This window comes from Clostridium aciditolerans (assembly GCF_016316925.1).
Classification (GTDB): Bacteria; Bacillota; Clostridia; order Clostridiales; family Clostridiaceae; genus Clostridium_AM; species Clostridium_AM aciditolerans.
The window spans coordinates 57,672-103,363 of record NZ_JAEEGB010000045.1 but is presented as its reverse complement, the minus strand read 5'-3'; the positions used below and the strand labels follow the sequence as shown (position 1 = coordinate 103,363).

At 31.8% G+C, this 45,692-nt stretch carries 37 protein-coding genes, 3 tRNA genes, 1 pseudogene and 2 other annotated features (1 of these 43 only partly in view); of the genes and pseudogenes, 10 read left to right on the top strand and 31 right to left on the bottom strand.

Annotated features, from left to right (window positions below; all coding sequences use genetic code 11):
- The 5 genes and pseudogenes from I6U51_RS22945 to I6U51_RS22925 form a co-directional block, all read right to left on the bottom strand.
- A pseudogene (locus I6U51_RS22945) lies at positions 1-945 on the bottom strand (hypothetical protein); the annotation flags it as partial.
- A gap of 402 nt (positions 946-1,347) precedes the next feature.
- The gene (gene thrB / locus I6U51_RS22940; RefSeq protein WP_211144876.1) at positions 1,348-2,244 is read right to left on the bottom strand and encodes a homoserine kinase; all 897 of its coding nucleotides are present in this window, start codon (positions 2,242-2,244) and stop codon (positions 1,348-1,350) included.
- A 54-nt stretch (positions 2,245-2,298) separates the two neighbouring features.
- Positions 2,299-3,351 (bottom strand): threonine synthase, encoded by a 1,053-nt coding sequence (gene thrC / locus I6U51_RS22935; protein ID WP_211144875.1) that lies wholly within the window; start codon positions 3,349-3,351, stop codon positions 2,299-2,301.
- A gap of 4 nt (positions 3,352-3,355) precedes the next feature.
- Positions 3,356-4,600 carry a homoserine dehydrogenase gene (locus I6U51_RS22930; protein WP_211144874.1) on the bottom strand — a complete coding sequence of 415 codons (1,245 nt, stop codon included), beginning with the start codon at positions 4,598-4,600 and terminating at the stop codon, positions 3,356-3,358.
- Positions 4,601-4,739: 139 nt separating this feature from the next.
- Positions 4,740-5,061 (bottom strand) — a binding site (T-box leader).
- Positions 5,062-5,134: 73 nt separating this feature from the next.
- Positions 5,135-5,376, bottom strand: a binding site (T-box leader).
- A 424-nt stretch (positions 5,377-5,800) separates the two neighbouring features.
- A complete protein-coding gene (locus tag I6U51_RS22925) occupies positions 5,801-6,826 on the bottom strand; it encodes an alpha/beta fold hydrolase (protein WP_211144873.1) in 1,026 nt (341 codons plus the stop codon).
- A 117-nt stretch (positions 6,827-6,943) separates the two neighbouring features.
- Here I6U51_RS22925 and I6U51_RS22920 point away from each other — a divergent pair, with 117 nt between their 5' ends.
- From I6U51_RS22920 to I6U51_RS22905, 4 genes are all read left to right on the top strand, one after another.
- Positions 6,944-7,513 (top strand): DNA-3-methyladenine glycosylase I, encoded by a 570-nt coding sequence (locus I6U51_RS22920; protein WP_211144872.1) that lies wholly within the window; start codon positions 6,944-6,946, stop codon positions 7,511-7,513.
- 89 nt (positions 7,514-7,602) lie between these two features.
- Positions 7,603-7,980: a hypothetical protein gene (locus I6U51_RS22915; RefSeq protein ID WP_211144871.1), complete on the top strand. Its 378-nt coding sequence runs from the start codon at positions 7,603-7,605 to the stop codon at positions 7,978-7,980.
- A 53-nt stretch (positions 7,981-8,033) separates the two neighbouring features.
- Positions 8,034-8,300 (top strand): hypothetical protein, encoded by a 267-nt coding sequence (locus I6U51_RS22910; protein WP_211144870.1) that lies wholly within the window; start codon positions 8,034-8,036, stop codon positions 8,298-8,300.
- Between the two features lie 148 nt (positions 8,301-8,448).
- Complete coding sequence (locus I6U51_RS22905; protein ID WP_211144869.1) at positions 8,449-9,873, top strand: multicopper oxidase domain-containing protein; 1,425 nt, start codon at positions 8,449-8,451, stop codon at positions 9,871-9,873.
- A gap of 39 nt (positions 9,874-9,912) precedes the next feature.
- Here I6U51_RS22905 and thiI read toward each other — a convergent pair whose 3' ends face one another.
- Together thiI and I6U51_RS22895 are read right to left on the bottom strand one after the other, a co-directional pair.
- A complete protein-coding gene (thiI, locus tag I6U51_RS22900; RefSeq protein WP_211144868.1) occupies positions 9,913-11,052 on the bottom strand; it encodes a tRNA uracil 4-sulfurtransferase ThiI in 1,140 nt (379 codons plus the stop codon).
- Positions 11,049-12,185 carry a cysteine desulfurase family protein gene (locus I6U51_RS22895; protein WP_211144867.1) on the bottom strand — a complete coding sequence of 379 codons (1,137 nt, stop codon included), beginning with the start codon at positions 12,183-12,185 and terminating at the stop codon, positions 11,049-11,051. The genes thiI and I6U51_RS22895 overlap by 4 nt, the downstream gene beginning before the upstream one ends.
- A 322-nt stretch (positions 12,186-12,507) precedes the next feature.
- On the opposite strand from I6U51_RS22895, the gene I6U51_RS22890 reads away from it, so the two are divergent.
- The 3 genes from I6U51_RS22890 (at position 12,508) to I6U51_RS22880 (ending at position 15,377) form a co-directional block, all read left to right on the top strand.
- Positions 12,508-13,821, top strand: coding sequence for an amidase domain-containing protein (locus I6U51_RS22890; RefSeq protein ID WP_246517631.1), 1,314 nt, complete (start codon positions 12,508-12,510; stop codon positions 13,819-13,821).
- 47 nt (positions 13,822-13,868) lie between these two features.
- Positions 13,869-14,594, top strand: a complete 726-nt coding sequence (locus I6U51_RS22885; protein WP_211144866.1) for a polysaccharide deacetylase family protein — start codon at positions 13,869-13,871, stop codon at positions 14,592-14,594.
- An 81-nt stretch (positions 14,595-14,675) separates the two neighbouring features.
- A complete protein-coding gene (locus I6U51_RS22880; RefSeq protein ID WP_211144865.1) occupies positions 14,676-15,377 on the top strand; it encodes a L,D-transpeptidase family protein in 702 nt (233 codons plus the stop codon).
- Positions 15,378-15,426: 49 nt separating this feature from the next.
- On the opposite strand, the gene I6U51_RS22875 is transcribed toward I6U51_RS22880, so the two are convergent.
- From I6U51_RS22875 to I6U51_RS22820, 12 genes are all read right to left on the bottom strand, one after another.
- Positions 15,427-15,879 (bottom strand): MarR family transcriptional regulator, encoded by a 453-nt coding sequence (locus I6U51_RS22875; protein WP_211144864.1) that lies wholly within the window; start codon positions 15,877-15,879, stop codon positions 15,427-15,429.
- Complete coding sequence (locus I6U51_RS22870; RefSeq protein ID WP_211144863.1) at positions 15,860-17,449, bottom strand: DHA2 family efflux MFS transporter permease subunit; 1,590 nt, start codon at positions 17,447-17,449, stop codon at positions 15,860-15,862. The genes I6U51_RS22875 and I6U51_RS22870 overlap by 20 nt, the downstream gene beginning before the upstream one ends.
- 31 nt (positions 17,450-17,480) lie before the next feature.
- Positions 17,481-18,134: an HlyD family secretion protein gene (locus I6U51_RS22865; protein WP_211144862.1), complete on the bottom strand. Its 654-nt coding sequence runs from the start codon at positions 18,132-18,134 to the stop codon at positions 17,481-17,483.
- Positions 18,135-18,151: 17 nt separating this feature from the next.
- Positions 18,152-19,120: an efflux RND transporter periplasmic adaptor subunit gene (locus I6U51_RS22860; protein WP_211144861.1), complete on the bottom strand. Its 969-nt coding sequence runs from the start codon at positions 19,118-19,120 to the stop codon at positions 18,152-18,154.
- Between the two features lie 349 nt (positions 19,121-19,469).
- The gene (locus I6U51_RS22855) at positions 19,470-20,111 is read right to left on the bottom strand and encodes a hypothetical protein (RefSeq protein WP_211144860.1); all 642 of its coding nucleotides are present in this window, start codon (positions 20,109-20,111) and stop codon (positions 19,470-19,472) included.
- A gap of 164 nt (positions 20,112-20,275) precedes the next feature.
- Entirely contained in the window at positions 20,276-21,019 is a 744-nt protein-coding gene (locus I6U51_RS22850) for a PD-(D/E)XK nuclease family protein (RefSeq protein ID WP_343069861.1), read from the bottom strand.
- A 5-nt stretch (positions 21,020-21,024) separates the two neighbouring features.
- On the bottom strand, positions 21,025-23,217 hold the full coding sequence (locus I6U51_RS22845; RefSeq protein WP_211144858.1) for a UvrD-helicase domain-containing protein: 2,193 nt from the start codon (positions 23,215-23,217) through the stop codon (positions 21,025-21,027).
- Positions 23,207-25,273 (bottom strand): UvrD-helicase domain-containing protein, encoded by a 2,067-nt coding sequence (locus I6U51_RS22840; RefSeq protein ID WP_211144857.1) that lies wholly within the window; start codon positions 25,271-25,273, stop codon positions 23,207-23,209. The genes I6U51_RS22845 and I6U51_RS22840 overlap by 11 nt, the downstream gene beginning before the upstream one ends.
- A gap of 124 nt (positions 25,274-25,397) precedes the next feature.
- Positions 25,398-26,693 (bottom strand): hemolysin family protein, encoded by a 1,296-nt coding sequence (locus I6U51_RS22835; RefSeq protein ID WP_425489793.1) that lies wholly within the window; start codon positions 26,691-26,693, stop codon positions 25,398-25,400.
- A gap of 195 nt (positions 26,694-26,888) precedes the next feature.
- Positions 26,889-26,972: transfer RNA gene (locus I6U51_RS22830), tRNA-Leu, on the bottom strand.
- Positions 26,973-27,108: 136 nt separating this feature from the next.
- Positions 27,109-27,184, bottom strand: a tRNA-Lys gene (locus tag I6U51_RS22825).
- 4 nt (positions 27,185-27,188) lie between these two features.
- Positions 27,189-27,263, bottom strand: a tRNA-Gln gene (locus tag I6U51_RS22820).
- A 176-nt stretch (positions 27,264-27,439) separates the two neighbouring features.
- Here I6U51_RS22820 and I6U51_RS22815 point away from each other — a divergent pair.
- From I6U51_RS22815 to I6U51_RS22805, 3 genes are all read left to right on the top strand, one after another.
- Positions 27,440-27,610, top strand: coding sequence for a hypothetical protein (locus tag I6U51_RS22815; protein WP_211144855.1), 171 nt, complete (start codon positions 27,440-27,442; stop codon positions 27,608-27,610).
- A 52-nt stretch (positions 27,611-27,662) separates the two neighbouring features.
- Positions 27,663-28,250, top strand: coding sequence for a rhomboid family intramembrane serine protease (locus I6U51_RS22810; protein WP_211144854.1), 588 nt, complete (start codon positions 27,663-27,665; stop codon positions 28,248-28,250).
- Positions 28,251-28,448: 198 nt separating this feature from the next.
- Positions 28,449-28,922, top strand: a complete 474-nt coding sequence (locus tag I6U51_RS22805) for a QueT transporter family protein (RefSeq protein ID WP_211144853.1) — start codon at positions 28,449-28,451, stop codon at positions 28,920-28,922.
- A 143-nt stretch (positions 28,923-29,065) separates the two neighbouring features.
- On the opposite strand, the gene I6U51_RS22800 is transcribed toward I6U51_RS22805, so the two are convergent.
- From I6U51_RS22800 to I6U51_RS22745, 12 genes are all read right to left on the bottom strand, one after another.
- The gene (locus tag I6U51_RS22800) at positions 29,066-31,021 is read right to left on the bottom strand and encodes an EAL domain-containing protein (RefSeq protein WP_246517630.1); all 1,956 of its coding nucleotides are present in this window, start codon (positions 31,019-31,021) and stop codon (positions 29,066-29,068) included.
- Positions 31,022-31,252: 231 nt separating this feature from the next.
- The gene (locus tag I6U51_RS22795) at positions 31,253-31,996 is read right to left on the bottom strand and encodes a TIGR03915 family putative DNA repair protein (RefSeq protein ID WP_211144852.1); all 744 of its coding nucleotides are present in this window, start codon (positions 31,994-31,996) and stop codon (positions 31,253-31,255) included.
- Positions 31,997-32,070: 74 nt separating this feature from the next.
- On the bottom strand, positions 32,071-33,375 hold the full coding sequence (locus I6U51_RS22790; protein ID WP_211144851.1) for a putative DNA modification/repair radical SAM protein: 1,305 nt from the start codon (positions 33,373-33,375) through the stop codon (positions 32,071-32,073).
- 159 nt (positions 33,376-33,534) lie between these two features.
- Complete coding sequence (rpsA, locus tag I6U51_RS22785) at positions 33,535-34,716, bottom strand: 30S ribosomal protein S1 (RefSeq protein ID WP_246517629.1); 1,182 nt, start codon at positions 34,714-34,716, stop codon at positions 33,535-33,537.
- A 147-nt stretch (positions 34,717-34,863) separates the two neighbouring features.
- Positions 34,864-36,648 carry a GAF domain-containing sensor histidine kinase gene (locus I6U51_RS22780; protein ID WP_211144850.1) on the bottom strand — a complete coding sequence of 595 codons (1,785 nt, stop codon included), beginning with the start codon at positions 36,646-36,648 and terminating at the stop codon, positions 34,864-34,866.
- A gap of 295 nt (positions 36,649-36,943) precedes the next feature.
- The gene (locus I6U51_RS22775) at positions 36,944-37,906 is read right to left on the bottom strand and encodes a P1 family peptidase (protein ID WP_211144849.1); all 963 of its coding nucleotides are present in this window, start codon (positions 37,904-37,906) and stop codon (positions 36,944-36,946) included.
- Positions 37,907-37,963: 57 nt separating this feature from the next.
- The gene (locus I6U51_RS22770) at positions 37,964-39,595 is read right to left on the bottom strand and encodes an OPT/YSL family transporter (RefSeq protein ID WP_343069860.1); all 1,632 of its coding nucleotides are present in this window, start codon (positions 39,593-39,595) and stop codon (positions 37,964-37,966) included.
- Between the two features lie 236 nt (positions 39,596-39,831).
- Positions 39,832-41,481 carry an amidohydrolase gene (locus I6U51_RS22765; protein WP_211144847.1) on the bottom strand — a complete coding sequence of 550 codons (1,650 nt, stop codon included), beginning with the start codon at positions 41,479-41,481 and terminating at the stop codon, positions 39,832-39,834.
- Between the two features lie 24 nt (positions 41,482-41,505).
- Complete coding sequence (locus I6U51_RS22760; RefSeq protein ID WP_211144846.1) at positions 41,506-42,963, bottom strand: sodium:solute symporter family protein; 1,458 nt, start codon at positions 42,961-42,963, stop codon at positions 41,506-41,508.
- A gap of 66 nt (positions 42,964-43,029) precedes the next feature.
- Complete coding sequence (locus tag I6U51_RS22755; RefSeq protein ID WP_211144845.1) at positions 43,030-43,941, bottom strand: ketopantoate reductase family protein; 912 nt, start codon at positions 43,939-43,941, stop codon at positions 43,030-43,032.
- A gap of 79 nt (positions 43,942-44,020) precedes the next feature.
- Positions 44,021-44,857, bottom strand: a complete 837-nt coding sequence (panB, locus tag I6U51_RS22750; protein WP_211144844.1) for a 3-methyl-2-oxobutanoate hydroxymethyltransferase — start codon at positions 44,855-44,857, stop codon at positions 44,021-44,023.
- A gap of 514 nt (positions 44,858-45,371) precedes the next feature.
- Positions 45,372-45,692: the end of an IclR family transcriptional regulator domain-containing protein gene (locus I6U51_RS22745; RefSeq protein WP_211144843.1), read on the bottom strand. It continues 468 nt past the right edge of the window; only the last 321 of its 789 coding nucleotides appear in the window; the start codon falls outside the window, past its right edge; its stop codon occupies positions 45,372-45,374.

Here is a 45,692-nt window from a genome sequence, read left to right as displayed (position 1 = left end):
TCTAGCATAATTAACATCCGTTTGAGTTCTGCTGCTTTCTGCTCTATTTACTGCATTTATAGCATTATTTAAAGCTTGTTGATACGGTGTATTGTTATTTATTATAGCTTGTATCGCGTCAAGCCTGCTTAATAAGTTATTTCTATCATTTCCAATTGGGAGAGCATTAACTAAGTCTCTAGCATAGTTAACATCCGTTTGAGCTCTGCTGCCTTCAGCTTTAATTACTGCATTTATAGCATTGCTTAAAGCGTGTGGATATGTTGTATTGTTATCTATGATAGTTTGTATCGCGTCAAGCCTGCTTAATAAGTTATTTTTATTATTTCCAATTGGGAGAGCATTAACTAAGTTTCTAGCACAATTAACATCAGCTTGAGCTCTGCTGCCTTCAGCCTTAATTACTGCATTTGTAGCATTAGTTAAAGCCTGCTGTTCTGCTAGATTGTTGTTTATTAGAGCTTGTACTTTATCGAGTCTATTTAATAAACTACTTCCATCATCTCCAATTGGTAGAGCATTAACTAAGCCTATGGCATAATTAACATCAATTTGATCTCTGCTACTTTCTGCCTTAACTACTGCATTTGTAGCTGCTGTTAATCTATCTCTATATGGAATAATATTTTTAATTCTACTTAGTAAATCTGTTTTATCTTGTCCATCCGCAAGGGTATCGACCAAGTTTTTTGCATTTAATATATCTGAATCTATTCCTGAATTTTCAGCTTTAGCTACTAATGTCTTTGCCTCATCTAATCTGCTTTCATCGCTACTGTAAGGGGTTACTTGAATGTTCCCATATGTTAATTCATAGGTTGAGGCATTAGATATTATATAGGTTCTTGGAATTACTTTTGCTTCAACATGATTTGTTTCTATACTTAGAAATCCTGTTATTAATGCTAATATAATAACTGAATTTCTTATTTTTTTACTCACCATATATTTTTTCCCCATCCTCATAACAATGTATTTTACTTACTTTTTTATGTTTATTTTACCATCATAGTATATTCTATCATATATTCCAACATTTGTACAAATTCAAATTATAGTGAATAATTAGCAATTATATAATGATATTCACTTATGTAAAACTCATAGTTTTCCTAAAAGTTTATATGTTATATAATCAAAAATTCTTTGTTTTTTACAACTAAATTTGCAGGTTTTTTATCACTGATATTTACTTTAAGTAAAATATATTGTGCGAGAAATTACTCAAAGGGAATCCAATAAGTTGCCCCCTATATTTTAAAAAATATAGGGGGTGTAATCAGCATGATACATCAAATAAATTTAATATATCTTTGTCTAAAAATTTTATTCCTATATAAAATAATCTTAACAACTAGCAACCCTAATACCTTCTACATCTGGTTCTAGTAAAATTAATCTCCAGTTATCCTCAAGTTTTCCTAAAAAATCTTTAACCTCTTTCTCAAATTTTTCTATATCCTTATCAACTACTGCCATGAGAGTTGATCCTGAACCACTTACAAATTCTCCAACAGCACCTGTATCTCTTGCCTTTTCCAGTATTTCTTCAGCATTCTTTATTAATTTTTTTCTATATGGTTCATGAATTTTATCATTGAAACATGCTCTAAGCTTATCAAACTCCCCATTATAAAGAGCACTTATTAACATAGCAGATCTTGATATATTAAAAATGCAATCTTCTTTTACATATGCCTGAGGCAGTATTTGTCTTGATAGAGCTGTGCTTACCTGAAAATCCGGTATCATTGCAGCAAATTTTAGTTCATTTGGAACCCTTATCTTTGAATAATTTACTTTTTCGCCATCCTTAATAGAAACTACCATTCCCCCTACTGCTGCGGGCACTACATTATCGGGATGACCTTCTACTTCTGTAGCTATTTCTATTATTTCATCAAGTGATAATCTATTTCCCATTAATGAACTAGCTGCTGCTACTCCGCCTACTATGCATGCCGCGCTGCTTCCAAGACCTCTACAAATTGGAATATCACATTTTGAAACATTTATAATAAACCCATCATATTTGTAATTGAATCTATCAAGAGTATTAATTAAACTATTATATATTAAATTATCTTTATAATTATCTTCACTTTTTATACCATTATTTAATATTATAGTTTTGCCTTTTTTCTCTTCAACTTCAATTTCATTGTAAAGCTTCAGCGCCATACCAAAAGAATCGAAGCCAGGCCCCATATTTGCTGTTGTAGCTGGTATTCTTACTTTTATCATCATTACCCCACCTTTTTATTTTATCAATCTTAAATTTAGAAATACCATATAGGTCTACTGTGTTATTTCTTTTTCAATAACGCTGAAATCACATGGTAGAGTTTTTATATCTCCGCCAATATTTACAGCAATATCAGGATCTTTAAGTCCGTTACCAGTCAATATACAAACAACTTTTTTATCATGCTGCAGCTTTCCCTCTTTATATAATTTATATAAACCTGCAATTGATATGCATGATGCTGGTTCTGCAAATATTCCTTCTGACTCCGCAAGCACTTTATAAGCCTCTAATATTTTCTCATCACTTATCTTATCTATAATTCCTTTTGATTCTACTAGAGCGGATACAGCTCTGCTCCAGCTTGCGGGATTGCCAATTCTTATGGCAGTTGCAATTGTTTCTGGATTCTCAATAATTCTATTATCCACTATAGGAGCTGCTCCTTCCGCTTGAAAACCTAGAAGCTTAGGCATCTCGCTGATTTTCCCATGATCCTTATATTCATTAAAGCCTTTCCAGTAAGCAGTTATGTTTCCTGCATTGCCCACAGGTATGCATAAATAATCTGGATTAACATCAAGCTGATCGCAAATTTCAAAAGCTGCCGTTTTCTGACCTTCTATTCTAAAAGGATTTATTGAGTTTACCAAAGTAATAGGATACTTGTTTGATATTTCCTTTACCATATTTAATGCATCATCAAAGTTACCGTCTATAGCTATAACTTTTGCACCATAAGCTATTGCCTGGGCAAGCTTTCCCATTGCTATTTTTTTATTCGGTATTATTACCACACACTTTATTCCTGCCTTTGCTGCATATGCAGCAGCTGCTGCTGAAGTATTACCTGTTGATGCACATATTATTGCTTTCGAACCTTCTTCTACGGCTTTTGTAACTGCCATAGTCATTCCTCTATCTTTAAAAGATCCTGTTGGGTTTAACCCTTCGTACTTTAGATATATCTCGAGACCAGGCATAAGTTTTTCTATATTTTCTGCTCTTATTAAAGGTGTATTACCTTCGCAAAGCGTAACTATCTTCCTATCATCACTAACTGGCAAGTACTCATTATATTTATTTATTAACCCCATCCATCTCATTATTTTAGTCCTCCAATATTAAGATTTTTTTAATCTCTTCAGTATTAATTCTTTCTTTTATATCATCTATAAATCTATCTAATACGGCTTCACTTTGTGATTTAACAAAGGCTGCTACCTCTCCATCTAAATTATAAAGTTCTTTGCTAATAATACTGCAGTTTGAAAAATATTCTGTTAGAGTTTCCATTGCTTTTATTCTTTCCTCTGTTTTTATTCTAAGAAGCCATTTGCTTTCTCTCTTCCAAAGAGTATTAACGTCCGCTTTATCATAATTAAAAATTAATGTGCTCTCCCTTTTACTTTGAATAATATCTGCTATGTCTGAGAATACTGCACTAGCTGTAGGAAACATTCCTGCTCCCTTGCCTGTAAACACAACATCTCCTACTGCATCTCCATCTACCAAGATAGCATTATATTCATTTTCAATTCTTCCTAAAGTGGAGTTCTTTCTTACCATAACTGGCGACACTGCAGCATATAACTCATCATTCTGTAATTCACTCATAGCTAGCAGCTTTATTTCACAGCCTTCTCTTTGAGCATATTTAAAATCTTCAGTATCTATATTTGTTATTCCACTTATTTTTATATTTCTCCAATTCACTCTCTTTTCAAAGGCTATAGTGGATAATATGGAAAGCTTTCTCGCAGCGTCATACCCCATTACATCACTTTCAGGATTTGCCTCTGCAAACCCAAGTTCTTGAGCAAGCTTTAAAGCATCATTATAGTTCATATTTTCTTTGCTCATTTTAGAAAGTATAAAGTTTGTTGTTCCGTTTAAAATTGCCTTAATGCTTTTTATTTTATTTCCAACAAGGCATTCACTTAATGACTTTAGTATAGGTATGCCACCTCCTACACTAGCTTCAAATCTCAATTCAACTCCATTTTTATTTGCTATATCTAAAAGCTCTGCACCATGTTCTGCAATTAAGTCTTTATTCGCTGTAACGACATGTTTTTTTAATAGTAATGCCCTTTTAACATATTCATAAGACGGGTTAATCCCTCCCATTGCCTCAATCACTATATCAACATTTTCATTAAAAATTTCTTCTACATCATTAGTTAAAATATAATCCTTATTTTTTTCTTTGTGCTTATTTATATCTTTCACAAGAACTTTTGATAAAATTAATTCCTCATTTAGGTTTTTCTTGAATCTATCTCTATTTTTATATATAAGTTTTGCTACACCACTACCTACAGTGCCACAGCCAAGCATAGCTATGCAAGCCATATTTATCCCTCCTACCTCTTAATATTTTCATAGAACTATTAATAGTGTAACTGGTTATGGTTTTCATATTTTTTCCTCCCTTAAATTACTTTTTTGTTTATTTTTGTATTTTCATATAAATAAAAAACTCCTCCCACAAAAATGGGACGAGTTATATTCGCGGTTCCACCCAAATTATAGTAAATGATTATCAGCTTTACAAATACTATTCACAATTATAAAGAGCAAATAGCAATCAGGTAAGCTCATATTACATGCACTATCACTTTGTGCTGTTAACGCTAGCAAGCGAAAATACTTACTGTTAGGCATCTGAAAGAAAATAGCAAGTCAAAGATGCCTTATTCAGTACTTAACTCCAAGGTGGTTTTCAGCAGTTCTTGAACAAGAAACCTTTCAGCCAATGGGTTTCCTTCTCTTTGAACAGATTACTACCTACTCTTCCTTTTCATTGTCTTTATTCGTATTAATTCTATATTGTAACTAACTTATACAAATAATATATTATAATAAAATAAAAAAACTCCCCCAAAAATATGGGGCGAGTATTAATCACGGTTCCACCCAAATTAACATTCAACATAACCGTAAAATAATAGATTATATGAACTGTTATCTTTGTACCTTTAACGCTGGTAAACGGATATACCTACTGTAATTTCAGTACTCAACTTCAAGGTGGTTTTCAATAGATCTAGAACAAGAAACCTCTCAGCCAATGAGTTTCTCTCTCTTAGAACAGTTTTCTATCTACTCTTCCTTATCATTGCATTTATGTTATGATTTTGTATAGTTCCTTCATTGTTAATCATTATATTATTTATAATAATACATGTCAATATAAAATACTCAAAAAATCCAAAAACTTTACGAAATATTTTTTATTTATATTTTTTACACTTTTATAAAATTTATAGATAAAATAATAAATATTAATATTATTTTTTATGATTTATTATTAAATTTCACTTAGCCTATTAATCTATTCATTCATATTTTAGATATATAATATTCAATTTTATAATAATTATACGTTATAATTGTATAAACTTACACCTCTAATAAAACCTTTTAATTTACTAAGTTTTATCAATATATCCAGATTCATAAGTGATTTTTGTATTTGAATAGGAGGACTAACTAGAAAGTTATCTTATACAAAGGGATATAAGTTAGCTGATCGCCTAGTACTCCTATAATTTAAAGCTTTCCTAAAAGCTTATATGTTATATAATCAAAGACTTTTTGTTTTTTTACAACCAAATTTGCAGCTTTTTTGTCATTGATATTTACTTTAAGTAAAATGTACTGTGCAAGAAACGATTCAAAAGGAAGCCAATTAATATGGGTAGTTGGAATTATATGTCTGGTTGAACCCTTCATTTCTTTGAAGAGCTGAATTCTACTTTTAAGAGGTAAGGTTTCATCGAATAATGCATCTATAAAAGTAACTCTTTTCTTTTCCAACAGATGGGCATATGATATAGGGTCTATCCTAAAAAATGGATGTAAGTCTTTAGATCTTAGTATTTCTAGCAAACTCATACTTTTTACACTATCAAATTGATTATTATATATTTCATATAGTTTTTCTTTGTTATTTATATAATATTCTTCACCATATCCCTTTTCAAAAAGTCTTCGTGCAAATGCTGTAACATGAGATTCATGCATTATTCTAGGTATATTCCCTCCTGTGGTCATGAAAATAGTTTGGTTAACCCTTTTATCCATTGACGCTACAATAGAAGAAATCATCCCTCCGAGACAATATCCAACTACACAATTATTTTCATTCCAAAGCTTTTCTTGCTGAAGCAAATCTATAGTTGAGCGTACATCAACTACCGCATGCTCCCAGAATTGATACATAATCTTAATGTCAGGCCATATATAGCTCCGTCCACTAACAGATTTATCCTCCACTCGAGTGTAGTTTCCTGGAAGAATTATAATTGTAGAGTTTACTCCTACAGAAGCTAAATGCGTACCAAGCCACAGCATAAATTTAATATTTCTACTGCCTAAGCCATGTAATATAAGCACTGAAGCCTGAGTTTTTCCTCTAGGCTCAAAGTTATATAATTCAACATTTTCCGTTCCCGATGCAGGATTTCTATATAAACTTTTATATCTAATATAGCTGCACCTATAAAAAGTTCCTTTAAGTATATATCCTTTAACAAAATTTATATTCTTTTTTACATAAGAGAAATCAATTATCATACATTCCTCCATTTTTATTTATAATTAAATATAAAATATATATTATGCTTGCACTATTATTCCTGTGCTATTTAAGATATAATTTTAAATAAAAATTAGTATTATGGTCAAAAGGAGGTGAAAGTATTGGAAAGATGTCCTTGGTGCGGAAATGACCCTTTATATATTAAATATCACGACGAAGAATGGGGTGTTCCTGTTCATGATGAAAGAAAACATTTTGAATTCCTCGTATTAGAATCTGCTCAAGCTGGCCTTAGTTGGATTACTATACTTAGAAAAAGAGAAAACTATCGTAGCGCTTATGACAATTTTGATCCTGTTAAAGTGGCAAATTACTCTGAGGAAAAGATAAATGAACTTCTTCAGAATAATGGTATAGTAAGAAACAGAAGAAAAATTGAAGCTTCAATAAATAATGCAAAAATGTTCTTAAATATTCAAAAAGAATTTGGAAGCTTTGATAACTACATATGGAAGTTTGTTAATTATAGACCTGTAATAAATTCATGGAAAAGTATATCTGATGTACCTGCGACCTCTGCTCTTTCAGATGAAGTAAGTAAAGATTTAAAAAAGCGAGGTTTTAAATTCTTAGGTTCTATTATAATTTATTCTCATTTACAAGCAACAGGTATTATAAATGATCATATTATAAATTGTTTTAGACATAATGATCTTAAATAATTCCAAAAATATTTCAAACAAATCAATAACACTTTTCTTCTCTACTACATAATATGTAGTGTAGCGTGTAAAAGGAGAGTTTAAATAATATGTATTGTGACTATTTTGATTGCCCAATGATGCATTTATTCCGTCAACAATTCCCTAGTGGACCGCCTTTCGGAGGGCCTGGCGGATTACCTTTTGGCGGACCTGGTGGCCCAGGTGCAGGCTCAAGACCTCCTAGCTCACCGCCACCATCCTTTGCTCCACAAAAGTCTCAAATCCAAACCTTTGCTGTTAGCCCTGGTTCAATTAGACCATGTCTCTTCAGATTTACGTATATATGGCCTAGAAGAGGAAGAGGTTTTTGGGCATTTCCTATCCGTGTCGATAGCAGATCCGTTTCTGGCTGGAGATGGACTGGACGTAGATGGGTTTTCTTCGGAATGGATTTAAGGCAAATAGAAAGTTTCCAATGTTTCTAGCTTTTAGGTGAGGTCATTCCTGTTCACCTCCAGTAGGAGATGTAATCGGATCATTGAATTCTCCACCTCCAATAAATCCTCCGCCAAACTTTTCCCCAACTAAAACTCAGATATTAAACAAAACCCAACTGTCAGTAAATAATATTATAAATAAATATGCTTATATTTGGCTCAAAGATAGAGCACAATTTTGGACTTGGATAACCTTCGCTGTTGGAGAAAGAATTGGAGGCTGGAGATGGAATGGATTTATTTGGGATAACTTCGAGATAGACATACCAAAAGTTGATTCTATTGTAATTTATACCTATTCAAAGTAGCAAGTTAACTCTATGCTTTGTAAGCCTATAGCAGCTATTGACAACTTCAATAGCTGCTTTTTATATGTACCTTAATACTTAAATATGAATATTATAAAATAAAAACTTTTTTATAAAAACAAAACAGATCAAAAGTGAGGTGTTTATAGTGTCTGTACGACATTATGTTCTATTTTCCACTGATGGTTTTATAAAAGTTCCTACTACATCGGATATATTATACAATTCAAAAAATACGAAGGATATTTATATATTCGGATTCATAGGTGGCCTTTTTAGAGTTAATAATAATATAATTGATCCTACCCTTAACTGGCAAAATCCTTTAAACTGGAATAAATATGCTAACCTAAAAGGAACAGCTACAATCCCTTCACCAATTATAATTGGTGAAGTGGATGATGATATATTTATAACGCTTATAAATCTTGGTATGAAATATAGAAGTGATCTTACGGAGCTTCATACTATTCACATCCAGGGAGCAAATCTACCTGCTGAAATAGATGGTTTTCCCGAAACCTCTTTTGGTGTTCCTACATGGATAAATTATAAAGACTCTCCTCCTGTTGCAACCTACTATTTTAAACCTGAACGTAGTGGAACCTATGTGTATTACAATCAAGCAACTGCTTCTCAGCATGTTCAAATGGGCATGTATGGTGCCGTTGTTATATACCCGTCACTTAAAAATCTAGAAGACTCTGGAGTACACAGAAGCAGGTCTGATAAGTGGTATTTTGAAAGACAACTTATTAGTCATATTCCTTCAAATGCTACAAGTCATAATTTTGCTTATGCTAATTCATACACCTATTTTGATAAGGAATATATTATTCTTTTATCTAATATAGATTCGAATTGGCATAACAATGTATTAAATAGTAAATTTTATAATTCAATAAACTATAAACCAGATTACTGGCTTATTAATGGAAGAGCTTTTCCTCATACTCTATATCCTCATCCTAAAACGAAAGAAGATAAAAAACAGCCTAATACGGATCAAATAAATTATGAATCTTATGTTCATATTAAGAATGGACAGAAAGTACTCCTCAGAATTATTAACATGGGATATCAAGTGGTCCCTTGGCATGTACACGGATGGAGCTTCTCAGTAGCTGGAAAAGACGCAGAGTTAAACCAATTTTTAAAATTAAGTGCTATACTTAATCTTGAAAAACACGGTAATCACGTTCAAGAAATGGGCTGCACTGCTTCTTTATCCTCTGGTGAAACCTACGACATAATTATATCTGCTGACAAAAAAACAGAGAGCTATGAAAACTATATATCGAAAGGTCTATCTACAGTTCCTTATTTGCGCAGTCAGCTAAAAGACTTACTAGATAAAAATCAAAATTCAATTGCAACTATTCCACTAGAACCATTAAAACACCCAAATACTGACTTCGTTAATTTCCTTCAACTATGTGGTCAAACTAATCCAACCTATGACAAAAATAATCTCCCTCATTTTTATCCTATGCATAATAATGATAACTATACGATGACTAACAATGGTATTTATCCTGGCGGCCAGTTAACATTTATTCAGGTAGATAATTAACATAAGGTTCAAAGCTTGATGGCTTTGAACCCTATATCATTAATAAACTTCACAATTTGCAACGGAATCTTCTACAAGCTTTTCTATATCTAAAACACTTTCAGACTTTCTTATTTCCTCTAATCTTGGCTTTGTTTTTGGATGTTTAGGCACAAAAACAGTACAGCAATCTTCATAAGGTAATATAGAGGTTTCATAGGTGTCTATTTCTCTCGCTTTATCCATTATATCAACCTTATCCATAGCAATTAACGGTCTAAATACTGGTCTGTCAGCAACATCATTACTTACAACAAGTCCTTCCATAGTCTGGCTTGCTACCTGACCTATGCTTTCGCCAGTAGTTACAGAATTTATTCCTTTTAGTTCTGCAAGTCTACAAGCTACTCTCATCATAAATCTTCTCATTATTATAGTAAGTTCATCTTCTCTACATTTTTCAATTATCTGCATTTGTATTTCTGTAAAAGGCGCTACATATAGCTTAACATCTCCAGTATAACTCTTTAATATATTTGCTAAATCTTTAACTTTTTCCTTTGCCCTCTCACTGGTGTAAGGATGACTGTGGAAATAAACGCAATTTAACTGAACTCCACGTCTAGCCATCATATATCCTGCAACTGGTGAATCAATACCACCGGAAAGCATAAGCATTGTGCTTCCGTTGGTACCATAAGGCATTCCTCCTTCAGCTTTTACTCTTTTAGAATATACATATGCTTTTTCTCTTATCTCTATATTTATAACACCCTTAGGATTATTCACGTCAACCTTCAATTCTTCACTATTCATTAGGATATAAGCTCCTACTTCCCTGCTTATATCCATAGAAGTTCCAGGAAAACTTTTGTTAGCTCTGTTTGTTTGAACTTTAAATGTATCAGCTTTAATATCTGCTGCCTCTTTTAATGCTTGTTTTTTTATTTCTTCCATATCAGCTTCTACTTCTGTTACAACACATACTTCTGAAACTCCAAATACTCTTTTTACTCTCTTTAGCCCTTCTTCTATATCTTCAAATTCTAAAAACCATCTTCCTGTATCATTAACGAAATCATATTTTAAATCCTTTAATACACTCTTAATGTTATCAATTAACTTTCTTTCAAATTTACCTTTGTTTAAGCCTTTTAAAAATATTTCTGGTGCATATTTTACTAATAAAAGTTTCTTCATTTACTAACTCTCCTCAAAAATTTTAATGATTTATCTAAGTTTTCTATTGTATAATCAACTTCTTCTTTTGTATTGTATTCTGAAAAACTAAACCTTATAGTTCCCTGAATTTCTTCAGGTTTTAGCATTATTGCATGTAATACATGGCTTTCCTTATTACCTTTAGCTGAGCATGCAGAGCCGGTTGACACATATATTCCCTTTGCTTCCAGCGAATGAAGCAATACTTCACCTCTGACCCCTCTAAAAGAAACACTTAATACATAAGGAGAATATTCTTCACCACTGCTATTAATTTTTGCATCTGATATACTTTGTAGCTTGCCTATAAAATAATTCTTAACTTCAGCCACTTTTTTATAGTTTTCTTCCAAATCTTTATATATTTTTTCTGCAGCCTTTGCAAAACCAACCATTGCTGCAAGGTTCTCCGTACCGGACCTAAGGCTTCTTTCTTGCCCGCCACCAAATATTAAAGGTTTAGGCATAAGTCCTTTTCTAACATAAGCTATTCCAATTCCTCTTGGACCATGAATTTTATGTCCACTAGCAGATAATAAATCTATATTATATTTTTTTACATTGATTTTATATTTTCCATAACTTTGTACGGCATCTACATGAAACTTAATCTTGCTACTTTTTTCTTTTATAAGTTTACCTATTTTTTCAATATCCTGAACTGTGCCAATTTCATTATTTACATGCATAATACTTACTATTTGAGTATCTTTATTTATACTTTTATCTAGTTCATCTAAATCTATTCTACCATTGTTGTCTACATTCAGATATGTACCCCTAATACCTTCACTTTCCAATTGCCTACAAGTACCTATTATACTAGGATGCTCTATTTTAGTTGTTATTATATGAGCACCTTCTTTTATAAAACCTCTTATTAAAAAATTATTACTTTCACTGCCACCTGATGTAAATACAACTTCTTCTCTACTACATCCCAAAGTATCTGCAACTATCTGTCTACTCTCGTTCATTTTTCCTTCTGATTTTAGTCCTAGAGTATGGGCTGAAGATGGATTTCCATAATAGTTTTTCATTGTATCTATCATAACTTCCATTACTTCATCGTAGGGCTTGGTTGTAGCACTATTATCAAAGTAAACTTCCATATATATCACTCCCTAAAAATATTAATACTATTATTTGTTTACTACTCCAAATCTATAACACAGGTTTCTTAAATGCGTTAGCGACTTTGTAGATTTATTATTTTTATAATGCAAATTAAATTTAAATTATATGTAAATATTATATATTAAAATATCTAATATGCAAAAAAAACTATATGTGCCAAATAACTAATACTGTGGAAGAAATTAAAGGCAACATTTTATATAATGTCCATATTAAAACAACTAAAAAGGTAAATACTAAAGTAAGCCTATATAACTAAGCGATCATTAACATAATTTAGCATAAGGAGGGTCTATCTTGAATGGAAAACTAAATTATAAAAAGAGATTCATTATATATGTAATCGTAATTCTCACAATTAATATTGCATTTTTTTCCTTGCAAAGAAAGTATATAGCTTCTGCTACTTCTAATAAGCAGAATAGTACTTCTACAGTAGAAAATCCTTACACAAAAGATAAGAAAAACAAAATTTCAAATAGCACTAAAAGTTTATCAAAACTCCTGCTAGCTTTCGGGTATGATGAGAATGAATTAAAGACAACTGTAGAAGATATATATAATAAGCGTTCATCAGCCTTCATTACCGGTGACTTATTATCTTTAAAACAATACTTTGACACATCTCAAAAATATGGTGTATGGGCACTAGAACATGAAGTTAAACGTGTTAAATATTTGAATGATTGGTCTAGTCAACGGGGAATGAAATTTGCAAATATTCAATCTACAGTAAGAATAAAGAAAGTCTATCCTGGAACAAAGTTAGTTAAGATAGCTTTAGAAGAAAGTTATAAGTTCGATTACACTTATCCTAAAGATGAAACTCCTGTTATAAATTCTTTTGGAGTTGGAATAAGACACACTTTAAGTCTAATTAAAAAAGATGATAAATGGTTGATATATAACGATTGGTATACAGACTGCTTTGAAGACGCGCTTCAAGCTTATACAGGAGATATAAAGAGCAACATAGAGCCCTCTACACCACCAAATTCACCCACTATGAATATAAAACATATACTACCTTCTCAAAGCTCAAGTCAAACATATAAAAAACTTTATTATGACAGAGATAGGGCCGCTGCATATGCCGACAAATATTGTGGTGCTGCTTGGGGAAGCGGTAATAACTTTAAATATAATAAAAAATATAAAGACTTCAATGGTATTGGTGGAGACTGCACAAACTTTGCATCTCAAGTGCTTGGAGATAAAGAAGCTGGCGGTATTCCTACGGATTATACCTGGCGATGCGAATATTCAAAATGGGGAAATAGCCAGGGAACTTCTGCTTGGGTAAATGCAGATGGATTAAAAAACTACTTAGTATATAGCGGCAAGGGCAGTGTTATTAAAAGAGGTACCTTTAAGGAATTAACCGCTCCTTTGCCAGATTTGCCAACAGGAACAGTTGGGAAGTTACAGTTAGCAGATCTTGTATGCTATGAGAAGAAAGGAAATATTGATCATTTTGGAGTAGTCACAGGCTGGGATTCTCATGGATATCCTTTAATTAATTCTCATACTACTGATAGATACCATGTACCATGGGACTTAGGCTGGGGAGATAACCAAATAAGATTTTTCTTAATACACATAAATGGGTAATGGCCTTGAAGTTTTAACCTCAAAGCCCTATGCATGGAGGTGAGCGTATGATACCCAAAAAAAGTAAAACTATAATTTTCATATCAGTGTTTTTATTTGCTATTTTTATCTTCAATAACTATGCAGCTACTAGTGTTAACGCTGCATCCACTGAGAATACCAAAGTTATATATTTAACCTTTGATGATGGACCAAGCACAGTAGTTACTAATAAGATTTTAGATATTCTAAAAGAAGAAAAAGTAAAAGCCACCTTTTTCGTGGTAGGTTATAAAATTAATGGAAGAGAACAAACATTAAAAAGAATGCACGAAGAAGGTCATAGTATCGGGCTTCATACTTATACTCATAAATATAGACAAATATATGCAAATGATAAGGCTTTTATAGATGAAATGGATAAAACAGCTTCTGAAGTGGAAAAAGTTGTTGGTTTTTCGCCGGTAGTAATAAGATTTCCATCCGGTAGTAAAAAACACTTAAGCAAAGATCTTTTAGAAAAGCTACACTCCAAGAATTATAAAATATATGATTGGAACTTAAGCTTATCAGATGGAATAGATTATAATACTCCGCCAGATAAGCTATTTAGAGAAGCTACTCAAAAATGTATTAATCCAGAAAAAATATTTTTATTAGCTCACTGTGATCAACCAAATAAAACCACCTGTGAAGCTCTTCCAAAAATCATAAAATATTACAAAAGTATAGGATATGAGTTTAAGGTTATTACAGCAGATACTCCAGAATATCACTTTAGAGTTTCAAGGTAAAATTTACAAGAGTAAATAAGCACAAATAGTAAAAAAATATTAGGGTAAGATTTTAATATTTATTTGTGCTGAGGTGTTAAAATGAAAAAACACAAAATTATATTATCAATATTAATGCTAGCAATATTTTTGACTTATTTTCCACTAATAACTGCAAAAGCCTATACTACAACAAAAATAAATACATCCACGAATAATAAATATGGCATATTGGTAGATTTAACAGAACTTAGGCTATATTTAATAGACAATGATACTCATGCAATAGTAAAAGAGTATCCCGTAGCAGGAGGTAAAGAATCTACTCCTTCTCCAATAGGCACATGGAATATAATAAATAAAGAATCAGGCTGGGGAAAAGGATTTGGAACAAGGTGGATGCAACTTGGTGTCCCTTGGGGAAGATATGGAATACATGGCACCAATAAACCTTTAACCATTGGAGGAGCTGAATCTCTTGGATGTATTAGAATGTTTAATGAGGATGTAGAAAACCTTTATAAATATGTTGATTGTGGAACAATTGTAGTGATTTATGGAGGTCCTTATGGGCTGTATTGGAATAAATTTAGAACCCTATTGCCAGGCGATACTGGCGGAGATGTCTATGAAGTCCAAAGAAGGTTAATGCACAGAGGCTATTATACCGGAATATTAGATGGTATTTATGGTGAGGGTATGAAAAGTTGTATAATTAAATTTAGGAAAGATAACAAGCTTTCTATTACACATGATATAGACAAAGAATTCTATAATGCTATTGGCATGAAGCCCTTTGAGTAAGGATAACTCTCCTTATTCAAAGGGCTTCATTAATTACTTTATAAGTATTCTAATTGTTCTCATTATAAGTTGTAACAACATCATTTAGCTTTCTAAAAGCATCAATAATCTTTTCTGTCTCTTCTAAACCTAACTTATTAAAAAGTTCTGATAAGTGTTGGGTTTTAATATTATTAATCCACTTTTGATGCTTTAATGCTTTCTCCGATAATGATATTTTAACTATTCTACGATTTTCTTCAGGAATCTCTTTTACTATATATTCGTTCTTTTCCAATCTATCAATAATTCCAGAAACAGTACTTTTAGATAGACTGAGTTTTTTACTTAACTCGTTTAAAGTAATCCCTGGATTATGATATAACTCATGCATAAGTAATACCTGCGGAACCGTAAAACCGTAATTACAAGCTTCTTTTATAATGTGTGATTTAAAACTTTTATGCAAAGATCTAAAGATGTCAACAAATTCTTCTGCATAATTAGTTAGTTGCTGGTTCACCTGACACATCTCCTTTAGTTAATACTTTGCCATTACCTACAACTTTCCCAAATTTCTTTCTTTTAATCAACATTCCTAGAGGAATTACTACTATGGCCGCAAAAACTGTAACTAACAATGTATCATTCATTGCATATAAAAAGGCCATTTTCTGTATCTGTCCATAAGCAACTGTTTGAGCTACCCCCTGGGCGCTACCCTGTGGCATTCCAGTGCCCATAAAATATCCCTGAATTCCTTTTAGATAATCCGTATTAAAAGAATTAAAGCTTGTAAATCTCTCAGCTAATCCATAGTAATTAGAAGTTTGTCTATTTTTTAAAATTGTAGTAAGTATAGTTACACTCAAAGAACCGGCAACCTGTCTAATTGTGTTGGATAACGCAGATGCACGACCAACCAACTGCTTTGGAACCTGATTCATTCCCTCTGTTGATGATGGCATCATAGCAAGTCCAATCCCAAAACCTCTAGCCATCAGAAGCCACTTAATGGTATTTGGATCAGTGGTTAATGTAATTTTAGCTAACTCATAGCTAACATATGCTAATATACCTACTCCACTTATAACTAAAGGTCTAGCTCCAATTTTATCAAACAGCTTTCCACTAATAGGCATCATTATCCCTGTTACTATAGCACTAGGAAACATAAGCATACCTGTTTGCATTGCAGAATATCCTCTTATATTTTGTAAATATAAAGGTATCAGCATAATTCCACCATATAACGCCATATTTAATACTGCTGATATAATGATACTTAAGGAGAAAGGAAATACTTTAAGTACTCTTAAATCTAATAAAGGTTCATCAATTGTAAGTTCATTTATAACAAATAGTACCAAACTGAAGATACCTAGTACAATCAATATAGGATACTTTACATTAGACCAATCTATACTTGAACCTTCTCCGAGAACGTAAAGAAGCGATACCATACCAATTATAGAAGTAATCGCTCCTATGTAATCCAGCTTTTTGCTCAAATTGAGTGGACGATCCTTTAATATTAAGCCTGCAAAGATTACCCCCATTATACCTATTGGAACATTTATATAGAATATTAATCTCCAATCTAAATACTGTATTATATATCCACCAAGGGTTGGTCCAATAGCAGGAGCTGCCATTGCGGCAATTCCCCAGAAACCTAAGGCCATCCCTCTTTGCTCTAATGGAAATATCTCATATATTATAGACATACCTACTGGCATAATCATTCCGCCGCCTATACCTTGTATAACCCTGGCTATTATCATAGATGTAACATTCCATGCAAATCCACATAAGAAAGAACCTATAGTGAATAGAGCCAAAGCAAAAATATAAATTTTTTTAGTTCCAAAAGTATCTCCTAAATATCCTGTTAGAGGTATTACAGCTCCTAGAGTTAGCATATAGGAAGTTAACACCCAGTTTATTTGGTCTATGGATACGCCGTAAACTGCCATCATCTTAGGTATAGCTATATTTACAATACTACTGTCTAATATTGACATGAAGGTTCCTATAACTACTACACTGAGAGCTAACCATTTATAAAAAGAAGCTTCCTTCTCATTTTCCATCAAAATCACCTGCCTTTATATGCAGTAATATTTATTTAACATGTATTTTAACAACTACGCTTATTCCTGGTTGCAATTTGACATTATATTTATCAAGCTTAATTTTTACAGGAACCTTTTGTGTAACCTTGGTAAAAGTTCCTCCTGAAGAAGTAGGAAGCAATGAGAATGTTGCTGCTGTCGCTTCTCCTATAGATTGAACCTTTCCAGTTAGTTTACTACTACCATACTCATCTACTGTAATATCTACTGGTTGCCCTATTTTTAACTTTTCTAATTTTGTTTCTTCTATATTGGCATTTATATAAACCGCAGATGGATCTATCATTATAGCTAGTGATTGTCCTGGCGAAACTATTTCACCTACTGTTCCTTGTTTTTTAATTACAGTACCGGTAATTGGTGCTCTAATGATTGACATCTCTAAACTTGTATCAGGTAGGGTTCCCATGTCCTGTCTAGCTATTATCTGTCCCTTTTCAACATGTTGACCTTCATTTACATAAAGTTCTAATAACTTTCCAGAAATTTGTGGACCTGCTTTAACTAAATCAGAGCTAACCGTTGCATCTTCAGTAGAAACGTAGTAAGTATTATTATACCAGTAATACGTTCCAACTCCCGCCATAGCTATTACCATTAATGCTAGTACTGCTGTTATTAATGTTTTTCTTTTTGATTTCATACCTGCTTCACCTACCCTTACTTATTTAATCCTATTTCTGCAAACATTCCTGGTTTTAAAGCATCATTACCATCCTTAAGCGTTACCTTAACTAGCACTTGCTTGTTGCGTGCATCGATTTGGGGATCTATTACAGATATTTCCCCCTGAAACTTTTTATCCGATACGTCAGATACTTTTACCATAACAGGTTGTCCAACTTTCAATTGTGTTACTAAATCTGAAGGCACATAACCATCTACATGAAGCTGTTCACTATTAACTATAGTAACAAGGTTTTGTCCTGTTATTGCCATTTCACCTACATTTATATTTTTAGCAGTAACAGTTCCTGATATAGGTGATGCAATAGTTCCATAATTTAAATTAGCCTTTGCTGTTTCAACAGCCGCTTGAGCCTGTTTCACAGCTGCTGCTGCAGCATTTACATCCTGTGAAGTTGCACCATTTTTTAATTGCTCTAACTGATGCTGTACTGATTCATATTGAGACTTAGCTGATGCAACTGGACCCTCTAGTTTCTCTAAGTCTTGCTTTGAAACAAATCCACCGTCATATAATTCTTTTTGACGATCATAAGCAGTCTGTGCAAGTTCGTATGCCTTTTGCGCTCCTTGTAATAAAGCCTCAGTTGAAGCAATTTGCTCTGGCCTTGAACCAGTTTTAACTTTATCTAAACCAGCTTGAGCTGTTTCTACCGCTGCCTGAGCTTGATTTACTTGAGCTTGAATATCTTGAGTATCTAAAACAATAATAGGATCTCCTGCATTAACCTTATTTCCAACGTCTACTTTCACTTCTGCAACTTTTGCAGGAAGTTTTGTCATTAGATTTACTGAGTTATCTGCTTGTACTTTACCTGCAAAAATGTATATTTCTTGCGGTGCTTGGGAAGTCTTAGTGTTTTCATTTGAAGTATTTTTAGTAGAACCACATCCGCTAAAAATCATAGCTGTAGCTATTAGTAAAGGTACTATCTTTTTCATATTAATCCTCCTTAGTATATATAAAGTAAAACTTAAATCAGATGGAACTTTAATTCCATCTGATTTTTAGCAAACAAATCTAGTGACATAGTCAATCTCTTTACTCACTCTTTAAGAAGATTGTATCCCTAGATTAACAATCATTCCATATATAATTGTTAGCTTCCTTAACGTTCTTATACGAACAATTTATTTTACCATAATTTTTTTATCGTTGTCCATATATTTTTTTTGCATAAAAACATATAATTTGATTTTAAACGATAAAAAATACATTGTTTTTCTATTAAATGTTTAACTTAATAATAAAAACAGGCATCTAAATTATTGTTTTAGATACCTGTTTCCCTTAGCTACCTAAGATTTTTCTAATTTCCTTTGATAGCATATCAAATCTGTTTTTATCCCTGTTATCTAATGCACTATCAGCAAAAGCATATAATGCACCAATATAGAGATTTTTTCTTTCCTCTTTAGTTAAAGGGTTAACCAAATAATTCATTTGGTAGATTAAATAATTATTAATGCATTTTTCAAGATATATATCCTTTAATACATTAATATAGGTTAATAATTCTTTTTCCAATAAGGTAAAAAATACTCTTACTGAAGAATTATTATTTACCCTAATGGAGGATATTTTTATATATTCTTTATTAAGGGAGGATATTATTATTTTACCCTGATTTTTAATATTAAATTCTTTATTATTTTTATTTTCTCCATTTAACTCATTGGCAAACTCGACAAGAAAGCTTATATACTCCCTAAAAACTTCTTTTGATAAGCTATAGCTATTATTAATGACCTCAAGGTCTCTTTTCCTTTTAAAGCACAGGTTGTACCTATTTTTGCCTTTAATGTTTTTTTCTATAGATACAATTATGCTATCCGTTAATCTATCAGGTATTCTTTTTGGCACAATCTTTATTCCATATTCAAAATTATCATCTTTAGAATAATTAGGTAAAATAAAGTTGTTTATCTCCATAATATTTCTCCTCTCTTACTTTATATCTTAACCTATTATAATCGAAAAAAGTCGTATTTTATTTTTACAAAAAATTGTGAAAATAAAAAAAGAGGCTTAAATAAGCAGTTATGGTATATCTACTTATTTATAACCTCTAACTCATAGTTAACTTAAGCTCTCCACTATTTAAATTCAATCTTTTGATTATTACAGAAGTAATTAAACTCACAGAATTTGCATTGTTTTATGTATAAGTCTTTATTAAAATCTGTTACAAAATCATATTGATTGATATTCTCTACGAGTTCATATATAGTGCTTTCATTTTTCCTATGTTTATCTTCAGAGTAAGAAATAGTAATTATATGTTCTGCATATTGTGGCTGCCAGTAAACCATTTTTATTTGATTTAACTTTATTTCTTTGCCTAAAGTCTCACTGAGCTTTTCTCCTGCAGCATACATATATACTATGCTTTGAAATCTACCTTCTAATTCTTTACGAGATAGTTTCCTGTTTTCAGTCTTCCAATCCCATATTTCAACATCATTATTAGGTTTTATAACGATTAAATCATATTTTGCCTGAAGTCTTATATGGTCTTTTATCATTTTTATTTCATACTCAGGTAAATATACATTTTGCTTTTCTATAGGCATTAGTTTTAAAAGCTCATCAGTCCACCTATTAATATCTTCATTACAATTTTCATTTCCCAAAGGAATGCCAGAAAAATATCTTTCGCAGATTAAGTGAAAATCTAAACCTATTTTTATTCCTTCATAATACTCTATATCCTCTTCTGAATCATTTCTCCATGACATATTATCAAAATATTTTAATTTAAATTTTAAAGGACATTTATTAAAAGTATTTAGTGAGTTTTGACTATAATAAAAATAACTCAGCTTTCTAACGTCCAGCACTGTCCTCACATCCTTTTATATATAGCTTTTCTATTTTCTATAAATTTCTTTAAAACATCAAAATATTTTGATGGACAATCTTTTTTACCTTCATCATAATTAGACATTAATAGTAAATACTCTTTTGCTCTTGTTATTCCGACATATAAAAGCCTTATTTTTTCGTTAACCACATCTGCTCGTGCTTGGATAAAGGGATTATTACATATAGATTGCCCTAGCATTTTTTGTATTTCTGCCTTTCCTAAAGCAATAGGATTTTTAAATTCTTCTTTAAAGTAATAATGATCAGATCTAAATTTTCCACTTAATGAAGAAGGAAAATTATAATCAGTTAAAGAAAGTAAAAATACACAATCCCACTCTAGTCCCTTTGATTTATGACAGGTTGATATGGTTACTCTTTCTGGCGTAGGCTCATATCCCTGAATTTCATAAATAACATCAGCTATTTGCTTAAATACTGAATTCTTTACATCCAAAAGTCTTTGAGAAACTTCCTCTAAAGTTAAATCAGTTCTATACTTTTGTTCATATTGTATATATGAAGCAACAGCTTCAACCATAGCCTTATCATTTACATCTAACTTTAGAAGATTACCTATATATAAAATTAATCTTTCCATAGACATTTCATTATGTTTAAGTAAGTCTTTTATAGTATCTACATATTTCTCGAGCAGTTCGATTAGTTTTCTATCTACTAGTTTTTCTTCACTAAATTGATTTTCATATAAATCTGCTATTTTATTTTCCAACAAATCCTCAATTTCACAGTTGGATATTCTGCCTATTAATTCTTCCTTTCCCAGAAGGTTTTCATCTATCAAACAGTTTATTAGTTCTTTAAATCTCATAATGTTATCTGGTTCTGATAAAAAACGAAGCATATATCCTAGTGTGTTAGTAATCTTAATTCTTTTTTCTGAAGTTGTGGATAACTCATCACATTCAATTCCAATTCTCCTCAGCTCTTTTGCAAGCTCTGTTACTTGATTATTATATGGCACCAAAACCCCTATAGTCTTATCTGGATTCTTAATTTTAAAATTTTTAACTGCTTTTAGTGTTGTCTCTTTTACCTTATCCCAAGAACTAAAACAATAACTGTATATACCATAATCCTCAGGTTCAGGATTCTTAAATTCCTCCATACCTGACATTACTCTTATGTACTGCTCCTCAAGAGCGCCTCTACACTTCTCCTCAGGATGTTCTGACCTTACATAACTTACTAAGTAGTTAGCTAAGTTTATAATTTCATTTGAACTTCTTCCCGCCATATTCATAATATGTTTTCTTTCAGCTTGACTACAAAAATTCGCAAAAAACTTAGGATCTGATGAAGTAAAGGTTCCCATTATACTCTGATTTAAATCTCCAACTCTCACAAGATTATTGTTATTTTCCGAAAGCAACAGTAGTATTTTACTCTGCACTAAATTAGAATCTTGACATTCATCTTCAAAAATAAAGCTATATTTGTTCTTGAACTTCTCTCTCAGTTTATCATCCAGTAGTAATGCCTTATATGAGAGCAGCAGCAAATCGTTATAATCTATGTATCCTTCTATTCTAAGCTTCTTAATATAAGCATCGTAAATTTGAGAAATACTTTTTACAATGCTAATTCCTTCAACATTCTCTAATCTTTCTAAAAGTAATTCTGGGGAAATACTATTAAGCTTAAGTTCACTAATTAAGTTATCAGCTATGGTAAAAAAGTCTCTCCAATAGTACTCGCCTTTTTCATTGTATTTTTTATTGCCATTATCCGACAAGAGAAGTCTAAATATTCTCTCTCCGTTTTTTCTTCTCCAATTTTCAATACATTCATTTAGAAAAGCAATTTTTTTCAAATCATCAATTATTTGAAATTCTTCATTAATTCCAACTACATCCGGTCTTTCTTTTAATATTTTCATTGCCAAACTATGAATAGTCATAACCTCATAATCACCATTCGCAGTTATGCCTTTGTTTTCTAATACAGAGGATATTCTGCTTTTAAAATTGTTTACTGCACTATTCATGTAAGTTACTATGAGTACTTTTCCTGGTTTATGTATTTTTTCTTCAATAATTTTAGCTGCCAGATGAGCTACAATAAAGGTTTTTCCTGCTCCTGGTACTGCCGGTACTGCCATAGTACCACCTCTGTATTCCATTATAGGTTTTTGGTCTTCCCTAAACTGCACCAGAGGCACCTCCTTCACCAAAGATGTTTAAGATAATATCAGAAAAATACCCCTGCTGTTCATACCCACTTAAGGAGTATTCACTTCCGTAAAAGTAAATTTCTTCATTACATTTTCTCATAAGACACTTCATTATTGAAACTAAATTGCTCAATCTATTATTTTCTTCTATATCTGAACTATAAACTTCATTTGCATTCCATGTACTTCTTAACACATAGGTATTAGTTAGTTCTTTTATGTTTCTTGGTGCCCACATATCACTGCTTACATCTGCCCATATCTGAATCTTACTCTTTAAATTACAAGTTAGGAAATTATAAGGATTAGTTATAACTATACCCTTGTTATTTAGGAACAGTTCTTCTAATTCCCTTAAAGAATAAAAATCCGCTGCTTCACTTTTTACAAATATGATAAGTTTTTCTTCCGGATTATCTTTTGTATTAAACTGTGTTAACATTTCTATAAACTTTTCAGCAGTTTCACTTAAATTTTTGCAAATTTGTATGTTATCTTTTGCATTAGGAAGTGTTATAAGAAGCTCTAAAAAACTTCTTCTAAACAACTCACCTAAAGACATACTCTTTTCTGCTATGTAACGCTTATATTTCTGTATACATTCTTTTAAATTATTATACCTACCTTCAACATCTACACCTATTCTTTCAGTAACTCCTAAAGGCAATTGCTGTAATTCTCCACAATTTATTATTGACTTTGATACTATAGAAGCCTTAACCATATCTATATTCAAAACTGTAGAAAAAAATCTTTTATAATCATCTCGAGTTAAATTAATTCCAGTATATTTATTACAAAGACAAGCTATTACTATTAAGCTGTGTACATATGGGTTATCTATAAGCCTGGACTTCTTAGAAGTATTTATGACTCCTATTCCGAAATCTTTCAGCCTATATTCTATTTCAGAGTTTAGAACAACATCATTAGAAGGTGATATTATTACTATATCTTCTGGTCTTTTTCCCATTCTAACAAGCTCTTTAATTTTATTAGATACTTTTTCTAGCATTTCACTTCGTAGCTGAGAGGATATATCAAAGTAAACAGGTATTTGTTTATTTTGAGCTGAAATACTTCCTAAGTTATCTATACTAATTTCCTTAGAAAGTTCCATGAAGTAGTTTCCACACATAAAACTCTCTTCTACCTCTAGTTGCTGATAAGAAAATTCTATATTGCTCATTAAGTATTGCTTATCAGCTCCATAATATGTACAAAATCCACCATCTTGGTTATAGAACATATATCCTTTTTCTACAGTGCACATAAGCTTATTTACAAGTGACAGCTGTGCCGGTGATATTTCATTAAAATCATCAACTAAAATATATTTTATATTATTTAATTTTTCAGTATATGTATGGTTATTAATTAAATAATTGTTATATAAATAAATACCAATACCATAGTCCAGAACCCCATGTTTCAAAAAGCTGTTGATATAGTAATCTATTATGGAATCCATATGTTCATAGTTTTCTCTACTTATACTTTCCTTAATTTGAAGAGAATTATATAGCCTAGTTCCTATTTCTTTAAAATCAACTAGTGACATAGCAGCCTTGTTTATATTAGAAACTAGATCTGAAGCTACCCTACTTGAATGCGAAGTTATGTCTACGAGGTATCCTTTCCTTCTATAGTAGTTAACTAGAAGTTCCATCATATAATTTGCCAAATCCGTTGATATAAATTCAGGTTTTAAGGATTTCTTTTCTATTCTACTGCACTTACTTTCTATTATTGGCCAAAATTTCGATAACTCCCTACTTACAAAATTTTGATAAGTATATATCTTAAATTCACCTGATGTTTTTAAGCACAACTCTTTTTTCCAAGTCATAGCTTGATGTCTGTTCATCACTAAGACTAATATATTCTCACTATTTATTTTTTCTTCTTCAATCATATGCTTATATTTTTCTATAGCTAATGTAGTTTTCCCACTTCCCGACTTTCCACTTACTATTATGGATTTCTCACTGAAGAGATTATCAAATAATTTTCTTTTTACTTCTGAGTATCTCATTTTTTCACCTCATCAATGGATATTCACTTCCCTTTATTTTAACATATTAATTAGAACTTTGGGTCTAAAAGTCTGTCTGATTATGTAAATGAGTGAAAGTCCCTTAAATTAGAATAAGGGACTTTCACTCATTTACATATATTTTAAGTTCTTCTATTCTTTTTTCATTTACTTTCTCAATTTTAAATGTTATGTTTTCATATTCTATGGTATTCTCCTCATCATCTCTAGGGATACTGCCAAGAAGATCTACCACAAAACCTCCGATGGTATCAGAATTTTCAGATTGAAGGTTTAGATTTAAGAATTCATTCACTTCGTCTATAGCTAGCGAACCACTAACTATATAAGTTCCACTATCTATCTTTCTAAGATCTTGCTCGTATTCATCATATTCATCAAATATATTACCCATTATCTCTTCTATTAGATCTTCTATTGTTGTAATTCCAGAAAATCCTCCATACTCATCTATAAGAATCGCCATATGATTTTTTGAATTCTGTAATTCTTTAAACAGTATATCTATATTTTTATTTTCTGGCACAAAATAAGCAGGCCTCAACAATTTTCTAATGTCAATTTTGTCCGCTGATGTTTTCAGCAACTGACCAAATAAATCCTTTATAAATAAGATTCCTATTATATTGTCAATATCATCTTCATACACAGGAACTCTCGAGTATTTTTCTTCTAATATTTCACTTATTATTGAGGCATTTTGTTCATTGATATCTACAGCAAATACATTTGTTCTTGGTGTCATAACTTCTTTTGCTAAAGTATCATCAAACTCAAATATCCCATTTATCATTTCTTTCTCTGTTTCATTAAAAACACCATTTTCCTGTCCTAGGTCTATCATTGTTCTTATTTCTTCTTCAGATACTTTCTCCTCTAAGTTTTCTAATGTTATACCTGAAATTTTAATTAATGAATTTGTAGAGCTAGATAATAACTTTACAAAGGGAAGCATTATCTTTAATACAAATAATATTGGTTTTACAGAAAACATTGCAATTTCTTCTGAATTCTGCAATGCAATTCTTTTAGGAAATAATTCTCCTAGAACAAGTGTAATATATGCTAAAAAAACAGTAATCAAAATAACTGATATTCTATTACTATATGGTATACCATATGACCTTAATACCAGTGAAAATCTTTCAGAAAGTGTAGTTGCTGCAGAAGCACTGGCAAAAAATCCTGCTAATGTAATTCCTACCTGTATTGTTGCTAGAAATTTACTTGGCTCATTAAGCAACCTTAGAATCAGTTTAGCTTTCTCATTTCCTTCCTCTGCCAGATGATTCATTCTAGTTTTATTTAAAGATACAATAGCCATCTCAGAGGCTGAAAAAAAGGCATTAATTAAAATTAGTATAAATATTAAAAGTAATTCCGTTGTAATATTGGACACATCAATAGCCCTCCTTAAAACACAGGTCATTATATATATTTTTACAAAATTACAACATTAATATTCTATTTATATATAATAAAGTGATACTTGCTTTTGGGAAAATATATTATCATGTTTCATTATGTTAAATATTTTCACAAACTGTTTTTTAATAAAAAAAACATGATTGAAATATCAATCATGTTTTTTTAGTGGTGCAGGTGAAGGGAGTCGAACCCCCACGCCGTTGGCGCTAGATCCTAAGTCTAGTGCGTCTGCCAATTCCGCCACACCTGCAAATTATTTAAATGTAGTTAACTAAGTGACTATTACAAAATCAGCACGCTGTGTAAGTGACTATCACCAAACTAAAGATTTGGGATATCTACTTAACATTTTGGGTGCCTGCTTAGGATTTTGCATGTCTACTTATTGGTGGCTTACCGGGGAATCGAACCCCGGACACCATGATTAAAAGTCATGTGCTCTACCGACTGAGCTAGTAAACCAAAATGGCTGGGATAGCAGGATTCGAACCTACGAATACCAGAGTCAAAGTCTGGTGCCTTACCGCTTGGCGATATCCCAATGTTTAATTTGTTTACCACACATTTATAGATTATAATACGTTATAGTAATGTTGTCAACAACTTTTGATAATTTTTTTCATTTTTTTTTACAAATTAATATTCACTCTTAGCTTAAGCACTTTTTCTACTTTTATTCATATATTAATTATATGAACAATTTTATTGGAGAACGATATGTTTTTCTCAATAGAAAATTCCACTTCATCAAATGAACTTATAAAATTATACAGTGATATTATTAGTTTCTTTCAACTTATAGGATTTCCAACTATCGATGTAGCTTTTCAACTTATAAGATTAAGAAAACCTTTAACCACATATTTTAAAATAAAGAAATTTGGATAATATAACTTATATTAAGGATAATAAATTTTATAAACAAAAGAAGGTGATTCATATGTTTAAAAAAATTCAATATAATTCTCCTGTAATACTAACCTTTACATTCTTAGCTTTTGTAGCATATCTTTTAGGCAAAGCTACAGGTGGAGCTTCAACGAGATATCTCTTCACAAACTATAAGACTTCTATAACTGATCCACTACAATATATACGTTTATTCAGCTATGTATTTGGTCATGCTAATTGGAGTCACTTTTCTGGGAACTTTTTAATTGTACTTCTTGTTGGTCCTATGGTTGAGGAAAAATACGGCTCTAACAACTTAATAGAAATGATGGTTTTCACCGCATTTATAACCGGAATTATTAATACATTATTCTTTCCAACTGCCCTCCTTGGTGCTAGTGGAATTGTTTTTATGCTAATATTATTAAGCTCTTTTGCTAACACTGAATTCGGTAAAATTCCATTGACACTTGTTTTAGTAGCAATTTTTTTCCTAGGTAGAGAAGTATTAGATGCTATTTTTGCAGTAGACAATATTTCTCATTCCGCTCATATAATAGGCGGTTTGTGTGGAGGTGCCTTTGGATATCTAAAAAATCGAAAGAGAAGACCTACTGAATCTTGTAATTCTCAATAAAAATATATTTAAAAATTATTTATTTATGTTGCATAGTTGTGATATACTATAGAATTGAGCATTGCCTCATACCACATGGTATGAGGCTTAATTTTGAAAATAGGAGGTTAAAGCCCTAGATGGACTTTAACGGGTAATTTATGAGCGGAGCGAATGGGATTAATTCCCCCGTGTTCCGACTGAAAGGAGGAAACTGTGGTGAAAGTAAAAAAACTTGTTAAAATAGCTATAACTGCCGCTGTTTACACTGTTGCAACATTAGCAATTGCTCCTTTAAGCTATGGGGCTATTCAATTTAGATTGTCTGAAGTTATGACTCTACTTGCATTTATAGATCCAGTTTATATCATAGGTCTTGTATTAGGATGTGCTATATCGAATCTTTATAGTCCATTAGGTATAGTTGATGTAATAGTAGGAACAAGTGCGACACTTATAAGCGTATATATGATCAGCAAAACTAAAAATTTACTTATATCTACACTTTGGCCAACCATTATGAATGGTTTAATTGTAGGAGCTGAACTATTTTTTGTCCTAAATCAACCTTTTTGGTTGTCCACAGTATATGTGGCTTTAGGTGAGTTTGTAGTTGTAACTTGTATAGGCTACCCTTTATTCAAACTTCTTTTGAAAAGGGAAGATGTTATAAAGATTCTCAAATATAACTGATTATAAAAAATATAGGTGAAGGACACTATTTTCCTTCACCTATATTTTTTATCCGATGTCTACGACTCTGGATAACGGCTTCCCCTAAAGGATAACGTCTTCTAAGTGCTAAAGACACTAAGAATCCTGTTTATAATATTTTATTACATTCTATCAATATTAAAAGAGCCTTTCTCTAATACTGATTCTATTTCTACTGGCGGAAAAGGCTTACTAAAATAATATCCTTGGATTCTATTGCATTCCTTCTCCATAAGGGATATTAATTGATCTTCAAATTCAACACCTTCAGCAGTAACATCTAACTCCATCCTGTGAGCAAGCTTTATTATCTCATATGTTATAAGTTCTTCATAAGAATTTTTACATAAACCATCTATGAAACTTTTATCAAGTTTTAATGTATTAATAGGTAAGCTCTTCAGATAGTTTAAGGAAGAATAACCTGTTCCAAAATCATCAAGAGCGATTCTTATTCCCATGCTTCTTAATTCATTAAGTATTCTTAAGTTAGATTCAATAGTTTCCATCATAACGCTTTCTGTTATTTCCAACTCTAAGTATTCTGGTCTAGTTCCTGTTTCACTTAAAATTTCTTTTACATTATCAAGGAAATTTCTATTTTGTATCTGTGTAACAGAGACATTTACTGAGATAAATTCATAATCGTACCCTTTGCTTTTCCAATCCTTATTTTGTAAGCATGCTGTTTTTAGCACCCATTGTCCTATAGGAATAATTAATCCTGTTTCTTCAGCTAGCTTAATAAACTCATAAGGAGAGACCCATCCAAACTTTTTGCTATTCCATCTTAACAGTGCCTCTAAACTTACTATCTTTCCTGTTTTGATATCTACCTGAGGCTGATAATGCAATGTAAGCTCATCATTTTTTATAGCAGTTCTTAGTTCTTTCTCCATCTCTGTTTTCCTTGATATTTCATCATACAGCGACTTTTCAAAAAACATATAAGAATTTTTACCAAGCTCCTTGGCCTTATTAACTGCTATTTCTGCACTTCTTAAAATTTTATCAAAATCTTGTCCATCCTCTGGAAAAACTGCTATTCCTATACTAGCTGATACAAAAAACTCTTTTTCATCTAATTGCCATGTACTATTAAGCAATTCGGACATTTTACCAACTGTTTTCAAAACTTCTTTTCTATCTTCAACACCATATTGAACAATCAAAAACTCATCTCCACTAGCCCTTGACACTATGCAGTTCTTTTTTAGAAGCGTCTGCAGCGATCTTCCTATTTCCTGCAATAATTTATCACCATAATGATGGCCAAAGCCATTATTTATATTTCTAAAGTTATCTAAATCTATATACATAATAGCTAGTTTTGACGAGTCATTTTCGTTGGAATATTGAGTTATTTCTTTCTGTATATAATTCCAATTTGGCAAATCAGTTAGTGGATCATAATATGCCATTTTCTCTAATTCATCATATTGGTTTCTAAGCTGTTGCTCCGCTGCTCTCAGTTGTTGATAAACTCCTGAAAGCTCCAAATAACTTTCGCTTAATTTCTTGTTTGCTTCTAATTCATTTAAGTGTCTGCATCCCATTTCTGCCAGTAGCTTACTGATTCTTAAAATAAAGTCTGTAATTGGTTTGATTTCTTTCTTTGAAACCACTGGAATCTCCTTAATTGTCTTTAGATACTCCTCTTCATTAAAACCTAATTCCAATGCTTCATTTTTAAAATATTCCATATTAGGCTCTTCAAAGAACATCTGACTTGCAGAAATAATAGCAACAGGAACTTTATTAATTATTATTGGAACTACTATTTGTACTAAACCATTCTTACATTTATGAATTACGTAGTCTTTTCCTTCATTAAGTTCCTTAATTATAGAATCTTGAGATTCTTCGCATCTCATTTTTGTTATTTCATTTACCTTATAAAAGTCACAGCATATTTTGCTGTTAGTAATACTTGTAAAATCATCATTCCTAATTTCTTTTATGGTATAGCCGATTCCAGTTATTGAGCGAAAACTTTCAATTAAGCTATTTAAATGATTTATATCCACAAGCTCAGAAAATTTGTATTCCACATAAACACCAGCCTTTATTTTTTCCATTTTGTGTAAAAACTCCCGAATTATTAATTATATTTTAAAATGTTAAATTTCGTAATAATTTTTTTTGAATTAAATGTATTTACTCAAAAAAAATTTAAAATAATTCGATACAAACATATATTTATGTATATTTTACCATACTATATTATGTTTGCATATTAAAATCAGGTTATTTTTTGTCAAAATTTAAAGGCAATAATTATATGTATTGTAGTACATATAACTATTGCCTTAAAGCATCTCAGTTAGGAATTTCCAGTACCTTTCTGGCATATAACTTTTTTGAAGTTTTCTGTTTTTTCTATTTTCTATTGTAATTGAGCTAAAATACTGTTTCCACAATTTTTCATAAACTTCATCATTGTTATTTAAAAATAATTTTTCACCATCAGCTTTTAACATATCGACAATTACCCATTTTTCTTTATTATATAAGGCAGCTATTTCTCTCTTCCTATCATGAATAATAAAATTCTGAGAAGAAAATCTTTTAGAAAAATGAGGCATAATTAACTGGAGTATATTATGATCAGGCTCCATGGCTGCGTAGTATAAATTACTAGCTAAGAACTTAAATCTTATAAAACCTAACATTCTATGAACTTCATTTGTAACCTTATTACTTATTTTATGTACAGATAAAACTATACCATTATGCATATGCAAATTTATATCTTTTCCTATTTTAAATGCTATTTTTAAATACCTATAAATTAGAGTACTAGACTCTTTTAATTCAGATAAAAAAACATAAAAAACATATTTTAATGCTTCATGAGAAACCTTATCTTTTATAGCGTTATATACCTTATATGCTTTTTCTTTACTTGTCTTAATGTATATTGGCTCTATAAAAAAGTCTGGTAAAAAATGCTCTTTCCTTAAAATCTGTTCCGGCTTTTCCTGCATATAATAAGATTCATAGACTGCCGTAAGTAAGCCATCAAAGCTTCCATCATATATATAACAAATCATTGAAGTCCTCCTTGTTCATTATTAGATAGTTCAAGCGGGTAAAAAATTCATGGTAAAACCAACACTCCTGTATTTTAAATTTCTCCTGTAAAACTAGTTAAAGCATCTTGTGGTTTATATAATGCTGGAGTTTCTGAAAAAAAAGATAACTGTTTGTAATTGAGCTTTTCCTTACTTATTATTTTATCTTCAATTTTTTCCCGTATTGTCTCCTCTTTAAAAGAAATCTCTCCATAGTACTTTCCTTTGCAGGTTATAAAATATTTCGCCCTTTTTAAAACTACACCTAGTTTTCTTAAATCTTCAAAACTTAAAAATTGTACTTTTCTTATCTTTATTATTCTCATAGCTGATCTTACCCCTATGCCAGGCACTCGAAGGAGTGTATTATAGTGTGCTAAATTTATTTCTACAGGAAAGTTCCCCAAGTGTCTAAGTGCCCAATCGGTTTTTGGATCTAGTTTTATATCAAAATTAGGATTAGTATCATCTAAAAGTTCTTTTGCTGAAAAACCATAAAATCTTAAAAGCCAATCTGCTTGATATAACCTGTGTTCTCTTATTAATGGAGGATTCTTTATATCAGGTAGTTTTGCACTTTTCACAACTGGAACATAAGCTGAATAATAAACTCTCTTAAGATTGTAATGATTATATAAATTTTCGGATAATCTCATAATTTGCAAATCACTCTCTGGTGTTGCTCCAACTATTAATTGACTACTTTGCCCTGCTGGAATAAACTTAGGTGCTTTTTTATAGATTTTTCTCTCTTCTTGTAAGATAGAAATTTCCTTTCCTATAAAAGACATAGGTTTAAGTATTTTTTCCTTATTTTTTTGCGGCGCTAAAAGCTTTAAACTGTTATTTGAAGGAAGCTCAATATTTACACTCATTCTATCTGCTAACATACCAGCTTTTTTTATTAGCGCTTCATCGGCACCTGGTATAGCCTTTAAATGAATGTATCCATTAAATTTATGTTCATTTCTAAGAATATCTGCTACTTCTGTAAGCAACTCCATTGTGTAGTTAGCGTTTTTAAAAACTGCAGAGCTAAGAAATAATCCTTCTATATAGTTTCTCCTATAAAAATTTAAGGTTAGGTCTGCTATTTCCTTTGGAGTAAAGAAGGCTCTTTCTATATCATTAGATACTCTGTTAACACAATAGATACAGTCAAAGCTACACTGATTTGTTAGTAATATTTTCAAAAGAGAAATACACCTTCCATCTGCCGTAAAACTATGGCAGATACCACTTTCATACCCATTCCCCAACCCACCTTTAGTATTCTTTCTGTTGCTTCCACTTGAAGAACAGGATACATCATATTTAGCAGCCGATGATAGTATTCTTAACTTTTCCAATATGTCCATATACACGCCTCCATACCATATAAACATAATTATACCAAACATATGTTCTCATGTAAATATTATTCCAAATAAAAAGGTTACTTATACAGAAAGGCATAAAAAACCCATCCTTATAAGTAACCCATTATAGTAATAACCTTGTATATGGATATCTATATATTAATCAAATTTCAAATCTTTGAATTTATCTCCAAATAATTCTCCCAAACTTACTCCAGATTCCTGTGTATCAACATATTTTTCAAAATCCTCCTTTGGCTTTTCAGCAGAATCCTTAATGCTTAAACTCATTCTCTTTGCCTTTGGATCAATGTCTAGTATTTTCACTCTAACCTTATTACCTATATTTAATACATCTGAAGGCTTTAATATACGTTCCTCCGATATTTCTGAAAGATGTACTAATCCTTCTAATCCTGGTTCTATCTCTACAAAAGCACCAAAGTTTAAAAATTTAGACACAGTTCCATCTACTACACTTCCAACTTTATATTTATCCTGAACATTATTCCAAGGATCTTCGCTTACATCTTTTAATGCTAAAGAAATTCTATTATTTTCTTTATCTACATCTAGAACATATACTTCAACTTTATCTCCAATTGAAACTACCTCAGAAGGATTTTTAACTCTTTTCCATGATAGCTCGGAAAGGTGAATTAACCCATCTACTCCTCCTAAATCGACAAATGCCCCAAATTTAGTTAGTCTGCTTACTACACCAGTTCTTTTTTCCCCAGGTTTAATTTCGCTCCATAAACCTCTCTTTTTAACTTCTAATTCGGCACTTTCTACTTCTCTTCTTGATAAAACTATTTTTTCTTTTGTTCTATCAAGTTCAATTACCTTTACAGTCAATACCCTTCCTATGAATTCATTTAAATCCTTTACATATGATACTGAAAGTTGTGAAGCAGGTATAAAGGCTCTAATTCCCTTTGCATATGTAATAACTCCACCTTTAACAACTTCTTTAACAGTCACTTCAAAAGTGCTATTATTTTTAAGAGAATCTTCAAGTTCATCCCATACCTTTATTTTATCTGCTGCTTTTTTTGATAGCAGAATATTCCCATCTCCATCATTCATATTTAATACATAAACATAGATTTCATCATTTTCCTTTAAAACATCTCTAGGATTTATCTCTGAATCTTCACTTACCTCACTTCTAGGTAATATTCCATCTGACATATAGCCCAAATTTATTATAGCTTCACTATCTGTTACTGAAATAACCTTTCCTTTTATAACCTCTCCACTTCTCACTTTTTTCATTGAAGACTCAATGTCGCTTATAATCTCATTCATTGAGTTTATTTCATTATCATTAACTGACATACAACTCATCTCCTTACACATTCATATATATAAGATTTGCTCTCCATTTATTTTTATTCTATCATAAATAATAACTTTTGGATAACATAAGAATGTAGCTTAGCCTTCATTCCTTTTTGTTATCATATTACCTTCACATTAAATATATTACAAACTATAAATATCCGAAAACTCAATATTAATTTTTTTAATTCGATCATTGTCTAAGTTATATTTTACAGTGTTAGGCTTAATCAATTCATCCGATAAAAAAACATCAGGTAACTCTACGATAAATTCACTACCTTTTCCATAATCACTTTGAACACTGATTTTTCCATTATGCTTCTCTACAAGAGCTTTAACAAGCGATAACCCAATGCCGCTGCCTTCATGATTTCTAGTCAAGGATTTATCTACCTGCCTAAATCTTTCAAAAATAACTTGTAACTTATCTTCTGGTATGCCACTTCCTGTATCTTTTACGGATATAACAATCCATTCATTCCTCTTTGAAATAGTAACAGCTATGCTGTCACCAGGCTCAGTAAATTTTACTGCATTTGAAAGAAGATTCAAAAGTATTGTTTCAATTTTATCAGGATCTAAAGATGCTATACTTTTTTCTATTTCTGAATAAAATGATAGTTTTACTTCCCTATTTGATATGTACTCTGTTACTGATGCCGTTATTTCTCTGGTTAATGCAACGATATCTATATTTTGAAAATGAATTTCAAAGTAATCTGTATTTATTTTTGTCATTTCAATAATATTATTAATAAGTCTTACTAATCTGAAACAATTTTGTTTCATTATTTTACTATACTTAACCATAAACCCATTAGAATGATTCAGTTCTGATTGTTTTAGTTCAATAAGTTGAAGGGCAGACAAAATAACATTTAATGGAGTTCTTAATTCATGAGAAATATTTGCAAAAAACTCATTTCTAACCTTATCATATTCAATTTTTTCACAAATTAATCGTTCATTTTCATTTATAATTTTCTGATATTCTATTTTTTCAGAAATATCATCATATATAACAACTACTTGTTCTGAATTCAACTTATATATGTAATAATTTTCTCTCCAACCATTTATTTTATTATCTTCATAAAACGTAGGGCCTAAATAATGAGCTGTACCAGTTTTCCATACTTCCTTCATTATTTTTAGCAACCCCATTTCCGAAGCTCCAGAAAAACATTCCTCTATATCCTTACCTACAATATCTACTTTATCGATTTTTTCAATTAATTCTGTAGACTTATTCAAATCTGCAAAAATAAACTTATTTCCTTCATCTTTTACATCATAAATTACCACTGCACTTCTCATATTATTGAATAACTCTCTATATCTAGTTTCACTTTCCCTAAGCTTTTGTTCCGCTATTTTCCTATTTTCCAGCTCTTTTTTCAATCTTTCTTCTTCAAATATTAATTGCAAATCCTTTTCGATACTATCTTTAAGAAGTTCCATCAGCTTAATGTATTGATTATTATAATGGTTTTCTTTATTATCTAAAATACATAGAGTACCAAATACTTCACCGTCCGCCCATAGTATTGGTAATCCTAGATAAGATATCATATTTAACTTAATATCAGGGTTTTCTCTCCACAAAGGATCTTTTAAAGCATTGGGTACAAGAAGGCAAGATTTATTCCCTACAACAGTTTCACAATAAAGCCCCGAAATCAACTCTGCCTTTTCCTTTATTTTATAAGGGTTGTCTTTTGTGTTACTTGCAAGAAAGACTTCTATATTTTTCTCCTCAAGACGCATAATTAAAGCGGAAGGTACCTTTATCGTTAATGAAAGCAAATCAATTATATCATGCCATTTTTTGACCATTATTTCTGAAATATTTGGCTTTTCATCTGAACTTATAGACACAGTAACTGGTTGTTCTTTTGTACAAACCTTAACAATTGAATACTTCATAATTACACCTTCTTCTTCGCTATAAGTATTTAGCACTAAAGCCTCTTAAAATTAATATAAATCCATTTTATGGGTTTTATACCTTAATTCAACATAATATATTATGATAGTAACATTTATTCCATTTTATTTCAATAATTTTATTCATATCGACATTGTTTTACCACGGATAAAAAGTCATGCCTCTTGATTCTTTATTAAAGTTAACCATTATTTTTTTAACTTTATAAATAAAACAGACTTATATTGATAGGTTTTCTAACCCATACAATGTAAGTCTGCTTTTCATTAATACTTAAATCATATCTTTATAAGCCTTATATCCAAAAATACCTTCAGCATTTTTAACTGCTCTTACTACAGCTTGCTCAACAACCTTTGCAGCTAGAAGTCCTACAACATTTATATCAGCCTCTACTTTTCCAGTTGCCATAGTGAAAATTGTGTCTCCATCAAATATAGAATGAGCTGGCCTCATAGATCTTCCATAACCATTGTGCGCCATCGAAGCTATTTTGTTCATTTCTGACTTTGAAAACTTTGCGTTTGTTACAACTACTCCTATAGTAGTGTTTCCACTAAATAAATTCTTCTTCTCACTATAATTATTTATCATTATTTTCTCTGTACCTGCAAAGTTCTTTTTATCTTTATCTAAAACTCCTGCAATAATTTCCCCTGTAGCTGGATCAATTACATCTCCGAGACAGTTAACTGCAATAACTGCACCTACTTTAAGATCTCCAACCTGAAGGGCATAACATCCAAGTCCACCTTTCATTGAGTACTCAGGACCAAGTATCTTGCCTACCGTCGCTCCTGTTCCAGCTCCTATGTTTCCTTCCTTGCACTGATTTAACTCTGAATTTACACAAGCTTCATATCCCATGCTTTTGTCTGGCCTTATTTTATGATCTCCTATAACTAAATCAAAGAGTACTGCTGAACAAACTATAGGAATCTTTGTAACAGTAACATCAAATCCTATATTTCTTTCTTCTAAATACTGCATTGCACCACTGGCAGCATCCAGACCAAAGGCACTACCCCCAGATAGAACTACAGCGTGAATTTTATCTACTAAATTTACTGGATCAAGTAAATCTGTTTCTCTAGTACCTGGTGATCCCCCCCTTACATCTACACCAGCAGAAGCTCCTTCTTCACATATTACTACAGTACATCCAGTAGGGCCATTTAAGTTTTGTGCATTACCAATCTTTATTCCGTCTATTTGATTAAATAATATTTCTTGCATTTTTACCTCCTATTGTAAATAACACCAACTCTATTAACTAATATTTTACGCTTAGTGCTATCCTAAAGTAAATACTTTAATTAATGCTATAACTACCCCTGTAATCCCTTCTCCTCCAAGAAGCCCCGATGATATAAGAAGCCCATTGTTATCTGCCTCTGGTTTTACTTTTTGTACGATAAACTTTAACAATCCGCCTATGAAGGCAGCTGTTGATATAAACATAGGTAAATATATTCCTATTCCAACAGTCATTACAGGAACTCCTAGCATAAATAGTATTGTCCCTATAATAAGACCTGCAATAAATGCATTAAAGTTTGGTAATCCAGAAACCATAGTAGAAACTGCATAAGCCTGAGGTGCTACTAATTCCGTTCCTGGTCCCATACTTCCATAGGCTCTATGCATAACAAATAGAACTGCAACTGACACCACAGCACCAACTAAACCTCCTACAGTCTGAGCAATTAACTGTGCCTTTGGATCAGTTTTTAAAATATATCCTGCTTTATAGTCCTGAAGAGCATCTCCTGCAAGACCACAGGCTACTGCTATAACGCCGGCTACTAAAAAGGCTTCAATAGGGCCAACATTTACGATAGCTTTTACTAACAGTAATATTAGTATTCCAAATATCTCCATAGGATTAATACCAGTCTGACCTGTTATAGTTGCGGCCATAGATGTAGTAATCCATACGCCAAATATAGTTATAATACTTGGAACAAGCTTCATTTCAGTAAATACCGTTAACATAAATGCTATTACAGCAAAAGCTATAGGAGCCCATTTTAAATTTATATTATTATCACCAGTCTTCCCTCTAAGCATTGGTCCAAATATTTCTTTAGCCTTAGGAAGAATTCCTTTTAATAGAACACCTATACCTGCTCCTACAATAAAACCTATTCCTAGGCTATCTTTAAATGCAGTAGCAGCGGCTACATCTTTGAATATTCCCTGGGCAACACCTACTGGAATTATAACAAAATAACTTAATATTGCTCCTAAAAACCATGTTCCCATGTATAATGGCCCAATTATATATCCTATACCTACTGCCATCGGCGACACCCATACTCCGAAAAATATATTCTTAGCTGCAAGAGAAGTTGATGTTATAGCCGCTGGAATTTTACCAAAATAATCTCTTATAGCTGTAAATATTGCAGTGATCCCTAAGGTTATAAACAAAGTTTTAGCTTTGTTTCCACCCTCATCTCCTGCAATTAAAGTCTGTGAAGCTGCTATTCCCATCGGAAAAGGCAGTTGTTCTTTTTCTATAAAATATTTTCTTATGAGAAGTGTAAATATCAATGCTAATATTGTTCCAGACAAGGTTACCATTAATAAAGATACAACACTTACTGCTGCATTCTTATTTATCATCCATATACCTGGAATTGTAAAAGCTAAACCACCTGCAACAAGGCCACCTGCTGACATAGCTGTAGCTGCTACATTTATTTCATTTAAATTTGTCTTCCCTAAACCTTTTAAAACTGCCATAGATAGAATTGCAACAAAAATAGTAGGCCAAGGAAGTGCTCCCATTCTCAATGCTACATACATTGAACTCAATGTAATTATAAATGCTCCTAGTGCTCCAATTATTAAACTTCTTACTGTAAGCTGCTCTTTATAACTCTGCGCATATCCTATATTTTGGCCTTTACTTTCTTTCACATTACTCCCTCCATAAAAATTAATAAGGTAAATTATATACCTATACACACCTCCCGAATCATTCTGTATGGTAGAACTTAATTTACTATAGCAGAATATATTTACGCCTATATATTTATATGATTTGAGCATTTTAAATATTACCTTTTAACTAATAATAAAATACAACAAGTTGTTTCTAAATTGGATAAATAAAAAAACCTCGCAAAAATTTACGAGGTTTTTATTAGTCAAATCTATTTTCTTTCATACTCAATTTTTCCGTCAATAATAGTCATATCAACTTTAATATCAAGTATCTTATCCTGATGGTATGATATAATATCCTCAGAGAGAACAACCATATCAGCTAATTTACCAACTTCAATGCTGCCTTTAATCTTTTCTTCATAGCTGGAGTAAGCTCCATTGTAAGTATACAGTCTAATTGCTTCCAATATAGTGATTTTCTGAGCCTGATCCACTGGCTCATTTGTTACCCTGTCAGTTCTATTTACACAGGCATCTAATATAGACATTGATTCTACAGGTCCTGATGGTGCATCGCTTCCGATTGAAACCATAACACCTGCATCAATCATGCTTCTCAATGCTATAAAATATTTCATTCTGTCACCGTAGAACTTGGTATAATTTCTTCCATTCCAAGCTATCATTCCAGGGTTTGTACTAGGACAAATGTTTAACTTAGACATTCTATTGATAAGGTCCTGATCTACAATAGCACAGTGTTCAATTCTATGTCTAGCTTCAGGTCTCGGATTTGTTTTGAAAGCTTTTTCATAACCTTCCACCATAAATTCGATAGCCAAATCACCAACGGCATGTGCTGATGCCTGGCACTCAGCCTCATTAATCTTTTTTATATATTCAGCTACTTCCTCTCTTTTCCACCCAAGTATGCCAGGCATATCAGGATCATGACAGTAAGGTTCTCTTGTTGCGCAGGAAGGTCCACTTGTTCCTCCGTCTATCATAAACTTACAAGTACCAATTTTAAAATGTTCGTCTCCTAGTCCACTTTGAAGCCCTAGTGAAAGGAAGTGTTCGTTGTCCTCAAGAGAAACAGGTTTCCCAAAGATACTATGAAGCATCATATACTCTCTAACCTTAAATTCTCCGGATCTGCAAAGGCTCTGCATAATATGATAAGAAGGCTTATCACATTCCCCTGCATCATGAACGGAAGTTATTCCATTTCTAAGGAGCAAATCATTTGACCTCATAGCAGCAGCCTTCTGCTGCTCCTCAGTATAAATAACCTTACTCCAAAGATAAAAATGTGAATGGTCTTTAACCATACCGGTTAATTTGCCATTTTCAACTACAACCTCGTCCTGTGCAAACTTTTTTGCATCTTCAGGTGTATATATACCGACTGAATTAAGTGCAGCTGTGTTATACATACAAATATGTCCGCACATCCTCATGCACTGTACAGGATTATTTGGAGCAGCTTCATCCATTTCTTCTATTGTAATGTGTCTCTTTTCTTCAACTCTATTTTGGTCATAACCCATCATAGAAATCCATTCGCCAGGCTTTCTCTTCGCAGCAGCTTTTTTAATTAACTTAATAATATCCTTAATGGATTTGCAATTAGGATATCCAGTATTTATAATTGCAGCATCTTCTGTGTTTCCAAAGAATCCGTTTAAAATAGGATGGTAATGTGTATCAATAAATCCAGGAGCCAAAGCGCGCCCTTTAAGGTCAATAACCTTGGTGTTATTATCAATAATTTTTTCTAATCCTGCGGTATCTCCTACATACACTATTCTATTGCCTTTTACGGCCACTGCTTCAACAATCTCATCTCTTTCGTTCACTGTTATTACTCTTCCATTCTTAAAAGCATAATCAGCATACGAATAATCAAAAATCATTATTAAACCTCCAAGTAAATATTTTTATTCTGATACATTCATCTCTATTTCTTTTTTGCCATCCTTAAATGCTTTTGCTGGGAATACATACATAATTATAATCATAATTACTATTGATAAAAGAATCCCGGTACTTTGGGCATTTAGGACTCCAAAAAGCTTTACCTTATATCCAAATGTTAATATTATTGTAAGTGCTACACCAGATATTGCTGAAACCGAAGCTGCTGCTGCTGTAGGACGATTTGAAAATATACCAAAAAGTAACGGTGCTGTAAGAGATACAGACATTAATGTATAAAAAATTGAAAGTGCTGTTATAATGTTAGGAAGTAGTAATGCCATCCCAACTCCAAGAATTCCGGAAACAAAAGTAACATATCTGCTCATTCTTAATAATTCAGTATCAGTAGTCTTAGGTTTTATAAAGGTCTTATATATGTCATTTGTAAAAGATGTAGTTAGCATATATAAAACTGTATCTGCCGTACTTATTTCAGCGGCAAAAACCGCTGCCAAAGCTATTGCTGATACCCAGAAAGGCAGTAATTCTTTCATTGCTGTAGGTAATGCCAAGTCCTGAACAGTTAAATGTGGAAACAGTGCAAAAGTACACATGCCAAGTATTGCAGGAATGAAAGCAAAAATGAATTGAACTATTGCATTATATGTTGTACCCTTTCTCACAGTTGCTGTATCTTTAGATCCAAATACTATTCCAATTAAGCCAGGTGATATGAAAAATGAAGGAGTTAACATAAAAAAGTATCCTATTATAACAGTTGCACCTAGTCCAAAAAAGCTGAAATAACTATTTGTTTTAGCCACACTTCCTAAATTTGCTGCTACCAATGTGTGTAATCCGCCTAATCCCCCAACATGACTTAGTGCAAAAGGCACAGCAATTATAAATCCTGTTAAAACTACTACTAATTTCAATATCCCTACATATGCAGCTGATACTATTCCTCCGAATGCAAAATATACAGTAACAACTATTGCACCAATAATTATTCCAGTGACCTTAGGTACACCAGCAATAACATTTAATATCCATGCAACGCCCATAAGTTGACCAGCAAATAAGGCTAGAGTCCCTATTGCCATCATAGTAGAAAAAGCACCTTTAAACTTTTTGGAATATCTTCTATCTAAAAAGTCACCAGCAGTAAGCAAATTATATTTCATAGATAATTCCCAAATTTTAGGACCCACTATAAATGCAAGAACTATACTTCCTAAACCTGACATTATCATCCACCAAACTGCTGATATACCTGATGTATATGCTAATCCAGTAATACCAACTGTAGATCCTGCTCCAATATTTCCACCTATTAATGTAGCAAATAGTAATCCAGAGTTAAACTTTCTTCCAGCTACTATAAAATCATTCCCACCCTTTACATATTTAGAAACAAATATACTTATTAATATCAGTGCTATACAATATAATGCAATTGCTATAATATATCCGTTCATACAAAAACTCCTTTCTATAATCTTTTAATTTTTTAGTATGCTCATTTATCCTTGAATTTTCATAATTTAAGTAACTTCTTTTGCTTTTATAAGATTAAGTAGTACAGTATTTACTGGAGTTTTTACAAAATGTTTTATTCCCTCCCTAACAATTGCGCCATTTATCGTTTCTATTTCAGTCTTTCTTTTATTTAAAATATCCTGAAGCATTGAGGATTTATTTTCTGCTGTATTGTAGGCAACCTGCATAACCTTCTCTATTGTTTCATCTCTATTAAACTTAACCCCTAAAGCTTCTGCTACATCTATTGCCTCTTCCACAGCTAATTTCATAAGATATTTCGTTTCATCAATATCTAACAATTTTCCATTTTCTACTTCTAGTATGGCAGTGAGGGCATTAATTCCTACATTAACTATAAGCTTTGACCATATAAGCTCCATTACATTATCTGAAATATTAGTATCAAAACCAGCTCTTTTTAAAGCTGCAGCAATTTGCTCTATGCTATTATTTTTATTATTCTTCAACCATCCTATATGTGTAACTCCATTTCCTGCATGCTTGATATTGCCAGGCCCAAGCATAGTAGCCCCGTGTGCAGTAGTTCCTGCTATTATATTTTCACTTTTAACATACTTTTCTATTTGTTCAATATTGCCATAACCATTTTGTAAACTCATCACTAAAGTGTTGCTTCCCAAAATTGCTTTATTATTTGCTAGCGCCTTTTCTGTTAATATAGATTTCACAAAAATGATTGCCAAATCAACAGATCCTATTTCTTCTGCCTTAGAAAAAGCTTTAGGATATACTACGATTTCCTCTTCTCCTTCTTTTATTATCAAACCATTACTATTTATTTCATCTATATGCGATTGCCAAATATCTACTAAGTATACATCTTCTCCGGCTCTTGAAAGATATCCCCCATATAAACTTCCCATAGCACCAGCACCTATTATGGCTATTTTCATAAATGATACCCCTCCGATTTTAAATTATTGTGCTGATATATCAGCACAATAATTTAGCTTTATATTGCTAAAGTGTTATTTAATATAACTTCTTTAGAATTTCTTCTTTCATTCCAAAACTATACTTTTCATCTGGAAAACTTCCACTCTGTACTTCTTCAGAATATTGATTAAATGCATTAATAATTATTTCACTTAAATTAGCATATTTTTTCACAAATTTAGGTGTAAACTTTCCGTACATACCCATCATGTCATGAGTTACAAGCACTTGACCATCACAATCTGGTCCTGCGCCTATACCAATTGTTGGTATACCTATACTTCCAGATATCAGCTTTCCTATAGCAGATGGGACACATTCTATTACCACCATAAATGCTCCAGCTTTCTCTAATGCCTTTGCCTCTTCTACTATTCTTTTAGCATCTTCAATATTTTTTCCTTGAACCTTAAATCCACCTAACTGAGAACTGGTTTGTGGCGTAAGTCCTATATGACCTATTACTGGAATACCAGCCTTAACAATAGCTTCTACCTTGTCTGCTACAGCTAACCCACCTTCTAATTTTATGCAATCACAACCACCTTCTTTCATAAGACGAGTGGCATTTATAACAGCTTGTTCACAACTAACGTTATATGAACCAAATGGCATATCACCAATTATTATGGTATTTGGTGCACCTTTAACTACAGGCTTAATATGATGAATCATATCTTCCATTGTAACTCCAACTGTAGAATCATATCCTAACATAACCATAGCCAATGAGTCGCCAACCAATATCATTTCAATATCAGCCTGATCTACTAGTGCCGCAGTATGGTAGTCATAGGCTGTAACCATTCTTATCTTTTTACCCTCTTTTTTCATATCCTTAAAGCTTGGTATAGCTACTTTTTGTTTTGTCATCTTCTTCCCTCCTAAATTCTATATTATGGAATAAAATTCTGTATAGCAGAATTAATCTCACATTGGTATATTAATATGCTTTTAATAATACAAAAATTACTAATTATTTTACATTTTCTTCAAACTTTAAATTAATTAAATAAATTTTATAAAGTCTATTTATATTTAAATATCTCTTTTCTATAGAGAAACTAACTAGAAAGTTAACTTATATAAAGGGATATGTTTCCAAAGGCTGAAGGTAGATTTAAAAACTTTGTGCCAATCTTAGCGAAGAGTTTTAAGACAACCTTAGAACTTAGATAGTGTCTGAGCGTAGCGAGTTTATCTAAGTCTTAGGTCGTCTAAAACTTAAGCTTTAGATTGGCTAAAAGTTTTTAACGGATTGAAGCTTTGGAAACATATCCCGGGGTATAAGTTAACTTTCGGCCTAGTACTTCTATATGGATATGTATTAATATAAAATAAAAAAACTGCTGATATGCAATTTATCAGCAGTTCTTGAGCTTTATATTTAAATGCAGTGTTTACCCCAAGCTCCTAGCGCATTTATTATTTTATCAGCGGTATTTCGCAATAACTGTGTATATATCTGTTTTTTTTCTTCAGTTATTCTAGCACTTGGCGATGCTATACTTAAAGCAACATAAGACATATTGTCATCAACCTTCATCGGCACAGATATACATGTAAGTCCTTTAATATACTCTTCGTTGTCTATTGCATAACCTTGATTTCTTATTTGTTTTAACTGATTTTCCAGTTCCTCATAGGTGTCTATAGTAGTATCTGTAATCTTTCTAAGTTGTAGTTCTGATATAGAAATATTCTCATT

What these genes read in the sequence shown, in the direction of transcription:
- thrB (WP_211144876.1), bottom strand. Translation starts at nt 2,244, where the DNA reads ATGATAAAAGTAAGAATACCAGCTACAACAGCAAATATGGGGCCTGGC.
- thrC (WP_211144875.1), bottom strand. Translation starts at nt 3,351, where the DNA reads ATGAGATGGATGGGGTTAATAAATAAATATAATGAGTACTTGCCAGTT.
- I6U51_RS22930 (WP_211144874.1), bottom strand. Translation starts at nt 4,600, where the DNA reads ATGGCTTGCATAGCTATGCTTGGCTGTGGCACTGTAGGTAGTGGTGTA.
- I6U51_RS22925 (WP_211144873.1), bottom strand. Translation starts at nt 6,826, where the DNA reads ATGATAATTGATTTCTCTTATGTAAAAAAGAATATAAATTTTGTTAAA.
- I6U51_RS22915 (WP_211144871.1), top strand. Translation starts at nt 7,603, where the DNA reads ATGTATTGTGACTATTTTGATTGCCCAATGATGCATTTATTCCGTCAA.
- thiI (WP_211144868.1), bottom strand. Translation starts at nt 11,052, where the DNA reads ATGAAGAAACTTTTATTAGTAAAATATGCACCAGAAATATTTTTAAAA.
- I6U51_RS22895 (WP_211144867.1), bottom strand. Translation starts at nt 12,185, where the DNA reads ATGGAAGTTTACTTTGATAATAGTGCTACAACCAAGCCCTACGATGAA.
- I6U51_RS22885 (WP_211144866.1), top strand. Translation starts at nt 13,869, where the DNA reads ATGATACCCAAAAAAAGTAAAACTATAATTTTCATATCAGTGTTTTTA.
- I6U51_RS22880 (WP_211144865.1), top strand. Translation starts at nt 14,676, where the DNA reads ATGAAAAAACACAAAATTATATTATCAATATTAATGCTAGCAATATTT.
- I6U51_RS22870 (WP_211144863.1), bottom strand. Translation starts at nt 17,449, where the DNA reads ATGGAAAATGAGAAGGAAGCTTCTTTTTATAAATGGTTAGCTCTCAGT.
- I6U51_RS22865 (WP_211144862.1), bottom strand. Translation starts at nt 18,134, where the DNA reads ATGAAATCAAAAAGAAAAACATTAATAACAGCAGTACTAGCATTAATG.
- I6U51_RS22860 (WP_211144861.1), bottom strand. Translation starts at nt 19,120, where the DNA reads ATGAAAAAGATAGTACCTTTACTAATAGCTACAGCTATGATTTTTAGC.
- I6U51_RS22855 (WP_211144860.1), bottom strand. Translation starts at nt 20,111, where the DNA reads ATGGAGATAAACAACTTTATTTTACCTAATTATTCTAAAGATGATAAT.
- I6U51_RS22840 (WP_211144857.1), bottom strand. Translation starts at nt 25,273, where the DNA reads ATGAGATACTCAGAAGTAAAAAGAAAATTATTTGATAATCTCTTCAGT.
- I6U51_RS22815 (WP_211144855.1), top strand. Translation starts at nt 27,440, where the DNA reads ATGTTTTTCTCAATAGAAAATTCCACTTCATCAAATGAACTTATAAAA.
- I6U51_RS22810 (WP_211144854.1), top strand. Translation starts at nt 27,663, where the DNA reads ATGTTTAAAAAAATTCAATATAATTCTCCTGTAATACTAACCTTTACA.
- I6U51_RS22800 (WP_246517630.1), bottom strand. Translation starts at nt 31,021, where the DNA reads ATGGAAAAAATAAAGGCTGGTGTTTATGTGGAATACAAATTTTCTGAG.
- I6U51_RS22795 (WP_211144852.1), bottom strand. Translation starts at nt 31,996, where the DNA reads ATGATTTGTTATATATATGATGGAAGCTTTGATGGCTTACTTACGGCA.
- I6U51_RS22790 (WP_211144851.1), bottom strand. Translation starts at nt 33,375, where the DNA reads ATGGACATATTGGAAAAGTTAAGAATACTATCATCGGCTGCTAAATAT.
- rpsA (WP_246517629.1), bottom strand. Translation starts at nt 34,716, where the DNA reads ATGTCAGTTAATGATAATGAAATAAACTCAATGAATGAGATTATAAGC.
- I6U51_RS22780 (WP_211144850.1), bottom strand. Translation starts at nt 36,648, where the DNA reads ATGAAGTATTCAATTGTTAAGGTTTGTACAAAAGAACAACCAGTTACT.
- I6U51_RS22775 (WP_211144849.1), bottom strand. Translation starts at nt 37,906, where the DNA reads ATGCAAGAAATATTATTTAATCAAATAGACGGAATAAAGATTGGTAAT.
- I6U51_RS22765 (WP_211144847.1), bottom strand. Translation starts at nt 41,481, where the DNA reads ATGATTTTTGATTATTCGTATGCTGATTATGCTTTTAAGAATGGAAGA.
- I6U51_RS22760 (WP_211144846.1), bottom strand. Translation starts at nt 42,963, where the DNA reads ATGAACGGATATATTATAGCAATTGCATTATATTGTATAGCACTGATA.
- I6U51_RS22755 (WP_211144845.1), bottom strand. Translation starts at nt 43,941, where the DNA reads ATGAAAATAGCCATAATAGGTGCTGGTGCTATGGGAAGTTTATATGGG.
- panB (WP_211144844.1), bottom strand. Translation starts at nt 44,857, where the DNA reads ATGACAAAACAAAAAGTAGCTATACCAAGCTTTAAGGATATGAAAAAA.